This is a genomic window from Streptomyces sp. NPDC088194 (genome assembly GCF_040702025.1).
Classification (GTDB): Bacteria; Actinomycetota; Actinomycetes; order Streptomycetales; family Streptomycetaceae; genus Actinacidiphila.
Genome location: NZ_JBFBIV010000036.1, coordinates 1 through 57,671, shown reverse-complemented (window position 1 = coordinate 57,671; position 57,671 = coordinate 1). Strand labels below are relative to the sequence as shown.

Below are 57,671 nucleotides of genomic sequence, written 5' to 3'. Positions count from 1 at the left end.
GAAGCCGCCGTGGTGAGCCATTCCTGATCGATGTCGCAGACGGTGATCGTCACCCCGGTTCCGGCCAGCGCCAGCGGCAACGTGTGGACGACCGTCGAAGGAAAGGACAGCACGGACCGCCCGATCGGCCCGCGCCGAGCGACCAGTTCGAGCGGCAGGTCCGGCCGCACGATCTCCAGCCCCGTCTCCGCGGCGAGCCGATGCAACTTGGCCGGCGCCTCCCGCCGATGCGCGAAGTACCGCCTGGCACCGTGCCGTTCGGCCAGCCCGCGCACCACCGCGAGGTACCGCTCGGGATCGACCACACCGGTCTCGACCAGCGACGTGCCGATCAGGTCGGTACCAGCCAGCGTCCGCGGCGGCCCGAACCGCCCCCGGGTCCAGGCGAACCGGTTGGCCCGCACCGCCATCCCGGGCGGCGGCGTGGCCGGCATCGCGCTGAACAGCTCGATCCGGTGCCGTCGGCCGGGGGTGAGCCGGCGCCGCGCGGTGCGCGCGAAGACGCCGAAGGCCACGTCCGCCGGGGAACGGCGCCGCCCGCTGCGGTGCCAGCGCACCAACTTCCCGCCGCGGGCCAGGATTTCGGTGAACTCCATGGTCGCGGTGCCGTCGTCGACCACCGTGATGTCCTTCGCCCGGCACAGCGGCAGCAGCACCTGGACCAGCCGGGAGAACGGGTCGCCGATCACCAGCCGCCGCACCCGCAGCAGCATCGGCGCGAGCGCGCACGCGGTGCGCAGCAAGCCGCCGCGGCCGCCCCGCGCTTCGTACCACCGCACCAACGCACCCTCGTCCCGGGCGAGTTCGGCCATCCGCTTCAACTGGCCCCGGCTGGTGGGGTCGGCGGGCGAGAGCACCACGACGGTGAGGGGTTCCGCGCGCTCACCGGGTGCGGCGGGCGGGCGGACGTGGCCCCACTCCAGCACGTTGAGCAGCTGCACGGGCGACTCGACGAGCGCGACGGCACCCGGTGGGGCGGGCCGGTCGGCCATGAGGGTTCCTTTCGGTGGGCGGGTGCACGATCCCGCCGTCAACTCCGCCCCGCGCCCCTCGGCGAACCCGGGGGCGCGGGGCAGCGGACCGTTCAGACCGTGGCGTCGACCGACTGCTCGGACTCGGCCACCACACCGGGCACTCGGCGCAGCTTCTTCATCGGGCCCAGCTCACCGTCGTAGACCTTCTTGACGCCGTCGCCCAGCGAGGTCTCGATGATGCGGATGTCGCGGACCAGGCGCTCCAGGCCCTGGGTCTCGACGGACGCGGCCTGGTCCGAGCCCCACATGGCGCGGTCGAGGGTGATGTGCCGCTCCACGAAGACCGCGCCGAGCGCGACCGCGGCGAGCGTGGTCTGCAGGCCGACCTCGTGGCCGGAGTAGCCGACCGGGACGTTCGGGAACTCGGACTGGAGGGTGTTGATCATGCGCAGGTTGAGCTCTTCGTGCTTCGCCGGGTAGGTCGAAGTGGCGTGGCACAGCACGATGTTGTCGCTGCCGAGCACCTCCACCGCGTGCCGGATCTGCTTCGGCGTCGACATGCCGGTGGACAGCACCACGGTACGGCCGGTGGCGCGCAGCGCCTGGAGCAGCTCGTCGTCGGTGAGGCAGGCCGAAGCGACCTTGTGCACCGGCACGTTGAACTTCTCCAGGAACTCCACGGACGGCACGTCCCACGGGGAGGCGAACCAGTCGATGCCCCGCTTGCGGCAGTACTCGTCGATCGCGCGGTAGCCGTCCTCGTCGAACTCGACCCGGTGCCGGTAGTCGATGTAGGTCATCCGGCCCCAGGGGGTGTCGCGCTCGATCTCCCACTGGTCGCGCGGGGTGCAGATCTCCGGGGTGCGCTTCTGGAACTTGACCGCGTCGCAGCCCGCGGCCACGGCCGCGTCGATCAGGGCGAACGCGTTCTCCAGGTCGCCGTTGTGGTTGATGCCGATCTCGCCGGTGACGTACACGGGCTGGCCGTTGCCGATGTGGCGGGAGCCGACGGCGCGGAGGTTGGCGGGGAGGGAGGTGGTCACGGCTGTTCCTTCACTACGGGGTTGGGACAGGGGGGTGGCACGGGCCGGACGGCCCGGGGACGAGAAGGCGGACGAGAAAGGGGACAAGTCCGTTGCGGGGCAAGCGGGTTGGCGGGGCAAGCGGGTTGGCGGGCCAGGCGAGGTGGCGGGCTCAGCGGGCGAGCGTGGGGCCGAGCAGCCAGGCGGCGATCTCGCGGATCGCGCCGTACCCGCCCTGCGTGCTGGTCACCGCGCGGGCCGCGGCACGCACCACGTCGTGCGCGCCGGCCACGGCGACGGGCCAGCCGACGAGGCTGAAGCACGGCAGGTCGTTGACGTCGTTGCCCGCGTACAGGACCCGCTCGGGGGCGATGCCCTGCTCCTCGCACCACTGCTTGAGCGCGAGGTCCTTGCGGTCGATGCCGTGCAGCACCGGCACCTGGAGCTTGCGGGCGCGGGCGGCCACGACGGGGTTGGTCTCGGTGGACAGGATCAGTACGGGCACGCCCGCGCGGCGCAGCGCGGCGATACCGAGGCCGTCGCCCCGGTGCACCGTGACCGCCTCGTGGCCGTCGGAGTCGATCAGCACCCGGTCGTCGGTCTGGGTGCCGTCGAAGTCGAGTACGACCGCGTCCACGTCGTCGCGGCGCGGGGTGGTGGCGCCGGCGTCGAGCACCGGGGCGAGCGCCCGGGCCCGGTCCAGGTCGGCGGGCTCGTCGATCTCCAGCACCCGGGCCGGGTCGGTCCACACCAGGCTGGTGCGGCCGAAGAAGCGGTGGCCGGCGGCGCGGAAGCCGTCGGCGCGCATGCCGTAGGCGGCGCCGGTCTCCAGCAGGTCCTGCGGGCGGTCCTGGCGGCGCGGGCGGGTGGCCTTGTCGTGGTTGACGCCGACGCCGTTGCCGCGGAAGTCCGCGCCGGTGCCGGAACCGGCGCCGGCGGTCGCTGTGCCGGTTCCCGCGGCTATGCCGGCGCCCGCGTTCGCGCCCGCGGCCGGGTCCGGCACGTCCGCCCCGTCCGCCCGCCAGACGAAGCCGTGGAAGGGGGCGACGGTGTGGGCGGTGTCGGCGCCGCCGTCGGCGATCGCCTCGATCACGCCGTCGAGTTCGTCGCCGGTGATGAACGGGCTGGTGCACTGGACGAGCAGCACCACGTCGGCGGCGGCGCCGCTCATCGCCTCGTACGCGTCCATGGCGTGCAGCACGGCGGCCTCGCTGGTCGCGGTGTCGCCGGCGATCGCGGCCGGCCGCAGCACCACCTCGGCGCCGGCCGCCCGGGCCACCTCGGCGATCGCCGGGTCGTCGGTGGAGACCAGGATCGCGCTGATCCGGCGGGCGGCGGTGCAGGCGCGTACCGCCCGGGCCACCAGCGGCACTCCGCCGACCGTCGCCACGTTCTTGCCCGGCACGCCCTTCGAGCCGCCGCGGGCGGGGATGACGGCCAGGACCCGGGCGTCGCCTGCCGGGGCGCGGGGTGGCTCCCCCGCCGGCGTGATGGTCTGGGTCATCGTGCGGCTCCTGTCGTGGGGGTCATACGGGCCGCGGTCGCGGCATGGTGCGCCGCGAGGGCGCGTGCGGTGCGGGGGTCGAGGGGCGCGCCGGCGGCCGGGCGGCCGCCGCTCCGCACCGGTCCCGCGGTCCGCCGTCCAGCGGGCCGCCGTCCAGCAGGCCGCCGTCCAGCGGGGATCGCGGGCGTCGGCATCGCGGTGCGGGGCCGGCCCACCGCTGGCCGGCTCACAGCTGGCCCCAGCGGCGGATGGCCGGGGCGACGCGCTGCACGCCCTGGCGGTAGGCGGTGCGCGCGGACTTGCGCAGCACCCGGCGGGCGGCCTTGCGCACCCGGTTGCTGCCGGCTCCGCCGGCGGTTGCGGCGCGCACGGCGGGCAGCCCCTCGGGGTCCAGGCCCTGCCGGGCGAGGATGCCCGGCAGGTAGCCGGGGGCGGTGCGCAGCGTGTAGTACGGCGTCAGCCTCGGCAGCCGGCCGGCGGCGACCAGGCCCTGGACGCGGGCCCGCAGGTCGGCGTACGGGTCGCCGGTGGCCACGCCGTGCGCGGCGGTCCATTCGGGGTCGGGCTTGGGCAGTTCGCCGTCGTCGAGCTGGTCCCAGGAGGCGAGGCAGCCCGAGCCGAGGAAGTGGTGGTTGCCGAGCGGCTCGCGGATGCCCAGGTCGGTGAGGATGGCGGTGGGTATGCCGCGGTGCAGCGACTCCAGCGCGGCGGTGGAGCTGACCGTGACCAGCAGGTCGGTGCGGTCCAGCACCTCGCCCATCGCGCCGTAGACCAGCGAGACGTTCGCCGGCGGCTCCAGCGACTCCATCAGGTGCTGGTAGGGGTGCTCCTCGATGTGCGTGGTCTGCTCGCCGGGCATGCTGCGCAGCTTCACCAGCACCTCGCGCTCGGGGTGCCGGCGGGCGTGCTCGACCGCCCGGCGCAGCAGGTACAGCCGCTCGGGGCGCTCGGCGGGCGCGGACGGCTGCACGGCGAAGGTGACGGTGAACGGCCGGCTGCCGTCGGGCCGGTACGGTGCGCCGTCGAGGAACGGCAGCGCCGTCTCCACGATCGCGCCGGTCGGGAAGCCGACCCCTTCGTACACGGAACGGAACCGCAGCGCGTCGTCGGTGCTGTTGGCGAGCACCACGTCGGCGCCGGCCCGCAGCAGCAGGCCGTCGGCGAGCTTCTCGTAGACCACGCCGACGTAGCCGGTGACCACCACCGGGCGGCGCGGGTGGCCGCGCCAGGCGCGGTCGAAGCCGTGCAGGAAGCACTGGATGGTGCCGCCCACGCAGGAGATGACGAGCACATCGCAGTTGTCGGCGCTGGTCTCGGCGAGGATCTCCGCGGCGGTCTGCTCGGTCATCGAGTCGGCAGGAATTCCGAGTTCGGCGAGCTGGCGCGGAGTGGGCGTGGCACGGCCGCGCAGGAGGCGGGCGTCGAGCCGCGCATCCGGGGCGATCCGGCGCGCGGTCAGCGCACCCCACTTCCAGCGGGTGTCCGAATCGGCGATCACCGTGACCCGCAAGGGCCCTGACGTACGTTCTGGCACATCGCAGACAGTAGGAAGCGGGTGGGTGGAATGGGCTAATCGAAGGCCAACGGCAGGTAAACAGAATGCCGCTACTTTGCGAGTGGTCATCCGTCGCGAGTGAATCACCTGCTCGCCATATTCCGTTTACCTGGAAGTACGCAATCGGCAAAGTACCGAGCCGAACGGCGGCTTAAGGTAATCGGGTGGTCAAGCTCTCCGTCATCGTGCCGTTTTTCAATGTGCAGCCATTCGTCCCCGATGCGCTGCGGAGTCTGCGTGCCAACGCCCGGCACGACTTCGAGTTCCTGTTGATGGACGACGGGTCGACCGACCGGACTCCGCAACTCCTCGAAGAGGGCGCCGGCTCGCTGCCGGGCGCCCGGATCATCCGCCGCGACCACACCGGTGTCGCGGCACTGCGCAACGCGGGCATCGACGAGGCCCGGGGCGAGTATCTGACCTTCATGGACGGCGACGACTGGCTCGCCCCCGGCTACCTGCCGCAACTGGTGCGCGCCATGGACGAGTTGGACGTGGACTTCCTGCGCACCGACCACGTGCAGTGCACCGGGTCCAGCCGCAACGTGATCCGCGCCCCGCACGGCCGCCGCAACGCCCGGATCGACCCGCGCGCCGCGATCCTGCCCGCCGACCGCCCGACCCTCGTGGACTACCCCTACTCCTGGGCCGGCGCCTACCACCGCCGGATCGTCGAGCAGGGCCTGGTGCACATGCCCGCGCACCTGCGCACCGCCGAGGACCGGCCGTGGATCTGGCGGCTGCACCGGGAGGCCAGGTCCTGCGCGGTGGTGGGCCTGCTGGGCGTGCACTACCGGCGCGGGGTGAACACCTCGCTCACCCAGATCGGCGACGAGCGGCAGCTGGACTTCGTCCGCTCCTTCGACCAGGTGATAGCCGAACTCGCCGGAGACCCCGACGAGGAACGGTTCCTGCCCAAGGCGATCCGCACCTACTGCGCGATCATCGCCCACCACCTCGACAACATCGACCGGTTCGAGCCCGCGCTGGCCCGGCAGTTGAAGACGCTCTCCGCCGCCGCGCTCGGCCGGCTGCCCGCAGACCTGCTCGCCGACGCGCTGGACTCGATGGACGCCGAACGCAGCGCCCGGGTCCGCCGGTTGCGCGGGCGGACCGCGGCCAGAGCCGACCACTCCGGCCCCGCCACGGACAGCGACGCCGACGTACGCGACAACGCGACCAGCGGATCGGCGGTCGCGTGATGGCCCGCACCCAGCTCCTCCTCGCCTCGACCCTGTACGGGATCGCCACCCTCGCCGCCGCGATCGACGCCGGCTCCGTGCCGCCCGCCGACCGCCGCATCCTCGTGGTCAGCAACAACGCGGCCGTACCCGAGACCCACGACGCCCCGGACCGGGCGCCCGGCTTCGAGCCGCTGCGCACCCGCTTCGACCGGGTGGTGTCCTGGAACGACGCGATCCGCCCGATGCACCCCGGCGGCTGGGCCCCGCGCACCGACGAAGTCCCCATGTGGGACCGGTACTTCCGGCAGCTGTGGCAGCTCGGCGACGACGACCTCGACCTGGTCGTGGAGTCCATCCAGGTCGCGCCCGCGCTCTCCTTCGCACAGGTCTTCACCGGCGCCCCGATCACCGTCTACGCCGACGGCCTGATGTCGTACGGCCCGACCCGCAACAAGCTCGGGCTGCTGGTGGACACCCGGATCGACGCGCTGCTCCACCTCGACCTGGTGCCGGGCCTGGAGCCCTTGCTGCTCAGCGAGTTCGGCGTGCCCTCGCGGGTGGTGCCGAGCTCGGAGTTCACGAAGGTGCTCGCCGAGGTGGCCGAAGCCACCCGCGGACACGGCATCGGCCCGGACCCGGTGGACGAACTGCCGCGCGACGCGGCCCTGTTGCTCGGCCAGTACCTCTCGGCGCTGGGCATCCTCAGCGTCGAGGAGGAGGAGAAGCTGCACCTGTCCCTGGTGCGCGGCGCGGTCGCCCTCGGCCACCGCCGGCTCGTCTTCAAGCCGCACCCGACCGCGCCCTCGCACTGGCTGGAGCCGCTGCGGGAGGAGGCGCGCAAGCTCGGCGCCGAACTGACCGTGCTGGACTCCCCGGTGCTCGCCGAGGTGGTCTACCAGCGGGCCCGCCCCGCCCTGGTGGCCGGCTGCTTCTCCACCGCGCTGCTGACCGCGTCCGCGCTGTACGGCATCCCGGTCGCCCGCAGCGGCACCAAGCTGCTGCTCGACCGGCTCTCGCCGTACCAGAACAGCAACCGGGTGCCGGTGACCCTCGTGCACGCGCTGCTCCCCGAGGTGTCCGACCCGGACGCGGTACGCGGCTGGACCCCGCCCTCGCCGCGGCAGGTGGCCACCGAGCTCACCCCGCTGCTGCACGCCGTCGGCTACTGCATGCAGGCCGAGGCGTACCCGCACCTGCGGGCGGATGCCGTGGCGTGGCTCGAGGACCACCTCGGCTCCGGGGTCGCGCCGTACTTCAAGCGCCGCCGGCTGACCTCGCTCGGCCTGCCCGGCGCGCTCCCGGCCCGGCGCTCGCTGGTGCCGCGGGTGCGCGCCGTCCGCCAGGTGGCCCGCGGCGCCCGCGCACTGAAGAAGGCCGCGCTCGGGTAGGCGGTGGCCGGATGATCTCGGGGTGCCTGGCCGCCGACGGCCGGGCGCCCCGATTAACGGACACGGGAGCTCATACGCCCTGCCCTACGATGGAACAGTGAGCGACATCACCCGTGGGAGTCTGCGCGAACAGCCGACGCGCGCCGAGGCGATCCTCGCGGTCGGCCTGCGCGACGAGAAGAGGCGCCAGACCCGGCGGCACATCGCGGAGGTGGCCACCGGGCTGTTCCTCGAACACGGCTTCGCCCGGGTGACGATCGCCGAGGTGGCCCGCACCGCCGAAGTGTCCGTGAACACCGTCTACACGTACTTCCCCTCCAAGGAGGACCTGGTCTTCTACCCGGAGGAGGCGTCCGCGCAGCGGATGGTGGAGATGGTCCGGGACCGCCCGCCCGGGCAGTCCGCCGCCGGCGCCGTCCTCGCCACCCTGCGCGGCGAGCTGCGGCACGGTGACCGCATGGTCGGCCTCACCCAGGGCTTCGCCCGCTTCCTGGAGATGGTCCGCGCCGAGCCCACGCTCTCCGCCCGCCTCGACTCGACCACCCGCGAGATGGTCGACGCGCTCGCCGAGACGCTCGCCGGCGAGACCGGTGCGGAGCCGGGCGACCCCACGCCGCGCCTGGTCGCCTCCCAGCTCGGCTGGGCGCAGGAGCAGCTCTTCCGCGAGATCGGTGAGCGCTCCCGGGCGGGGTGCCCTCCGGGCACGGTGGCGGAAGACGCGCTGGCCCTCCTCGACTCCGTCGAGTCCCTCCTCGGCGACCGCGTCCTGACGTACGCCACGCGCTGACCCGCCTCGCCCCTTCGGGAGCGCCCCCTAGGTGTATTGACCCGTAGCGGCGCGGGGAAGCGCGCGCGCAACCATCCACCGGCCGGGGGCCCGGCTACGACAGCGACAGCCCCCTTGGACCGGTGGCGGCCCGCGCCACGACGACGGCTGAGCGCGCAGTTCCCCGCGCCGCTGGTTCCCCGCGCCCCCTGGTTCCCCCGCGCACCCTCAGAACGCCGGCGTCGGGACGTACGTCCCCCACACACCGCGCAAGGCGTCGCAGACCTCCCCCACGGTCGCGCGGCAGCGCAACGCCTCCCGCATCGGGTAGAGCACGTTGTCCGTGCCGGCCGCCGCCTCGCAGAGCACCGACAGGGCGCGGTCGACCGCGCCCTGGTCACGTTCGGCCCGCAACCTCGCCAGCCTCGCCGCCTGCTGCGCCTCGATCGCCGGGTCCACCCGAAGCGGCTCGTACGGCTCCTCCTCGTCGAGCGTGAAGCGGTTGACGCCGACCACGACGCGGTCGCCCGCCTCGGTCTCCAGGGCGATCCGGTAGGCGTTCCGCTCGATCTCGGACTTCTGGAAGCCCCGCTCGATCGCCCGCACCGCGCCGCCGGCGTCCTCGATCCGGCCCATCAGTTCGAGCGCGGCGGCCTCGACGTCGTCGGTCATCCGCTCCATCACGTAGGAGCCCGCGAACGGGTCCACGGTGGCGGTCACGTCGGTCTCGTACGCGAGCACCTGCTGGGTGCGCAGCGCGAGCCGCGCGGACTTGTCGGTGGGCAGCGCGATGGCCTCGTCGAAGGAGTTGGTGTGCAGCGACTGGGTGCCGCCGAGCACCGCGCCCAGGCCCTGCACGGCGACCCGGACCAGGTTCACCTCGGGCTGCTGCGCGGTGAGTTGCACCCCGGCGGTCTGGGTGTGGAAGCGCAGCATCTGCGACTTGGGGTTCCTCGCCCCGAACTCCTCGCGCATCACCCGCGCCCAAATGCGCCGGGCGGCACGGAACTTCGCGATCTCCTCCAGGATGGTGGTGCGCGCCACGAAGAAGAACGACAGCCGCGGTGCGAAGTCGTCGACGTCCATCCCGGCGGCGAGCGCGGTGCGGACGTACTCGATGCCGTCGGCGAGCGTGAAGGCGATCTCCTGCGCGGGCGAGGCGCCCGCCTCGGCCATGTGGTAGCCGGAGATCGAGATGGTGTTCCAGCGGGGGATCTCCGCCCGGCAGTAGGCGAAGATGTCCGCGGTCAGCCGCAGTGACGGCTTGGGCGGGAAGATGTACGTGCCGCGCGCGATGTACTCCTTGAGCACGTCGTTCTGGAGGGTGCCGGTGAGCTTCCCGGCCGGCACGCCCTGCTCCTCGCCGACGAGTTGGTACAGCAGCAACAGCAGCGCGGCGGGCGCGTTGATCGTCATCGACGTGGACACCCGGTCCAGCGGGATGCCGTCGAAGAGCACCCGCATGTCGTCGATCGAGTCGATCGCCACACCCACCTTGCCGACCTCGCCGGCCGCGATCGGGGCGTCGGAGTCGTGCCCCATCTGGGTCGGCAGGTCGAACGCGACCGACAGGCCGGTCGTGCCGTGGGCGATGAGCTGCCGGTAGCGCGCGTTGGACTCGGCGGCGGTGCCGAACCCGGCGTACTGCCGCATCGTCCAGGGCCGGCCGGTGTACATCGACGGGTACACACCGCGGGTGAACGGGTACCCGCCGGGTTCGCCCAGCCGCTCGGCGGGGTCCCAGCCGTCCAGGTCCTCCGGGCCGTACACCGGCTCGATCGGCAGACCGGACTCCGACTCGCGCGTCATGCTCTCCGCCTCCGCCTCCGCCGGCTCGGTGGGGGTGTGCCCGCGTCCGCGCCACGTGGGGTGGCGGGCGCGTGAACAGACCGGCTCGCCCACGGACCTTACGACGTGGGGAGCGAAAGGGGACGGATGCCGCGTCGCCGGAGTGGGCGCGCTGCGCGCCGAGGGCCGCCGCGCGACGCTCGCGGCGCCCCGCGAACGGCGAGCGCGGCCGGGCAGGGGGAAAAACGCACCCGGCCGCGCTCTGTGTCGTGGACACCGGCACGGGGAGAGCCGGCGTCCACCGGGCCGATGACCAGTCGGCCCACTCCTTACGGCGGCGCGAGCCCCGGAAGTGTCACCCACCGCCGCGGACCGGCGGTCCGCCGCGGGTCAGCGCGCCGCGCCCGACGCCACCGCGTGGCCGCGGCCCCAGCCTTTGTGGCGGCCGTGCTTCAGGCGGTTCGCGGCGCCCTTCCCGCGCCCGTGGTCGCCGTGTCCCGGCGGCACGAGAGTGTCCCGGTCCGCGTCGGGAGGCAGGGCGGTACGCGCGGGCGGGCCGGGCGTCGTACGGGCCGGATCGGGCACCTCCCCGGGGATCACGGCGCGCCGGCCGGTGGCACCCGAGACGCCGGTGTCGGGCGGACCGGAACCGTCCGACGCGACGGACACGGGCGCGCTGCTGCCGGCCGGCCGCACCGGCTCCCGGCCACCGCCGCGCGCTGCGGTCGCCGCCACGCCGACCGCGACCCCGCCGAGCGCGACCACCGACGCCGCCGCGGCCAGCACGATCCGGGTGGAGCGCCCGCTCCGCGTCCGCCGCACCGGCACGAGGCGCGCGGAGCGTACGGACCCGGCGCGGACCTGGTCCGCGGCGCGGCCGCCCACCACCACGGGCTCCGGCAGCGCGTCGCCCGCGGCCGGCCCGCCCGGCACCGGCCCGCCCGCGATCGGCACCGGCGGCACCCCGTCGAGGACCGGTTCGGCCGACCCGAGGCCCGCCGCGCGCGCCGCGCGGAAGGCGGCCAGGGCCGCCTCCTCGCGCCCCGGGTCGAGCGGGTGGAGGACGCCCGGGTCCGCCGCGGCCGCCAGCAGGAGCAGCGCCAACCGCTCCGCCTCGCCCGCCGCCCTGCGGTCCGCGAGCGGCACCCGGCGGCCGGACAGCAGCGCCTCCGCAGCGTCGCCGGTCAGCCAGTCCGCGCGGCCGCCGGACGCCTCGGGCCGTCCGGGCCCGCCGCCGAACCCGGCGCCGCCGAATCCGGCCAGGACGTCCGGGCCGCCGAAGTCGCGCCAGCCGTGCGAATGATCCGAACCGTCCGGGACACCCCAACCATCCGAACCATCCGGGCCACCCCAACCGTCCGATGCATCCGGACAGCACGAATCGCCCATCCCGCCCGCGCCCGGCGGTCGTTCGGGCCGCCGCGGGCGCGGGACCCCCGCCGCCCGTCCGTCGTCACTCATGCCACTTCCTCATCGGGCCCTAGGGCCTGCCGTGGGCGCGGAGAACGTCGCGCCGGTCCGCACCGCCGCTCCCCCCTCCGCTTCCCCCTCCGGTTCCCCCACTGCTTCCCCGCCGGCCCCGCGGGCACCATCCTCCCGGTCCTCGCGCACCACCGAGAGCTGTTCGGCCAGCCTGCGCAGCCCCCGGTGTGTGGCCATCCGCACAGAGCCGGCGCGTTTGCCCAGCACCTGGGCCGCGCTGGTGGAGTCCAGGCCCATCACCACCCGCAGCAGCACCGCCTCGGCCTGCTCGCGCGGCAGCGCCACGATCGCGGCCAGCGCGCGGTCGGTGGCGACCGCGTCCAGCGCCTCGCCCGCGGTGTCGGCCCGACCCGGCAGCGCGACGAGCTCGTCCACCCCCGCCCCGGCGACCGGGCGGCGGCTGCGCGCCCTGATGTGGTCCAGCGCCCGGTTGCGGGCGATCCGGGCCGCCCAACCGCGGATACCGCTACCGCCGCCACGGAAGCTCGGCAGGTCGCGGGCGATCTGCAGCCACGCCTCCGAGGCGACGTCCTCCGCGTCGCCCGGGCCGACCAGGCTGCGTACGTACTGCAACAACTGCGGCTGCACCGCGCGGTACAGGACCCTGAACGCGGTCTCGTCACCGCCCTGCGCCGCGCTCACCGCGGTCTCCAGATCCACGTCCGGCCCCGCCCCCTCGACCCCCTGGTCCCCCGTGAACAGCCACCATCCTGCCCCATGACGGCCGGTGACACTTTCGGTCCCGCATACGCCGTACAAGTCGGCGGCCGGGGACGCTCCTGTGGGGGGAGGCGGCCCCCGGCCGTCGTCACGCCGGACCGACCGCAGCGAACCGACCGCAGCGGACCGGCCGCACCGGACCCGGTCTCCCGATCGCGCCGCGCCCGGGTCCACCCCGCGCCCCTTGCTCGTACGGGTGAATTCGCAGATCGGGCCAACCGATCGGGCCCCAGCCGCGTCTACAGTTGCCGTGCCCTCCGTAACGCCCCATGTCACGCCCCCCGTCACGCGCCTCGCCCCGCGTCCCGAACCGCGCGCCGTACGACCCCCCGTGCCGGCGCGACCGCCTCGCGATCCAGGAGCCCCGCTGTCCAGCGACACGCCGCCCGAGGGGCTGAGCCTGCTCAACGGCGTGCCCGCCGCCGACGCCGAGACGGCCCTGCTCACCTGCTGCGGCTCGCACCGCTGGGCCCGCCGGATGGCCGCCCACCGCCCGTACCCGACGGTGGAGGCGCTGCTCGCCGCAGCCGACGAGGCGGCGTACGACCTGGCGCCCGCCGATGTCGCCGAGGCGCTGCTGGGTGAGGACACCACCCCGCTGCCGGACCGCGGCGGGTTCGCCGTGCACACCGCGCTGCGCGCCGCCCACGCCGCCTACGAGGCGAAGTTCGGCCATGTCTTCGTGATCGCCCTGGACGCGGCCGACCCGGCCGCCGCCCTCGACCAGACCATGGCCAGCCTGCGCACCCGGCTCGGCCACGACGCGGACCACGAGTCGGCCGTCACCGCCGAGCAGTTGAGGCGGATCACCCGGGCCCGGCTGCTGCGGCTGGCAGCGGGTCCCGACACCCTCCGACCGTCCGCCCTGGTGGACGCGCACCGGCCGTAGCGTTCACCCGACCGTGCGGGATCGATCACACAAGCACTACCCCGCAGTACGAGGCACAGGTCACGTCGCTACGATGGCCGGGGCCGGTGGACCGTACCCGGCCGGGCGTGACCGACAAGAAGCCGGCAGCCCTCGTCCCGCTCCCGGAGGGTATTTTCCGTGCCGGCTGGAACGCTGTACCGCGGCCGGGAAGGCATGTGGTCGTGGGTGGCTCATCGAGTCACCGGTGTCCTCATCTTCTTCTTCCTGTTCGTCCACGTCCTCGACACCGCGCTCGTGCGCGTATCGCCCGAGGACTACGACAAGGTCGTGGCGACCTACAAGACGCCCATCGTCAGCCTGCTGGAGTACGGCCTGGTGGCCGCCATCCTCTTCCACGCGCTGAACGGTCTGCGGATCATCGCCGTCGACTACTGGACCCAGGGCCCCCGCTACCAGAAGCAGATGTTCTGGACCGTGATGGGCCTGTGGATCGTCCTGATGCTCGGCGCGATCTACCCGGTACTCGGCCACGCCGCCCGAGTCCTGTTCGGGAGCTGACCCATGGCCACTGAAGTCTCCCCCAAGGACGCCGTCGAACTGACCGGCTCCAGCATCTCCTACAGCCCGGAGAACCCGGCGCCGGTGATCGAGCCGCCGCGGGCCAGGACCAAGCGCACGCCGCGCCGCGGCCGCACCAACTTCGAGCTGTACGGCTGGCTGTTCATGCGGCTGTCCGGTGTGGTGCTCGTGGTGCTCGTGCTCGGCCACCTGCTGATCCAGCTGGTGCTCGACGGCGGTGTCACCAAGGTCGGCTTCGCGTTCGTCGCGGGCCGCTGGGCGTCGCCCTTCTGGCAGTACTGGGACCTGGCCATGCTCTGGCTGGCCATGCTGCACGGCGGCAACGGCCTGCGCACGATCATCAACGACTACGCCGAGCAGCCGAACACCCGTGTCTGGCTCAAGACCATTCTGTTCACCGCTGTGGCGTTCACCATCGCGCTCGGGTCGCTGGTGATCTTCACCTTCGACCCGAACATCCGCTAGGCCAGGGCCGGACAGGGAAGCGACCCCCATGCAATTCCACACGTACGACACCGTCATCGTCGGCGCGGGCGGCGCGGGTATGCGCGCGGCCATCGAGTCGACCAAGCGCAGCCGCACCGCCGTCCTGACCAAGCTCTACCCGACCCGGTCCCACACCGGCGCGGCCCAGGGCGGCATGGCCGCCGCACTGGCCAACGTCGAGGAGGACAACTGGGAGTGGCACACCTTCGACACGATCAAGGGCGGTGACTACCTGGTCGACCAGGACGCCGCCGAGATCCTGGCGAAGGAGGCCATCGACGCGGTCCTCGACCTGGAGAAGATGGGCCTGCCGTTCAACCGGACGCCCGAAGGCCGGATCGACCAGCGCCGCTTCGGCGGCCACACCCGCAACCACGGCGAGGCCGCGGTGCGCCGCTCCTGCTACGCCGCGGACCGCACCGGCCACATGATCCTCCAGACGCTCTACCAGAACTGCGTCAAGGAGGGCGTGGAGTTCTTCAACGAGTTCTACGTCCTGGACCAGTTGCTCACCGAGGTCGACGGCGTGCAGCGGTCGTCCGGCGTGGTGGCGTACGAGCTGGCCACCGGTGAGATCCACGTCTTCCAGGCGAAGGCGGTGATCTACGCGTCGGGCGGCACCGGCAAGTTCTTCAAGGTGACCTCCAACGCGCACACCCTCACCGGCGACGGCCAGGCCGCGATCTACCGGCGCGGGCTGCCGCTGGAGGACATGGAGTTCTTCCAGTTCCACCCGACGGGCATCTGGCGGATGGGCATCCTGCTCACCGAGGGTGCCCGCGGCGAGGGCGGCATCCTGCGCAACAAGGACGGCGAGCGCTTCATGGAGAAGTACGCGCCCGTCATGAAGGACCTCGCCTCGCGCGACGTCGTCTCCCGCGCGATCTACACCGAGATCCGCGAGGGCCGCGGCTGCGGCCCCGAGGGCGACCACGTCTACCTCGACCTGACCCACCTGCCGCCGGAGCAGCTGGACGCGAAGCTGCCGGACATCACCGAGTTCGCCCGCACCTACCTGGGCATCGAGCCGTACACCGACCCGATCCCGATCCAGCCCACCGCGCACTACGCGATGGGCGGCATCCCCACCAACGTGCAGGGCGAGGTGCTCTCCGACAACACCACCGTGGTGCCGGGCCTGTACGCGGCCGGCGAGGTGGCCTGCGTCTCCGTGCACGGCGCGAACCGGCTGGGCACCAACTCGCTGCTGGACATCAACGTCTTCGGCCGCCGCTCCGGCATCGCCGCCGCGGAGTACGCCCACGCCAACGACCTGGTGCCGCTGCCGGAGAACCCGGCCGAGCGGGTCGAGGCGCAGGTCGAGCGGCTGCGCAACTCCACCGGCAACGAGCGGGTCGCCGAACTGCGCCTGGAGCTCCAGGAGTGCATGGACGCCAACGTGATGGTCTTCCGCACCGAGCAGACCATCAAGACCGCGGTGGAGAAGATCGCCGAGCTGCGCGAGCGCTACCTGCACGTCTCCATCCAGGACAAGGGCAAGCGGTTCAACACCGACCTGCTGGAGGCCGTCGAGCTGGGCAACCTGCTCGACCTCGCCGAGGTGATGGCGGTCTCCGCGCTCGCCCGCAAGGAGTCCCGCGGCGGCCACTACCGCGAGGACTTCCCCACCCGCGACGACGTCAACTTCATGCGGCACACGATGGCGTACCGCGAGGTGGACGCGAACGGCTCCGAGTCGATCCGCCTCGACTACAAGCCGGTCGTGCAGACCCGCTACCAGCCGATGGAGCGTAAGTACTGATGAGCACCCCGACGGTCGACAAGCACTCGGCGGCCCTGGACGCGGCCGAGGTCACCGGAAACCACCTGATCGCGATCACCCTGCGGGTGCGCCGGTTCAACCCGGAGGTCTCCGCGGAGGCCGAGTGGGTCGACTACCAGATCCAGGTCGACCCCAAGGAGCGCGTGCTGGACGCGCTGCACAAGGTCAAGTGGGAGATCGACGGGTCGCTGACCTTCCGCCGCTCGTGCGCGCACGGCGTGTGCGGTTCGGACGCGATGCGGATCAACGGGAAGAACCGGTTGGCCTGCAAGACGCTGATCAAGGACGTCAGCCCGGAGAAGCCGATCACCGTCGAGGCGATCAAGGGCATGACGGTGCTGAAGGACCTCGTGGTCGACATGGACCCGTTCTTCCAGGCGTACCGCGACGTGATGCCGTTCCTGATCACCACGGGCAACGAGCCGACCCGCGAGCGGCTGCAGTCCGCGGCGGACCGCGAGCGGTTCGACGACACCACCAAGTGCATCCTGTGCGCCGCGTGCACGTCGGCCTGCCCGGTCTTCTGGAACGACGGGCAGTACTTCGGCCCGGCCGCGATCGTCAACGCGCACCGGTTCATCTTCGACTCCCGCGACGAGGGCGGTGAGCAGCGGCTGGAGATCCTCAACGACAAGGACGGGGTCTGGCGCTGCCGCACCACCTTCAACTGCACGGACGCCTGCCCGCGCGGTATCGAGGTCACGAAGGCGATCCAGGAAGTCAAGCGCGCCCTGATCACCCGCCGCTTCTGATCCTTTTGACGCCCCCTGGTGTGCTCGGCTCCTTCCGTGCGAAGGCGCCGAGCACACCAGGGGTTCGGCGTCGGCTCAGAGCTGGCTCAGGATCGTCGGATCGGTGATCTCCGTGTCGCGGGCGAGCAGAAGCGCCTTGCTGAGGATCACCGCCAGGGTGCGATCGCCCTCGAAGGGCAGGTAGCCGACACCGGGGGCGCCCGGCGCGGACGTGGGCACGATGCAGAGATACGCGTCGTTCGGCGTCATCAGGATGTTCCCGGACCCGAGGTGGATCTTGTACGTGTGCCGCTCGCCGCGTACGTGCAGGAACCGGCCCTCCATGCTGCACCGGTCCGCGATCGCCAGCCGCGGCACCAGCCGGGTGAGCAGGTCGCGACGGCTCTCGGCGGTCTGCGAGAGCTCGCCGAAGCTGTAGCTGTGCCAGTACGCCTGGAAGTGGCCGCCGGGGCCGCCGTCCTGCCAGGTGGGGTCGTTGCCGACGCTGGCCACACCGACGAAGAGGTCCACGTCGCGCAGCACCTCGCTGAGCACGAGCGCGGGGACCTCCTCCAACGGCAGCGCCTCGGCGGGCGTCTGCCGCCGGCCCTGCCCGTAACCGCCGCCGCCGGCGTGCGCCCGGTTCTCCGGCGCGCCGGCCGGGTAGAAGCGCACCTGGTCGGTGCTCAGCCGCAGGTAGGACCCGGACTCCGTGGTGTCCGCGCCGTATTCGTCGCCGGTGCCCTCGATCCAGTACTCGGCCCGCAGTCCCCACCGCGGCAGCTCGCGCACGGCGGGCGGATAGGTGTCGTCGACCATCAGCCGCAGCTTGTTGCGCCAGCCGCGGACCGCGGCCAGCGAGTGGAACTGGTGCTGGCGCAGCACATGCGCGGCGAACCGGTTGGAGTACGTCCGGGTGGCGCGTTCGGCGTCGGTGAGCAGATACACCTCGCGGTGGGCCTGCTTGAACGGCTGGGTGATCTCGTGCCGCTCCAGCCAGTCCCGCCAGGCGACCACCTCGGCCGGCTCCCGCCCCACCGGATGCCACAGCTCGACGGTGGCGGCGGCGTCCACCGCGCCGAGCGCGTCGTCGGTGAGGGTGCGCAACCCGCCGTCCGCCCAGCCGCAGGCGCGGCCGTCGACCGTCCACAGCAGGCGCCGCGCGAGGGTGCCGACCAGCGGGTGGTCGAGGTAGCTCGCGCGCCACGCGGCGTACGCCCAGGTGCGGCGGGCCAGGAACTGCCGGTCCAGCCGCTCGGCCTGCGCGCTGAGCATCTTGTCGATGTCCTTCGCGGACGCCTTCAACTCGGCTATCAGCTCGGGCTGTTCCCGCTTCAGCGGCGCGGGTGGGCTCTTCACGGTCTTGCCGGCGGCGTTCCGCCAGGTCAGTACCGCCTTCCCGGCGGTCACCGCCAACTCACCGTGCTCGTGCGGCAGTCGGCCGACCTCGGTCAACCCGTAGGAGGGGACGGCGAGTTCCTCGACCTCCTCGCGGCTCAGGCCCATCGCGGTGGCCCGGCTCTCCAGCGCGGTGTCGAGCTGCTTGAGAGTGCCCTTGAAGGTGACGCGGGAGGCGAGCCGGGCGAGTTCGGCGAGCGCGGCCTCGCCCTCGGTCCTGGACAGCGCCAGCACGGCGGCGTTGGCGACCTTGGGGTTGCGCGGGCCGGTGCCGGGCACCTTGCGCAGCGACGTCTCGACCAGCCGCCCGAGCGCGCGGGCGGTGTCGGGGTGCGGCGGGAGCAGCGACAGCAGCCAGGTCAGGCCGCGCAGCGCGTTGGCGTTGTACGGGTCGAACAGGTCGTTCTGCGCGGGGGCGTACGCCTGCTCCTCGTACGGCAGCGTGCGCGGGCGGCCGACCCGGGCGAGCCAGCCGGTCACGCGGGCCCGTACGGCGTCCGGGTCGAGCGGGTCGAGCAGGGCGCGGCCCTTCTTCTCCCAGGCCCCGTTCGGCCGCGCGGCGGTCGCGGTGGCCGCGTGCCGCAGCAGTTCGACCCAGGACGGGCCGAGTTCGGCCGCATCCGCGAGCGCGGCCTCGGCCCAGGGCTCACCGATGTTCAGCGCGGGCTCGGCGAGGTTCTTCGCCAGCGCGGACAGCGGCCCGCTGCGGTAGGCGACCAGGGCGCTGCGCCGTACGACGCCGACAACCGGGGGCGGCAGGGTCCGCCCGGCGGCGAGTTCGGCCGCCACCAGGACGGCCAGCTCGTCGCCGTACCAGACGCTGTGCGTGTGGGCGTAGCGGTCCAGGCGCAGCGACCGTTCGGTGGCGAGGGTGTCCTCGCCGAGGCCCTGGGCGAGGAGGGTCACCAGTTGGAGCACCAGGTCGCGGACCTCGTCGGTGTCGGCGCCGGCCCGGTGCCGGTCGACCAGCGCGCCGACCAGGCGGCGCCGGTCGTCGTCCGGCAGTTCCCGGACCGCCTCGATCGGCTTCTCCATGCCGGGGTACAGCCGGCCGGACTGCGTGACCGCCCGCACCAGCGTGCCGGCCAGCAGGCCCATGTTCCGCTCGGCGGCGTGCCGCCGGACCTCCACCACGAGTTCGCCGAAGACCGCCATCAGCCACCCACCAGCGGAACGAGCTTGAGGAAGACCACTTCGGTGCCGAGCGGCAGGTCGATCTCCTGGTCCCACTCCTCGACCTGGCGGTCCCCCACGAGCACCAGGAAGCCGTTGCGCCCGAAGGCGGTGCGGGCCAACTCGTACTGCTGCTCCGGGTCGATCCGGCGCGGGGTGCGCAACCGGTAGCCGTTCAGGGCCACTTCGGCGTCGGACGGCTGGACGAGGCCGCGGAAGACCTCCGACCCGGCCGCGTGGTACTCCGCGACCTCCTGGAAGACCCTCCTGCGTATCAACTCCCCCACCGTCAGCCGTTCTTCCGCGATCTCCAGCCCCCAGGAGCCGCTCCGCCCACCGGATGTCGTCTCGTCGACGAAGGTCACCGTTGCCATGGAACCGACCCTAGATGCCCCCACCGACACGCCTCCTGGCAGCGGAAGTCGGTGGCTGCTGCGGGCGGCCACTGCCGGTGGCCGGTGTCGGTGGCCGATGTCGGTGGCCGGTGTCGGTGGCCGCGCATAGCCTGCCGCCGTCGTCCTCCGAGGTGGAGGCGGGCGCCGAGGGGCGCGGGCATCAGGGGGTTCGGCGATGGCGTTGACCGCGCTGCTGGAGATACCGCTGCACGGGGCGGCGGCCGACGACCACCGCCAGGACGCCGCGGCGGAAGGGGAGTTCGCGTCCTCCGCCGTCGGGCGGCTGACCGCCGGTCCGGACAACCCGAAGACGCGCACGGCGGGCCGGGTGTGCCTACGGCCCGTCGTCCGGGTCCTCGGCCACGACCATGATCCGGCGCAACAGGTCGGACAGGGTGCGGCGTTCGGCGGGGCTGAGGGTGCCCAGCAGGCGGTACTCCTCGTGACCGACGACGTCCAGCGCGCCGAGCCACGCGGCGCGGCCGTCCTCGGTGAGTTCGACGTCGACGCGGCGGCGGTCCTCCGCGGAGTGGCTGCGGCGCACGAACCCGCGCTGCTCCAGGCCGTCCAGGCGCCCGGTGATCGAGGCGGGGGCCATCTTCAGGTCGGCGGCGAGTTCGGAGGGGGCGGCGCGGCCGCCGCGGCCGGCGAGGGTGTGCAGCGTGTCGAACTCGTGCTTGTGCAGGCCGAAGTCGACCAGCGAGCGCTCCCGCACCCGGCGCAAGTGGTCGGTGAGCGCCTTGGCCCGGGTGACCGCGCCCTCGATGTCGGGGTCGAGGCCGGGCAGCACCGGCTCCCAGCGCGCGACGTGCCCGTCCGTCCAGTCCCGGGCCGCGCTCCCGGCGCGCGGGGGCCGCTTCGCCGGAGCGGGCGGCGCGGGCGCCGCGGGCAGCGCGGGCAGCGCCGGTGGCCCGGGCGGCCCGGGCGGGACGTCGGAGGCGGGGGTCATGGCGGCATCCTATGCCGGTCGACCGTAGTCCATCGTCAGCGAAATATTCGTTGACGAAAGATTCGGAGCCGAAATACCCTGCGGACGTGACGCACCCCCTCCGACTCCGCGCCTTCCGCCTGCTGTTCGCCGGACGCACCCTGTCCGCGCTCGGCGACGCCGTCGTCCCCGCCGCCCTGGCCATCGCGATCAGCCGGGCCACCGGCTCGCCCTCCGCGCTCGCCCTCGTGCTGGGCTGCACGATGGTGCCGCGCCTGCTGCTGCTCCCGCTGGGCGGGGTGGTCGCCGACCGGCTCGACGCACGCAAGGTCGCCCTCGTCACGGACCTGGTCCGGTGCGCCGCACAACTCCTGGTGGGCCTCGAACTCATCGGCGGGTCACCGCGGTTGGCACACATCGCGGTGGCCGAGGCGATCGGCGGCACCGCCTCCGCCTTCGCGATGCCGACCACCGGGCCGCTGATCAACGGCACCGTGGGCGCCGCCGGCCTGCTGCGGGCCAACGCGCTGACCGCCTCGGCGGCGAACGCCACCCGGCTGGCCGGCCCGGCCGTCGCGGGCGCGCTGATCTTCACCGCCGGACCCGGCTGGGCCTTCGTACTGGACGCGGCGTCCTTCGCGGCCAGCGCCTCGATGCTCGCGGTGATCCGGGTGCGGCGCGAGCGGATACCCCGGCGGTCGATCCGCAAGGACCTGGTCCAGGGCTGGAGCGAGGTGCGCTCCCGCGACTGGTACTGGACCAGCCTCGTGGCGCACGGGATCTGGAACGGTGCGGCAGCCGTACTGGCCACGCTCGGCCCGCTCGTGGTGCACCGCGAGGCCGGCGGCGACGGGGTCTGGGTGGCGGTCCTGGAAGCCGGCTCGGTCGGTCTGCTGCTCGGCTCGCTGCTCGCCTCCCGCGTCCGGCTGCGCCGCCCGATCCTCACCGGCAACCTCGGCCTGGCCACGTACGCGCTGCCGCTGGCGCTGCTCGCCGCCGGCGCGCCCGCGTGGCTGCTGGTCGCCTCCTACGGCCTCGCCCTGGCAGCGCTCGGCCTGCTCACCCCGGTCTGGGAGACCTACGTCTACGCGTCGGTGCCCGCCGGGGTGCTCGCCCGCGTCACGTCGTACGACTGGCTGCTGTCGCTGGCCGCGATGCCCGTGGGGTACGCCGTCGCGCCGCTCGCCGCCGACTCCTTCGGCCCGGCCGCGCCCCTGTACGTCTCGGCCGCCCTCGTCGCCGCCGCGTGCCTGGGCACCGCGGCCGTGCCCGGGGTCCGCGCCGCCCGCGCGCTGCCGGCCGAGCCGGTGCCCGCCGCATGAGCGCCCCGGGCTCCCCCCGCGCGCGGAACGGTTCAGGCTCCCCCGCCTGCGGCCCGGTCCGCGCACTCGCCTTCACGCGGGCGCGAGTTGCCTGCTCACCGCGGGCAGCGTGACCTCCACGGTAAGGCCGCGGCCGGGTGCGGTCCGCACGGTGACCTCGCCGTGGTGGGCCTGGACCAGCGCGTGCACGATGGACATGCCGAGGCCGGCGCCGCCGGTGTCGCGGGCGCGGTCGGGGGCGGCCCGGAAGAAGCGGTCGAAGACGCGGCGGGCGTCGGCGGGGGCGAGCCCGGGGCCGCGGTCGCTCACCGACAGCCGTACCTCGTCGGTGCCGTGGGCGGCGACCTCCACCGTGACCGGGGCGTCCGCGGGGGTGTGCACGCGGACGTTGCCCAGCAGGTTGCCGATGATCTGCCGCAGCCCGGCCTCGTCGCCGAGGACCGGTGGCAGGTCCGCGTCCGCCGCCTCGGCGTCGGCCGCTCCGGCGTCGGGCGCCCCGGCCTCGGGCGCCCCGGCACCGGCCAACCCAAGAGCGACCGCCCCGGGAGCGACCGTCGCGGGAGCGGCCGTCGCGGGAGAAGCCAACACCCTTATCGTCAGCGGCCGTTCGGGCTGCTGCGCGGCCAGGTCGGCGGCGGCCTCCCGGACCAGGCAGGCGAGGTCGACCGGGCCGAGCCGCAGCGCGGGGCGGTCGTCCAGCCGTGCCAGCGCCAGGAGTTCGTCCACCAGGCGGCTCATCCGCAACGCCTCCGCCGAGACCCGGCGCAGCGCCCGGTCCTGCTCGTCGGCGTCGAGCATGCCCTTCTCGTACAGCTGGAGGTAGCCGCGTACGGACGCCAGCGGGGTGCGCAGTTCGTGGGAGGCGTCGGCGAGGAACTGCCGCAACTGGGCGGTGGCGCGCTCGCTGTCGGTGAGCGCGGTCTCGATCTGCTGGAGCATCGCGTTGAGCGAGCCGCTGAGCTGCTCGACCTCCTCCGAGCCGTGCCGGGCGGTCGGTTCCGGCACCCGCCGGGACAGGTCGCCCTCGGAGATCGCGGAGGCGGTCTCCACCATGTCCTCCAGCGGGCTGAGCCGCCGGCGGGCGGCGGTGAGCGAGCCGGCCGCGAGCAGCGCCAGCAGCACCACCCCGACGCAGCCCTCCACGACCAGCAGCTCGCCGACCGCGTGGTCCACCCCGCTCAGCCGCATACCCCGCACCACGATGGTGCCGTCGGCCAGCCGCACCCCGACCACCCGGTACTTCCTGCCGCCGCCGTGCACGGTCACCGCGCCCCCGCTCGCCAGCTTCCGCGGGTCAGGCAACGCGGCTGCCAGGGACCGCTGTTCGGCGTCGACCGGGGTCGCGCCGTTCTGGCAGATCGTGGCCGGCCTGCCGTGCGGGTCCAGCACGATCAGCAGGTCCTGCTGGAACGTCCTGGCCACCGCCGAGCCGCCGCCCTTGCCGCCCAGCACGTCGGCGAGCGTGCACAACTGCCGTAGCCCGCTGGCGTCGAGGGAGGCGTGCGCCATGGTCGACTGCGACGACTTCAACGAGTCGTCGATCTCGCCGACCAGCACCACGTACGTGGCGGCGATGCTCGCGGCCGCGGCGAGCACCAGCCCGACCGCGAGGAAGAGCACGTTGGCGATGGTGAACCGACCGCGCAGCGAGTGCGGGCGCGGCCAGAACCCGCAGCGCGCCCACACCGTCGCCGCCGCCCTCACGCCGCACCGCCGTCCCCAGGCAGGTCCCCGGACAGGTCCCCGGACACGTCCCCGGCTCGACGCGTGTCGCCGGACTGACGCCCGCCATCGGCGCGCCCCGCGTCACCGGCCTGGCGCCCGTCACCTGCTTGACGCGGGTCACCCGACCGAAGGACATCGCGGGCCGCGCCCGGCGCCGTGCAGATGCCGTAGCCGACCCCGCGCCTGGTCTGGATCAACGGCGGCCCGAACCGGTCCAACTTCCGCCGCAGATAGGAGATGTACGTCTCCACGACGGTGGAGGACACCGCAGTGTCGTAACGCCAGACGTGCTGGAGGAGTTGTTCCTTGGTGAGGATGCGGCCGGCGTTGCGCAGCAGGTGCCGCAGCAAGTTGTACTCGGTGGGGGTGAGTTCGACCGGTTGTCCGGCTCGGCGGACGGTGTAGGTGGCCTCGTCCAGTTCCAGGTCGCCGTGGCGCAGCAGCCGCGCGGCGGGCAGCGGGTCGCGGCGGGTGCGGCGCAGCACCGCGTGCACCCGGGCCACCACTTCGTCGACCCCGAAGGGCTTGGTGATGTAGTCGTCGCCGCCGAGGGCGAGTCCGGCCACGACGTCGCGCGGGGCGTCGCGGGCGGTGACGAAGATGACCGCGGGCGCGTCGGTCCGGTCGCCGTCCGGCCCCGCGCCTTCGGCGGCGCGCTCCTCGCGCAGCGCCCGGCACACCTCGAAGCCGTTGCCGTCGGGCAGCATCACGTCGAGCAGCACCAGGTCCGGCCGGTGCTCCCGGGCGGCGGCCAGCGCCTGCCGGCCGGTGGCCGCCTCGTATACCGTGAATCCGTTGTATTTCAGGGTGATTCGCAGGATGTCGGCGATACCGGGTTCGTCTTCGACGATGAGCACGGTGGCGTCCATGCCCCTCAGTATCCGTGGGCGGTGTGGCGGGCGGACGGCGGCGAACTTTGGAGTTCCTTGAGAGAACGCGGTTCGGCTTGGTGAGGGGGTGCGCGGCCACGGACGCTGAAGGGACGGGCCGTTCGGGGTTCGGATGCGACTTCGACCGACGATGGGGGATGTGACGTGGCGGGTGTGGCGCGCTGGTGCTTCCGGCACAAGTGGTGGGTGATCCTGCTGTGGTCGGCCGCGCTGCTGATCGTGGGCGGCGCGGGCCGGATGGCCGGGGACGCGTACTCCAACGCGTTCTCGCTGAAGGGCACCGAGTCCGCGAAGGTGCTCGACCTGATGGGCAAGGCGGTGCCCGAGCAGTCCGGTGAGGCCGACACCGTGGTGTGGCACGTGGACTCCGGTTCGGTGCGCGACGCCCAGGTGCGGCAGCGGATCGCCCCGGCGCTGGCGCGGATCGCGCACCAGAAGGACGTCGGCGCGGTGGTCAGCCCGTACGACCCGGCGGGCGCGGCGCAGATCAGCAAGGACGGCCGGACCGCCTACGCCACCGTGACGTACACCAAGATCGGCGGCGAACTGTCCAACGGGCAGGCGCAGTCGCTGATCGACACCGCGCACGCGGCGCGGGCGCCCGGGCTGCGGGTCGAGGTCGGCGGCGCCAAGCCGGCCCAGGCCGAGCAGCCGCTGCCCGAACTCGCCGAGGGCATCGGCATCGCGGCCGCCGGGGTGGTGCTCTTCCTGGCGCTGGGCTCGCTGTTCGGGATGCTGCTGCCGATCGTCACCGCGCTGTTCGGCATCGGCATCGCGTCCTCGGCGATCATCCTGCTCAGCCACGGCATGGATGTGGCCGACTTCGCACCGGAGTTGGCGACGCTGGTGGGGCTGGGCGTCGGCATCGACTACGCGCTGTTCATCGTCACCCGGCACCGGCGGGCGATCCTGCGCGGCCGCAGCCCGGAGGACGCGGCGGTCGTCGCCCTCAACACCTCAGGGCGGGCCGTGCTGTTCGCGGGCGGCACGGTGTGCATCGCGCTGCTGGGCATGTTCACCCTGCGGCTGACCTTCCTCAACGGCGTTGCGGTGGCAGCCGCGTTGACGGTCGTGATCACCGTGGCGGCGGCGATGACGCTGCTGCCCGCGCTGCTCGGCCTGCTCGGCCTGCGGGTGCTCAGCCGCCGGCAGCGGCGAGCGCTGGCCGCGTCGGGGCCGCAGGTCGAGCAGGTCAACGGCCCGGCGGCGCGCTGGTCGGGCTTCCTCCAGCGGCACCCGCGCTCGCTCGCGGCGGTCGCGGTCGTGGTGATGGCGACGCTGGCGATCCCTGCGCTGTCCTTGCGGCTCGGCTCCTCCGACCAGGGCAACAACCCGGCCGGCACCACCACCCGCAAGGCGTACGACATGCTGGCCGAGGGCTTCGGGCCCGGCTTCAACGGCCCGCTGACGATCCTCGCCGAGGTGCCGTCCGCCGGCGACCAGGCGGCGCTGGACGGCCTGGTGACGCATCTGCGCGCCACCCACGGCATCGCCTACGCGGCCCAGATGCCGATGAAGGCCGGCCAGAAGGTCGCGCTGGTGGAGGCGGTGCCGACCACCTCCCCGCAGGACAAGGCGACGTCCGACCTGATCGACCACCTGCGTGACGACGTGGTGCCCGCGGCCGAGAAGGGCAGCACCATGCGGGCGTACGTCGGCGGCCAGACCGCGATGTTCGAGGACTTCTCCACGGTGCTGTACGGCAAGCTGCCGCTGTTCATCGGGGTGATCATCGCGCTCGGCTTCGTGCTGCTGCTGTTCGCGTTCCGCTCGCTGGTGGTGCCGCTGACCGCTGCCGTGATGAACCTGGTGGCGGCCGCGGCCTCCTTCGGGGTGCTGGTCGCGGTCTTCCAGTGGGGCTGGGGCGGCGCGCTCGCCGGGCGGGCGGGACCGGTGGACGCCTTCCTGCCGGTGATCATGCTGTCGCTGCTCTTCGGCCTGTCGATGGACTACCAGGTGTTCCTGGTCAGCCGGATGCACGAGGAGTGGGTGCACACCCGGGACAACGCGCGGGCGGTACGGGTCGGCCTCGCCGAGACCAGCCGGGTGATCAACTCCGCGGCCGTCATCATGATCTGCGTCTTCGCGGCCTTTGTGCTCAGCGGCCAGCGGGTGCTGGCGATGTTCGGCATCGGTCTGGCCGGGGCGGTGGCGCTGGACGCGTTCATCCTGCGCACGGTGCTGGTGCCGGCCCTGATGCACCTGTTCGGCCCGGCCAACTGGTGGCTGCCGAGGTGGCTGGACAAGCGGTTGCCGCATCTTGCGGTCGAGCCGGCCGAGGAGGAGGCCGAAGGGTTCGCGACCACCGCCGCGCCGGGGGTCGCGGTCGCCCCGGGCGACGGCCCGGCTCCGGCCCCCGGTCCGCTGGTGCGCGGGCGGGTGACCGGCGCGGCCGGGCTGCCCGTGCCGCGCGCCGAGCTCACCCTGATCGCCTCGGACGGCCGCCAGGCCGCCCGGGCCCAGGCCGCCCCGGACGGCGCCTTCTCGCTGCCGGCCCCGGGCAACGGTTCCTACGTCCTGGTGGCGGGCGCCCCCGGGCACCACCCGCAGACCGCGAGCGTGCTCACCGCCGGCCACCAGGTCGACTGCGACCTGGTGTTGACCGGCACGGGCTCGCTCACCGGCACCGTACGCCGCGCCGACGGCGGCCCCGTCGAGGACGCGAAGGTCGTCCTGCGGGACGCGGACGGCCACCAGGTCGCCGAGGCCCGCACCGCCGAGGACGGCTCCTACGCCTTCGCCAACCTCTACCCGGGCAGCTACACCCTCCTCACCATGGGCTACCCGCCCTTCCCCGCGACCGTCCGGCTGACCGACCACGAACGCGACGGCGACGGAGACGTCGACCTGGAACTCGCCCACTCCGACTGAACGGCCCCCCTTCCCAACCGCTGTCTCGCCTCCGGGCACTTGGACCCGGTGTCGACGGTCGACCGCGCTCGATCACCTCGTCCCTCGGCGCGGCATTCCCGCGCCCATCCACCTCAGCGCGGCATTCCCGCGCCCACCGACGCGGCCCGGCTCCCTCCCCGAAGGAGCCGGGCCGCTTTCGTCTGCCCCGCCTCGCCACCCGGCAAGACCGTCACTCCGTCACCCAGTCCCGCAGCGACGGCACTTGGCCGTCTTGAACACGTTCAAGAACAGGGCTAGCATCCTTGCTGTCAGAGTTTTGAACACGTTCAAGAGCACTCTCTCAGGGGTGGAATGCGTCATGAACCTCACCGTCCTCGCCTATGTGATCTACCTGGCGATCAGCGTCACGCTGACCGTCTGGGTGGCCCGGACGCTCAGCCACAACGGCCGGCTCTTCCTGTCCGACGTCCTGCACGGCGACGAGAAGCTGGCCGACGCGGTCAACCACCTGCTGGTGGTCGGCTTCTACCTGGTCAACCTCGGCTTCGTCGCGCTCTACCTGAAGACCACCGACACCATCGAGGACGCCCGTGAGGTCTTCGAGGCGCTGTCGGTCAAGCTCGGCGTCGTCCTGCTGGTGCTCGGCGCCATGCACCTGGGCAACGTCTACGTCCTCAACCGCTTCCGGCGGCGCGGCCTGAGCGACCGCGAGCAGTACCCGCCGATCGAGCCGGACGACACCACGCCGACCGCGTGGGCGCCCAAGCCCGCGGGGGCCTGAGATGGCCGCCGGCACCGCGGCCCGCCGGGCGGAGCCGTACCGGCCGCCGGCCGCGGCACGCGTGACCGGGAGCAGGAGTGGGATCGGGAGCGGGAGTGGGAGCACGACCGGGAGCGGACGCCGGCCGGTCCCCCGCCGGGCGATCCCCCGCCGGCCGTTGCGCGGGCTGACCGTGCTGTACGACCCGCGCTGCAAGCTGTGCTCGTTCGTCGCGGACTGGCTGGCCCGGCAGCGGCAGCTCGTGCCGATCGACCTGGTGCCCACCGGGTCGGGCGAAGCGCTGCGCCGCTTCCCGGAGTTGGACCACGCCGCCACGGCCAAGGAGATCACCGCGGTGGGCGACCAGGGCCAGGTCTACCGGGGCGACAACGCGTTCATCGTCTGCCTGTGGGCGCTGGCCGGGCACCGCGAGTTCGCGCACACCCTGACCAGGCCGGCCGGGCGACGGCTGGCCCGGGCCGCGGTGCTCAGCGCGGCGAAGTACCGCGGTACCACCAGCCACGGCGCGCTCGCCCACCCGCCGGCCAGGCCGCCGGGGAAGGTGACGTACGGGATGGCGCCCGGCTGGACGTACGACCGGGTCACCGGATGGAGCCAGGCGCCCGGGCCGAGCCCGGGGCCTGGCCCCGACCCCGACTCCGCTCACACCTCACGCACCGGCACCCGCACCCGCACCGGCGCCGGGGAGCACGACGGCACCTGCACGGACGGCTGCGGCCCCGCCCCCGGATAGGCTCACCCGGGTGGAGGACATGAACGACCGCACCACCGCGAAGGCCGCCGACACCGGCGAGGCCGAGCCGCTGCCCGGCGGCCGGGCCAGGCCGAAGACGGGCAAGAGCGAGCAGACCCGGGCGCTGATCCTCGCCACGGCGATGCGGCTGTTCCAGGAGCGCGGCTACGACAAGACCACCATGCGGGCGATCGCCCAGGAGGCCGGGGTCTCGGTCGGCAACGCGTACTACTACTTCGAGTCGAAGGAATTCCTGATCCAGGGGTTCTACGACCTGATGACGCACGACCACGCGCGCGACGCGACATCCCGCATGGAGGGGGAGCGGGATTTCGCGCGGCGCCTGGAGATCACCCTCGCCTCCTGGCTGGACTGCGCGGCGGAGTACCACGAGTTCGCCGCGCAGTTCTTCCGCACCGCCGCCGACCCGGACAGCTCGCTCAGCCCGTTCTCCAACGAGTCCCACCCGGCCCGCGAGACCGCCGTCGCCCTCTTCCACGACGTCCTGACCGGCTCCGACCTCGCCCCCAAACTCGACGCGGAACTCGCCGAACTCCTCCCCGACCTGCTGTGGCTGCACCTGATGGTCGTCGTCCTGTACTGGGTCTTCGACCGCACCGAGGACACCGCCCGCACCCGCGAGTTCGTCCGCCGCTCCACCCCGTTCGTCGCCCGGATCATCACCCTTTCCCGCTACCGGGCCTTCCGCCCCCTGGTCCGCGACGCCAAGGGCCTGATCCAGGACTTCATCCTCCCCACCATCGGCAAAACCCCCCTCCCCACCCCACCGAAGCCGCCCACCCCCACCAGTAGACGCAAACGCCGCGCCTGACCGCCGAACGGCGCCCGACCCACCCGCCGCCGGCGCCCGACCCGCCTGCGGCCGGCCCTAGTCCGCCGTGTTCCCGCAGCGCAGATGCTCAGGGGTCCGCGCGGGGCGCTGCTTGGTGACGAAGGCACTGCGCAGCGCGTGGTACGGCGCGTCCGGGTCGAAGAAGGTCTGCCGCATCAGGGCCAGTTCCCGCTCGCGGTGGGCCCGCAGCGTCTCCTCGTCCCGTTCCCGCCGCGCCTTCTTCTCGACGACGCGCTGCTGCGTGCGGGGCGCCGACGCCAGACGTGCGGCACGTTCCGCGACGGCCGCACCGAACTGCGCGGGTGTGCTGTCGAGCACGAGGTCGACGAGGCCGAGGTCGCGCGCGCGGGCGGCGGTCACCGGCAGGGCCTGCCGCATGAGCCGTTCGGCCTGCGCGTCCCCCACCCGGCGGGGCAGCGTGTACGTCCAGTACTCCGAACCGTGCAGCCCCATCAGCCGGTAGTGGGGGTTGAGCACGGCCCCGGCGCGGCACCAGACCTCGTCCGCGGCCAGCGCGAGCGGCACTCCGCCGGCTGCCGCGTTACCGGCGAGCGCGGCCACGACCAGCCGGTCCGGGGTCGTCAGCAGCGCCTCGACGAGGTCGTCCATGGCGTTGATGTTCTCCCAGGACTCCTGGGCCGGGTCAGCGGCGCCCTGGATCACGTTCAGGTGGATGCCGTTGGAGAAGAAGTCCCTGGCGCCGCCCAGCACCAGCACGGTGGTCGGGCGCGAGCAGGCGAAACGGTGGGCGGCGAGCAGCCGCCGGCACTGGTCGGTACTCATCGCGCCGCCGGGGAAGGCGAACCGCAGGAACCCGATCTGCCCGTCCTCCTCGTAGCGGATGTCGCTGTACGTCCGCCGCTCCCGGGGCAGCCACAGCGGGACGGCGGACTCGGGCAGCGCGGGCATCCGGTCCCCGAGGGCGAGTACGGCCGGCCGCTTGAAGGTGGCGGGCCCGCCCGGCTTGCGGCGGGGCCGCAGTTCGGGGAGCCACACCGCTCCGTCCGCGGTCGCACGGCAGACGGCTCCGGCACGGGTGGCCAGCAGCGTCCCGGGGCGCCCGCGCAGGACGTCCTCGGGATGCCCGCCGTGCAGGTACCACTGCACCCCGAGCAGGTCGTCGAGCACGCCGGGCTGCGAGTCGGCTGCCCGCAGCTTCCGCACCACCAGTTCGGTGGGGTCCGCCGTCCAGTCGATCCGCCGCTCGCTCTGGTCGAGGTAGGGCCGGGACTGCGGCGCCCCCGGTCCGGCGGCGGCGGGTTCGGCGGGCCCTTCGGCACCAGGAGCGGCAGGAGCTGCGGGAGCTGCGGAAGTTGCCTGCTGCGGGCGCGGCACATAGCTCCCGGCGGCGACGCGCTCGACCGCCAGCATCACCGCTCGGGCCGCCGCGTCACCGATCTCGTTGCGGTACAGGTCGCTCTTGCCGACCGGGGGCACCGGGCAGGCCACCGACGCCCACACGTCGCCCGCGTCCATCTCGGCGACCGCCTGGAGGACCGTCACCCCCCACTCCTCGGCCCCCTCGGTGACGGCCCGGTCCAGCGACGACGGTCCGCGGTCGCCCACCGGGCCCGGGTGGACGATCAGGCAGGTGTACGCCGACCAGATGTCCCGCGGGATCGCCGTCCTGAGCATCGGTGCGACGATCAGCTCGGGCGAGTGGCCCGCGACGGCCTCGCGCAACGCCTCGTCCCCGAGAGCCAGTTCCACCGCCACCCGGTGCCCGCGGTCCCCCAACTCCGCGAACACGCGCTGCGTCAGGCTGTTGAACGCGCTCGCCACCAGCAGGATGTCCATGACCGCCTCCGTCCGCCGACAGCCGAGGCCGAGATGTCGGCGTAGGCGATCATGGACCGTGCCAGGCGCGGCGACCCGCCCAACCGCCCGGACCCGCCCCCGGAATCACCTGACCGGTGGTGCGCCCCTCGGCCCTGAACTCACAGGGCAGACTGCAGCCCTTCGAAGCGCACCGACCAGCTCCGGTCGGACGGGAAGCCCGGGGCGTGGCGGTCGGGGGCGCCGTCCCAGCCTGCGGCCATGAAGGCGACGGCGTACAGCAGCGCGGCGTTGCTGGGGAAGTAGGGGAACGGCCCGCCGGTGGCCAGGCCGGCGTCGTCGAACTGGAAGCCCGCGGCCGGGTGGAGCAGGAAGTCCACGGCGTCGTCGGGGCGGCCGAGCCGCGCGGCGCACATCGCGAGCATCGGGAAGTCCCATCCCCAGGTCTGGTCGAACTGCCAGCCGGTGAAGACCTTCTCGGCGGTGCGGGCCATCGTGGGCACGTCCACGCCGTCGCCCGGCAGCCAGCCGTACGGCCCGATCAGGGCCGGGTGCTCGTAGTTCCACTGCGTCCACATGTCCTGGACGCCCTCGTGCAGGACGTACACCCCGTCCTGCGCCGGCAGCGGCGCGAGCCTGTCGTGGACGCGCTGCCACCGCGGATCGTCGCGCAGGCCGAGGCGCTTGCGCCACTGCTGCGCGATCCGCAACCCGAAGCGCCAGTAGGCGAGTTCGAACGTCGGGTTCTGCGTGGTCCTCGGGTCGGTGTTCTCCGAGACGACGTACATGGGCGGGCCGAGGATGTAGCGGCTCGTGGCCTCGTCCCAGAAGGCCCAGGAGGAAAGGAAGTCGGCGGTGTCGAAGACGATGTCGCGCCACTTGTGCAACGTGCTCTCGTCGGGGTGCGCCTGGTAGTCCATCTCGGCGAGGAAGAGCGGGTGCGGCTGCTGCCACACCAGCAGGGCGTGGATGACGTGCGGCGACTCGCGCCCGTCGGCCGTCGTGCACTTCGGCCAGCGCGCGCCGCCGAAGCCCTGGAACTGCGCCCGTTCACGCGCCGACCGGTGGAAGCGCTCGTAGACGTCCAGGCTGCGGTCGAGCATCGGCCAGCGGTTCCACAGCGCCCAGTGCGCGCCGTGCCACCAGTACATCTCCATGTGGAACTTGCCGTTCCAGCCGTTGTTGACGAGCCCGGCCTCCTGCGGCGGCAGCGAGCCCGCCTCGTTGACGCGCATCAGGTACTGGGAGAGCACGACGCGCCGCTCCAGTTCCTCCCAGCGCGGGTCGGTGCTCGCGGACAGGTCGATCGCCCCGCCGGAGAGCCAGTACTGGCGCCAGGCCCGGGTGCTCGCCGCGAAGCTCGCGCTCGACGTCGGCACCGATCCGGCCGGCGTAGGCGCGTAGGTGCAGGTGAACCGCAGCCGGTCGGTACGGCCGCCGGCGGCGAGGCGGTAGCGGTGCCGGTCGGCCGCCGCTCCGATCGACAGGGTCTGGCCGTCGGGGACGACGATGTCGTGGTCCTGGCCCGCGTACGTGTAGCCGACCTCCAGGCGCTTGGCCTGGCCGGGCGCCGGGTCGCCGAGGTTCAGGTAGTTGACCAGCAGGGTCAGCGAGTCGTCCGCGACGAGCGGCGCGAGGATGCCGGTGACGTCGGCCCAGTGGCCGTCGGTTCCGTACCGCGCGGTACGGATGGCGAGTTCGCCGGTGGTGGCGCCCAGCGCGGTGAACGCCCCCTGGCCTTCCCAGGCGAGCGCGACGTGGTACTCGGTGGAGTCCAGCCGGTGCGTGAGGTCGGCGCGGTCGTGCCCGCGCGTCGTCGCCGTCGTCGTGTGGGCGTCCGGCGCACCGTAGTTACCGACGTACGCCGCGAACTCCTGCCCGTCGGCATACGGGAAGTCGAGGAGCACCGCCAACCGCCCGGTGGCGACGAGCGGCGAGTCGATCTGCACGGCGATCGTGTCGTGGTCGGGGTGGCAGCAGGTACGGACGTGGACCGGCTCGCCCGCGATCTCGAACCGGCTGTCGAGGACGCCGGTCCACAGGTCGAGTTCCTGGTGGACGGCCGTGAGGTCGACGGCGGTGGCCGCGCGGCCGTCGGGCATGGTCAGCTCCATGCCGATACGTCCGAGGTTGAGGCGGGCCGGATTGGCGTAGAGCCACGCCGACAGTTCGGGCTGGTCCGGGTTGGGAATGGGGTAGTCGACGGGCCGGCCGTGCGTGTCCCAGACCTGGCCGCGGAAGTCGGACGGCTCCTGGCCGGGCGGCAGCGGGAAGCTGTGCCAGCCCCAGTCCGACATGGTGTTGAACGGCACGAACGTCTGCAGCCCGGTGACGTCGACGCCGAACGCGAACCCGCCGTTGCCGACTTGCAGGGGGCTCTGCGTGTCGAGCTTCCCGCGGACCACGCGGTGGCGGGCCACGACGGCCTGCCGGTCGATCGGGCGCATCGACCCGGCGCCCGCCGGCGTACGGGCCTCGGCGGCAGCGGGCTCCGCGCCGACGCCGACCACCGCCGCGGCCGCCGAGCCGGACAGGAACGTTCTGCGCGTGACCATACGGGTGCCTCCTGGCGGAGAAGCGGCGAAGCCGAGCAGGCGAACGGTCGTCCGTGTCGGCCGTCGTCCCGGCGCCGTCACGAAACCCGACACGGGGCACCGTCCGTCCCGCTCCTTCGTCGGCATCGGACGCTGGACGGCACGCGGAGACGACCCGGTGCAGTTGATTCGGTTCAACTCGTGCGCCAGGTTAGACCCGTGCTTTCGATCCGGGCAATGCCCAGGAAGGAAGTCGTCTACGCCGCACCTCGCCGTGCGACCTCACCCGGTCACACCTGATGTGATTGAAACGTTCAACTCACGGCTCGGGCGGACCCGTCCGGCACTTGACGCCCTTGGGCTCGGGCCCGCTCGGCGGCGTACGCGACGAACGCGGCCCATGCCTCGGGCCCGAACGCGGGCTGCTGCTGGTGCAGGCGCTGGCGCGGGCGTGGGGTGTCTCGTCGCGCGAGGTCGGCAAGACGGTGCGGGCGGAAGTGGTCATGGACGAAGGCCCGCAGGGGGCGCGTCCGTGGCGAGTTCGCGACGGCGATCCACGTCCGGGGCGTGGCCGCACACGTTGCGGTGACCCCGGTACCGGCCGGTCGCGAGGTACCTAAAGGACCAGGTGAAAGAACCACCAACCACCCCTGCCGTCCCCGCAGTCGGGGCTCCCCCGGCCCGCATCCGACCATTAACCCGAACGGGTGACATACCGTCAGGATTGTCGGATGGATGCGGTACGGTCGCCGCTAACGGCGCCGCCGCTCCGCACCACCGGCAGCGCCCCACCCACCGAAACGACTTCGGCCCCCGGCAGGACGGCAATCCTGGTCCGAGGGCCTGACCAACCAGGAAGACACACCTTCCCGATGGCTGACTCTCAGTCTAACGCGCCCCTGTCCGCGTCCCCGCTCCCCGACGGCACTCCGTACTCCGGGGTGATCCACGTCCGGCACCGCCACACCGAGAACTTCACGGTGATCGGCAACCACCTGGCCCAGCACACCGGGTTGTCCGCCCTCGCGATCGGGCTCGGCGTGTACATCCTGTCGCTGCCCGACGGTGCCCCGGTGACCGTGAAGGCGCTCACCGCGCGCTTCCCCGAGGGCGAGATCACGATCCGCCGCGCGCTCAACGAGCTTGTCGCCACCGGCTACTTGGAGCGGCGCCGCTTCCTGATCGGCGGCGGCCGGTTCGCCAGCCGCACGATCGCGTACGACCGCCCGGAGCCCGGCCACCCCTGGCCCCCGCGGCCGCCCGAACCGGACGGAGGAGGCGGACCGAGCGGAGGAGGCGGCGGAGGCGGCATCGGCCCGGAAGCACCCGTGCCGACTTCCACGGCCCGCCCGACGCCGATCCCCGCCGAGGAGCCTGTGCGGGCGCCCACCCGGGGACCCGCCGCCGACCTGCTCGCCCGGCTGCGGCTCGCCGACCCCCGCCTGCTGCTGCCCGCCCGCGACATCGCGCGCCTGGTCCCCGCCGTGGACACCTGGCTGGAGCGCCTCGCCGACCCGGACCAGGTCACCCGCGCCCTGACCTCCGGCCTGCCGCACGGCCCCGTCCACCACCCGGGCCGCTTCCTCGCCCACCGCCTGACGGCCCTCCTGCCACCCCCACTCCCACCCGCACCCCTGCCAACCGGCCGCCCGGCCCCCCTCCACACCTGCGACGGCTGCGACCGCGCCTTCCGCACCCACGACCCCACCACCCGCTGCGCCGACTGCCGCCCCACCCCCACGGAAAGGGCCGCCTGATGACCCGCTGTCGCGGCGATGCGGCCGGGCCGAACGCCCGTGATCTGCGCCGACGACCCCGCACCGCTGGACGAGCTGCTGTCCTGTTACGCGTGACCTCGGCGCCGACCCGCCACTGATCCGTCGATCAGGGGTCAGCGGGCGGCTGCCCGCTCGGACTGCTGCTGCTCCCGCGGGTCCTGCGGCTGCTCGCCCGCCGCGCGGTCCCGTTCGCGGCGCAGCGCCCGCAGGCCGCGGATGCCGAGGACGCCGATCGCGGTGCCGAGGATCGTGGAGGTGATCGCGAGGGCGAGGTGAATCCAGAAGTACGCGGTCGGGTGGGAGTGGTCGCCGTGGTGGAAGGCGAGGCCGCTGGTGTCCTTCCAGAGATTCTTCACAAAGGTCGTCCAGACGATCCAGGACCACACGCCGAAGGCGACCAGGAACCAGGAGACGCGGCGGCTGAGCTTCATACGTACCAGTATGGGCGGGCTGTCGGGAGGGATGACGGGCGGGGTGCGGGGGTTCCGGGCGGCGAGCGTGCGAAGGGTCACGTGACGGGCGCGGGGCCCGGGGGCGCGGGAGGGCGGCCGGGCCCGGTACGTTCTGCGGGTGGCCAAGACAGTGACCTCAGCCCTGAAAGCGTCCGCGGCGTCCCTGACCGCCCTCCTGCTGGGAGGGACCGTGCTGGCCGGCACCGCGCAGGCCGCGCCGGCCAAGCCGAAGACGCCCAGCCCGCCGGCGGTGATGTCGAAGGTCGGCGGCGACCGGCTGAGCCTGCCGGGCACGCAGGTGAACGCGGCCGCGGGCGTGCCCGCGCTCCCGAAGGGCATCACCGCGCGTTCGTGGATCGTCACGGACGCCGAGACCGGCGACGTCCTCGCGGAGCACAACGCGCACTGGAAGCTCGCCCCGGCCAGCACCCTGAAGATGCTGCTGGCCGACATGCTCATACCGAAGCTGCCGGCGTCGACCGTGCACAAGGTGGTGCCCTCGGACCTGAAGGGCATGGGCGAGGGCAGCAGCCTGGTCGGGATCAAGGAGAACCTGACCTACACCGTGAAGGACCTGTGGCTCGGGGTGTTCCTGCGCTCGGGCAACGACGCGGTGCACGTCCTGTCGGCGATGAACCACGGCGTCCCGGCGACCGTGGCCGACATGAACGCCGAGGCGCACGAACTCCAGGCCGACGACACCCACGTGGTCTCGCCGGACGGCTACGACATGCCCGGCCAGGCCAGCAGCGCGTACGACCTGACGCTGTTCGCCCGCGCGGGGCTCCAGCTCCCCGAGTTCCGCGAGTACTGCTCGACGGTCACCGCGAAGTTCCCCGGCGACTACAAGAAGGTCAAGCACCCCAAGAAGGGCCAGCCGGGCAAGACCCGGGAGACCTTCCAGATCCAGAACACCGACCGCCTGCTCAGCGGTGACTACGACGTGAAACCGTACCCGGGCATCGCCGGGGTGAAGAACGGCGACACGACGAACGCCGGCGCCACGTACACCGGGGTCGCCGAACGCGGCGGGCGCAAGCTGCTGGTCACCGTGATGCACCCGGACCCGGCGGTGTCGGGGCACAACGCGGTCTACCGCGAGGCGGCATCGCTGCTGGACTGGGGCTTCAAGGCCGCGCCGACGGTCAAGCCGGTCGGCACCCTGGTGCCTCCCCTGAGCCAGGTGCCCGCGGCCAAGACGTCGGCGCCGTCGTCCGTCGCGACGGACGGGCGGACCGCGGTCGCCGCCGCGTCGTCCTCTTCCTCTTCGTCGTCCCGCGGGCTGTGGACGGCGGCCGGGATCACCGCCGCGACCCTGGTGGTACTGGCCGCGGTGATCATCGTCGTGCGGCGTCGCCGTCCGCTTCCGTCCGCGGTGGTTCCCAGCGGTGCGAGCCCGAGCGCGGCGCGGGACCTTCCGCTCCAGGCGTCTCCCCCCGCTCAGCGGACCGCGCCGGATCAGGAGCAGGCACAGGAGCAGACGCAGGGGCAGACGAAGGCGCAGCAGCCAGGGACTTCTCCGGACCGCCCGGCGATCCGGCGCCGTCCCCGCTCCCCCCGGAAGCACTGACCGCGCCCCGCGGCGCCACCTCGCCGTACTGCGTCGCGGTCCACGCGGCGCAGTACAGCAGCAGCTTCGCCATGAAGTTGAACCACAGCAGCAGGGCGATCGGGGTGCCGAAGGCGCCGTAGACGTTCTTGCCCGCGACCCCGCGCAGATAGCCGCTCAGCCCGACCTTGAGCATCTCGAAGCCGACCGCCCCGATCAGCGCCGCCACCGCGACGGCCCGGCGGGGCGGGTCGACGCCGGGCAGCAGCGTCAGCAGGTAGACCAGGATGAGGAAGTCCGCGACGATCGCCAGCACGTAGCCGACGACGGTGAGCAGCACCCGGCCCGGGCCGTGGTGGTCCAGGCCGACCCGGTCGGCGGTCCAGTTGACCGCCGCGGTGGCGAAGCCGGAGGCCGCGAGCGAGACCAGCGCGGCCGCGCCCAGGCCCAGCAGCACCCCGCCGTCGGAGAGTTTGGCCTTGACCGGGTTGCGCTCCTCGTCGTCCTTGCGCCACACCGCGCGCAGGCAGTCGCGCAGCGAGCCGACCCACCCGATACCGGTGAACACCAGCGCGGCGGCGGCCGCCACGCCGATGGTGCCGGCGTTGGAGACCAGGCTGTTGATGTCGAGCTTGTCGGCGATGCCGGGGATCTGCTGGGAGATCTTGTGCTCCAGCGTGTCGAGCTGGTGATCCGACAAGGTGGCGGCGCCGACCGCGGCGACCACCGCGAGCAGCGGGAAGAGCGACAGGAAGCTGGTGAAGGTCATCGCGGCGGCCAGCCGCGTCCAGTGCACGGTCTGAAGGTGCGCGAACGCCCGCCACGCGTGGGTGCGCATCGCCCGCGCGATGTGCGGGCCGATCCACGGCAGCCGGGTCAACCAGTCCATGTCGGGCGGCTACCCTCCCCCGTGGCCTGCACGCCCGCGGGCTGCGCGGGTCCCTCGTCCGGGCGTCGCCGGCCGGGCCCGTCCCCGCGGGCGGCGGAGCTGAACACCAGTGTCCGGGTGCCCCAGAACCGCAGCGCGGTGGCCAGCGCCATCCCGACCCCCGCGCCGGAGACCACGTCGGCGCGCGCCGAGGTGCGGCCGAGGACGTAGTGCGAGAAGCCCAGGCACGCCAACTGCACCAGCGCCCCGGCGAGGTTCACCGCGAAGAAGGCGCCGTACCGCCGCGCCCGGCTGCCCCGGACCGGGCCGCGACCGCGGTAGGTGCCCAGCGCGTTGCCGAGGTACGCCACCGAGCAGCCGGCCAGGAACGACAGCGACTTCGCGGTCAGCGGCCCCATCCCGCCCGGCCCGCGCAGCCACACGAACAGCCCGAGGTCGGCGGCGTACGCGGCCCCTCCGGCCAGCGCGAACCCCATCAACTCCGGCCACATCCCGCGCCGCGCGGCCCCCCTCACCTCGCGCCGCGCGGACCCGCTCGCCCCGTGCCGCGCGGACCCCCTCAGCCCGCGCACGACGAGACCCGCCCCACCGGCCGCCCCACCCGCCGCCTCACGAATTGACCACCGCGAGCACGTACAGCGCGCTCCAGGCCATGGCGATCACCAGCAGCGGGCGGTCGCGCAGCACCACGTCCTCGGGCTCACCGGCGGCGCCGACATCGGCGAAGACCGCGTAGCGCAGCACCGACAGGGTGAAGGGGACCATCGACAACTGCCGCCAGGGCAGCAGGCCGTGCTCGCCGCCGCTGCTCTCCAGCGCCCACAGGCAGTAGGCGAGCACGGCCACGCCCGCCGCGAGCTGCCAGACGAACCGCAGATAGCCGATGGTGTACTCGCCGAGCAGCGCGCGGGTGGCGGTCAGGTCGCCGTCGCGCTGCGACATCAGGACGAGTTCGGAGTACCGCTTGGCGGCGACCATGAACAGCGCGCCGAAGCCGGAGGTGATCAGGAACCAGCGGGAGAGATCGATGTTCAGGGCGAGCCCGCCGGCCATGGCCCGCATCAGGAAGCCGGTGGTGACGATGACGAGGTCGACCACGAGCATGTGCTTCAGCCGCAGGCAGTAGGCGAGTTGCATGACCACGTACGCGGCGAGCAGCGCTGCGGTGTGGCCGTTGCAGGCGAGCGCGCCCACGGCGGGGGCGAGGACGGCGAGCAGGCCGCCGGCGGTGTAGGCGACGGAGACCGGGACCTGGCCGCTGGCGACCGGGCGGCGGCACTTCACCGGGTGGGCCCGGTCCGCCTCCGCGTCGCGGGCGTCGTTGATCAGGTAGACCGCGGCCGAGCAGGCGATGAAGAGCACCAGCGCGGTCGCCAGCCGTATCGCCTCATCGAGGTCGAGCAGCCGGGCGGCGGCGAACGGCGCGGCGAGCACCAGCCCGTTCTTCACCCACTGCCGGGGCCGGGCGGCCCGCAGCAGCCCGGTGGCGAGGGTCCAGCCGGTGCCGGGGACGGCGAGCGCCGGCGGCGCCGACTGCTCGATGACGGTGGCGGGTTCACTCATCGCACACCCCTGTGGGTCCAGTCCCGCCCGAGGCGGGCGGTGGTCGCGCCGAGCAGCGCGCCGAAGGCGACATCGGTCGGGTAGTGGACGCCCGCGACCAGCCGGGACAGGCAGATCGCGGTCGCGAGCGGGCGGAAGGGCGCGGCCGGGGCGAGCGCGCCGAAGGCGAGCGCGGCGGCGGCGGAGGAGGCGGCGTGCGAGCTGGGGAAGCTGTGCCGGCCGGCGGTGCGCACCAGTGGCGCGGCACCGGGCGGCAGTTGCGGGCGCGGGCGGCGCACCACGCGCTTGACGGCCATGCTCGCGGCGTGCGAGGCGGCCACCAGGGCGGTGGCGCGCAGCCACGCGCCGCGGCGGGCCGGGTCGGCCGCCGCGCCGGCCAGCCCGGCGGCGAGCCAGACCGCGCCGTGCTCGCCGGCCATCGACAGCCCCCTTGCCGCGGCGGCGGCGTACGGCTGCCGGCCGCAGCCGCGCAGCACGGTCAGCAGGTCGTGATCCGGGCGGAACACCGGCCGCACCTCCTCGCTTCCTCGGTCGGGCTTCGCGCCGATGGCCGGCCGCGCCCCCCGGGTCGCGTGCGGGGTGCACGCCCCCGGGGTCCCCTGGGTCGCGTGCGCCGGGCGCGTCGCGCACGGCGCGTGAGTCATACGATTCGGCCATCGGACTGCGAATGCTTACCGTGCGGCACCCGCGCTTACCCCTCCCGATCGACCGTTACGGTGAGAAAAGCCGCATATACCGTCGAACCTCACCCAATAGGGCATTCCTCCGGGTTGGCCGGCGGTACGTTCACGGACATGCCCGTACCGCTCGCGCCGGCCACCACCCCCGTCACCGGCTGGGGCCGCACCGCCCCGACCGCCGCCCGGCTGCTGCGCCCGGGCACGTACGAGGAGGTCGTCGAGGCGGTACGGGCCTGCGACGGCCGCGGCGCCATCGCCCGGGGCCTGGGCCGGGCGTACGGCGACGCGGCGCAGAACGCGGGCGGCGCGGTGCTGGACATGACCGCGCTGGACCGTATCCACGAGATCGACGCCGTCGGCGGCGTGGTCACGTGCGACGCGGGGGTGTCGCTGCACCGGCTGATGGAGGTGCTGCTGCCGCTCGGCTGGTTCGTGCCGGTCACCCCCGGGACCCGCTACGTCACCGTCGGCGGCGCGATCGGCGCCGACATCCACGGCAAGAACCACCACGTCTCGGGCTCCTTCAGCCGCCACGTGCTCGCCTTCGAGCTGCTGACCGGCGACGGCGAGACCCGGCTGGTGACCCCGGAGGCGGAGCCGGAGCTGTTCTGGGCGACCGCCGGCGGGATGGGCCTGACCGGGGTGGTGCTGGCCGCCACGATCCAACTGCTGCCGGTCGAGACGTCGTTGATGACCGTGGACACCGAGCGGGCCACCGACCTGGACGACCTGATGGCCCGGATGACCGCCGCCGACCACCACTACCGCTACTCGGTGGCCTGGATCGACCTGCTCGCCCGTGGCGCCCGCACCGGCCGGGCCGTGCTCACCCGCGGCGACCACGCCCCGCTCGAAGCGCTGCCGGAGCGGGCCCGCCGCGCCCCCCTCGCGTTCCGCCCGCGCCGGCTGCCGGCCCCGCCGCGCCCCGCGCCCGACGGGCTGCTCGGCCGCACCACCGTCGGGCTGTTCAACGAGTTCTGGTACCGCAAGGCGCCCCGCGAGCGGCGCGGCCAGCTCCAGAAGCTCGCCACCTTCTTCCACCCGCTGGACGGCCTGCCGGACTGGAACCTCGTCTACGGCCGGGCCGGCTTCGTGCAGTACCAGTTCGTGGTCGGGCACGGCCAGGAGGAGACGCTGCGCTCGGTGGTGCGCCGGCTGAGCACCCGCGGCTGCCCGTCGTTCCTCGCGGTGCTCAAACGGTTCGGGTCGGGCGATCCGGGCTGGCTCTCCTTCCCGATGGCCGGGTGGACCCTCGCGCTGGACATCCCCGCGGGGCTGCCGGGGCTCGGCGCGCTCCTCGACGAGCTCGACGAGGCGGTCGCGGCCGCCGGCGGCCGGGTCTACCTCGCCAAGGACTCCCGGCTGCGGCCCGACATGCTCGCCCGGATGTACCCGCGGCTGGACGACTTCCGTTCCCTGCGCGCCCGCTACGACCCGCGCGGCGCCATCACCTCGGACCTGGCGCGGCGGCTCGCGCTGTGACGTAGGGAGTTCGCTCATGAAGGACGCGTTCGGGGCTCCCCAGTCCCTGCTGGTGCTCGGCGGCGGCTCCGAGATCGGGCTGGCCACCGCGCGGCGGCTGATCGCCCGCAGGACCCGGCGGGTGCACCTGGCCGGGCGGCCCTCCCCCGCGCTGGACGCCGCCGCGGCCGAGCTGTCCGCGCTCGGCGCCGACGTGCACGTCACCGGCTTCGACGCGCTCGACCCGGGCTCGCACGAGGAGGTCCTCGGCAAGGTCTTCGCCGAGGGCGACATCGACATGGTGCTGGTCGCCTTCGGCGTGCTCGGGGACCAGGCGCGCGACGAGCAGGAGCCGCTGTCGGCCGTACGGGTGGCCGCGACCAACTACACCGGGGCGGTCTCCGCGTCCCTGATCTGCGGGGCGGCGCTCCAGCGCCAGGGGCACGGCTCCCTCGTCGTCCTCTCCTCCGTCGCCGGGGAGCGCGCCCGGCGGGAGAACTTCATCTACGGCAGCAGCAAGGCCGGGCTCGACGCGTTCACCCAGGGGCTCGGCGACGCGCTGCACCCCTGCGGGGTCCATGTCATGGCGGTACGGCCCGGATTCGTGCGGACCCGGATGACGGCGCATCTGCCCGCCGCGCCGCTCGCCACGACACCCGAGGTGGTTGCCGCCGCGATCGAGTCCGGCTTGCGGCGCCGGGCCGAGGTGATCTGGGTGCCGGGCCGGCTCCGCCCCGTCATGTCCGCCCTCCGCCACCTCCCCCGCCCCCTCTTCCGCCGCATCACGACTCCGCGGTAACAGGACCCCCCGGGTCCCCCGCCCCCGCCGTCCCGGGACCACCCCCCGGTGGGTGGCTTCCCGCGCCGTTCCCCGCGCCCCTTCGGGGTGGTTGCCCGCCGCGTTCACAGTCCCGGTGCGTTGTGGCCGGCCGCGCAGTTCCCCGCGCCCCTGGGTATGTGCGGCTCCCTCCGCGAAAGGAGCCGCACCAAGTGAGGCGCGCTGTGCAGCGGCGGCGCGCCACAAACAAGGGGCGCGGGGAACGGCGCGACCAGCCATCAACCGGGGGAAGATCCGGCGACCCCTGCAAGGGGCAGGCTCTGCGGGTGTCAAGCCCGCCAACAGAACGAGCTCAAACACACGGGAGGGGGCACCCCCGAAAGGAGCGAGGTTCGTTCCGCGGAAGAGCCGCAAGTTACTCAGGGGCGCGGGGAACGGCGCGACAAGCCACCCACCGGGGGTGGTCCCGGGGCGGGCGGGACCACCCGCTGCGGGGGTCAGGTCAAGGCATCGCGAAGCCGCTCCAAGGACCAGTCGAGATCCTCCTTGGAGATGGTCAGCGGGGGCGCGAGCCGAATCGTGGACCCGTGGGTGTCCTTGGCGAGCACCCCCCGCCGAAGCAACCGCTCAGTGAGCGCGCGCCCGCTCCCGAGGGAGGGATCGACGTCGATCCCTGCCCACAGCCCGCGCCCGCGCACCGCCGTGACCGCCCCGCCGGAGGCGATCGCCGCGAGCTCGCGATGCAGGTGGTCACCGAGTTCCGCGGCCCGCTGCTGGTACTCCCCGGTCCGCAGCATGTCGACGACCTCGATGCCGACCGCGCACGCCAGCGGGTTCCCGCCGAACGTGGAGCCGTGCTCGCCCGGGTGGAAGACCCCGAGCACGTCCCGGGAGGCGACCACCGCGGAGACCGGGACGACCCCGCCGCCCAGCGCCTTGCCGAGGACGTAGACGTCGGGGACCACGTCCTCGTGCTCGCAGGCGAACGTGCGGCCGGTGCGGCCGAGGCCGGACTGGATCTCGTCGGCGACGAAGAGCACCCCGCGCTCGCGGGTGAGCCGCCGCACCCCGGCGAGGTACCCGGGCGGCGGCACGAGCACGCCGGCCTCGCCCTGGATCGGCTCGATCAGCACCGCCACGGTGTCGTCGTCGACCGCGGCCTCCATCGCGGCGAGGTCGCCGTACGGGACGATCGTGAAGCCCGGCGTGTACGGGCCGAAGTCCGCGCGGGCCTCGGGATCGGTGGAGAAACTGACGATCGTGGTGGTGCGGCCGTGGAAGTTCCCCTCGGCGACGACGATCTTCGCCCGGCCGTCCGGCACGCCCTTGACCTGGTAGCCCCATTTGCGGGCGGTCTTCACCGCGGTCTCCACCGCCTCCGCCCCGGTGTTCATCGGCAGCACCATGTCCTTGCCGCACAGCTCGGCGAGCCCTCGGCAGAACTCGCCGAACCGGTCGTGGTGGAAGGCCCGCGAGGTGAGCGTCACCCGGTCCAGCTGCGCCTTCGCCGCGGCGATCAGCCGCGGGTTGCCGTGGCCGAAGTTGAGCGCCGAGTACCCGGCGAGCATGTCGACGTACCGGCGGCCGTCGATGTCGGTCACCCACGCGCCCTCGGCGGAGGCGACGACGACGGGCAGCGGGTGGTAGTTGTGCGCGCTGTACTCCTCGACGACCGCGATCTCACGGTCGGTCGTGGTGCTGTCGGGAGCCGGGGCGCTGCCGGAAGCCGAGGTGCCGGGTTCGTCGTTCATCACGTGCGTACTCCGTTCGTCATGCGTCAGGAGCCAGGCCGGGCCTGGAGCGGGGCGGGGGTGGTGCCCTCGTTTCTATCGTCGCTCACCGCCGTCCCGGTGAAACCTCCCGCGGACCCGCCCGTGCGTCGAAGGATCGACGGCATCGCCCGGGGGTGTGGGCGCGGGCCCGCGGCCTGAGAGAATGGAGGTATGGCCAACCTGCGACCTCGTGCCCTGTCCGGCATCCAGCCCACTGCCAGCTCGTTCCACCTGGGCAACTACCTGGGTGCGATCCGGCAGTACGTCGCGATGCAGGACACCCACGACGCCTTCTACATGGTGGTGGACCTGCACGCGATCACCGTGCCGCAGGACCCGGCGACGCTGCGCGCCAACACCCGGCTGGCGGCCGCGCAGCTGCTGGCCGCGGGCCTGGACCCGGAGCGCTGCACGCTCTTCGTGCAGAGCCACGTGCCCGAGCACGCGCAGCTCGGCTGGCTGATGAACTGCATCACCGGCTTCGGCGAGGCGTCCCGGATGACGCAGTTCAAGGACAAGTCGGCCCGGCAGGGCGCCGACAGCACCACCGTGGGCCTGTTCACGTACCCGATCCTCCAGGTCGCCGACATCCTGCTCTACCAGGCCGACGCGGTGCCGGTCGGCGAGGACCAGCGGCAGCACATCGAGCTGACCCGGGACCTCGCGGAGCGGTTCAACGGGCGGTTCGGCCAGACCTTCAACCTGCCCGCGGCCCACATCGTGCGCGAGGTCGCGAAGATCTACGACCTCCAGGACCCGACCGCGAAGATGAGCAAGTCCGCGGCCTCCGCCAAGGGTCTGGTCAACCTGCTCGACGAGCCGAAGGTGTCGGCGAAGAAGTTCCGCAGCGCGGTCACGGACACCGACACGGTCATCCGGTACGACGAAACGGAAAAGCCGGGCATCAGCAACCTGCTCAGGATTCACTCCGCCCTCACTGGCACCGGAATCGCCGAACTCGAGGAGCGATACGCGGGCAAGGGCTACGGTGCGCTCAAGACCGACCTCGCGGAGATCTTCGTGGCGTGGGTCACACCGTTCCGCGAGCGCACGCAGGAGTATCTGGGAGACCCCGAGACGCTGGACTCCGTTCTGGCCAAGGGAGCCGAGAAGGCACGGGCCGTCGCCGCCGAGACACTGGCGCTGGCGTACGACCGGATCGGCTTCCTGCCGGCGAAGCACTGAAGTACCGGCCGTACGGCCGGGTGGATCGGGTTGTGACGCACGTCGCTGTCCGGTTCCTCGGCATGCGCGCGACACTGAGCAGGACGAACGAGCACGACCGTGAGGCGACCCGGGAAAGAGGTGAACGCAGTGGGTACCACCACCATCGGCGTGTCCATCGCGGTCCCGGAGCCGTACGGACGGCTGTTGCAGGAGCGACGGGCCGGGTTCGGTGACCCCGCGGCCTTCGCGATCCCCACGCATGTGACGCTCCTCCCGCCGACGGAGGTGGCCCGCGAGGAGTTGCCCGGCTTCGGCCGGCACCTCTCCCGGGTCGCCTCGTACGGGCGGCCGTTCGTGATGCGGCTCGACGGCACCGCGACCTTCCGGCCGGTCTCCCCGGTGGTCTACGTGCGGATCGCCGAGGGGGATGCCGCGTGCGGTGAGCTCCAGGAGCAGGTGCGGTCCGGGCCGGTGGCCCGCGAGCTCCAGTTCCCCTACCACCCGCACGTCACCATCGCGCACGGCATCGCCGAGGATGCGATGGATCGGGCGCAGGCCGAGCTGGCGGGGTTCGCCGCCGAGTGGACCGCGTCCGGCTTCGCCCTCTACGAACAGGGCCCCGACGACGTCTGGCGGCAGCTCCGCGTCTATCCCTTCGGCGCGGAAGACCTCCCCCCGCTCCCCCACCAACACGGCCGCCGCGTCACCGCCCCACGATAACGAGCCCCCCGGGCACCCCGGACCGCTGGTGGGTTCCCGCGCCCCTGGGTATGTGCGGCTCCCTCCGCGAAAAAAGCCGCACCAAGTGAGGCGCGCTGTGCAGCGGTGGCGCGCCACAAACAAGGGGCGCGGGGAACTGCGCGACCAGCCCCTCACCGGGGGAAGATCCGGAGACCCCCGCAAGGGGCAAGCTCTGCGGACGCTCAGCGCACCAACAGAACGAGCTCAAGCACACGGTAAGAGGCACTCCCGAAAGGAGCGAGGTTCGTTCCGCGGAAGACCCGCAAGTCACCCAGGGGCGCGGGGAACTGCGCGACAAGCCACCCACCGGGGGATGGTCCCGAGACGGGCGGGACCGGGGCAACCCGGGGGGTCGGGGGCGCCGTAACATCGGCGAATGGGGATCGGACTGGTCGCGGCGCTCGGCGCCGCGGTGTGTTTCGGCGCGGCAACGGCACTGCAAGCGATGGCCGCACGGGTCGCGGGAGAGGGCCGCGGCGCCGCGGGGCTGCTGGTGGCCGCGGCCCGCCAGACCCCGTACATCGCCGGCCTCGCCCTGGACTGCGCCGGCTTCGTACTGGAAGTGATCGCCCTGCGCGGCCTGCCGGTGTACACGGTGGGCGCCGCGCTGGCCGCGAGCCTCGCGGTGACCGCGGTCCTGGCGAGCCCGCTGCTCGGCACGCGGCTCGCCCGCGGCGAGTGGGCCGGGGTGGCCACGGTCTGCGGCGGGCTGGCCCTGCTCGCGCTGGCCTCGGGCGGCGAGGGCTCGGGCCACGGCGGCAGCACCCTGCGCTGGGCGATCCTGGCGACCGCACTCGCGGTACTGGCGCTGGGCGCGCTACCCGCCGGGAGGCTGCCGCAGCGGTTCCGGGCCGCGCTGCTCGGCCTGGGCGCGGGCTTCGGCTTCGGCGTGGTGGAGGTCGCGGTGCGGCTGCTCGACCCGGTCACGGCGCGGGCGCTGGTCACGAACCCGGCGTCGTACGCCCTGCTGGTCGGCGGCGGCGCCGCCTTCCTGCTGCTGACCTCGGCGCTGCACCAGGGCTCGGTCACCGCGGCCACCGCGGGGATGGTGCTGGGCGAGACGGTCGGCCCCGCACTGGTCGGGGTGCTCGCGCTGCACGACAGGACCCGGGCCGGCTGGGCCCCGGCGGCCGTCGCGGGGTTCGTGCTGGCGGTGGCCGGCGGCCTCGCGCTGGCCCGCTACGGGGAGGGCGGGGCGCCGGCGGAGGCCGCCGACGCCGAGCCGCAGGGCGTCAGGCTCGGGTCACGGGGCTGAGCCGGCAGGTCACGCCGATCCGGTTCCAGGCGTTCATCGTCACGCACAGGGCGATCAGCCGGGGCAGCTCGTCCTCGTCGAAGAGCGCGGCGGCACCGTCGTAGGCGGGGTCGGGGACACCGTGGGCGCCCAGTTCGGTGACGGCCTCGGCCAGCGCGAGGGCGGCGCGCTCGCGCGCGGTGAAGAACGGGGTCTCGCGCCACACCGTCAGCCCGGTGAGCTTCTGCTCGGTGACGCCCAGCCCGCGGGCGTCGGCGCTGTGCTTGTCGACGCAGTACGCGCAGCCGTTGAGCTGCGAGACGCGCACCCGCACCAGCTCGCGCACGACCGGGTCGAGCCCGGCGGACGCGGCCTTGTCCAGCGCGAACATCGCCTGGTAGAAGTCCGGCGCCTTGTCGTTGAGGTCGATCCGGCGCGGCGGCGGGGCCACGGTGGCGTCACCGGCGGCGCCGGGGGCCGGGGCGGAGGAGGAATGCTCGGAAGTGCTCATACCGCCAACGTAGCCGCGAAGTGGCTCCGTCCCGTGGTCCACTTGCCGTATGACTGCACGGGCCACTTCCGGGGAGCAGGGCCGCCGCGCCGCGCCTGGCCGCGCGGGCGGATACGACCTGCTGCTCGACCTCGCCGCCCAGCGCGATCAGGGGGCGGGGGCGCGGGCGGGGCTGGAGGCGGCGCTGCGCGAGGCGGTGCGGGACGGGCGGCTCGCGCCGGGCACGCGGCTGCCGTCGAGCCGGGCGCTCGCCCGCGATCTGGGCCTGGCGCGGAACACGGTGGCGGACGCGTACGGGCAGCTCGTCGCGGAGGGCTGGCTGACCGCGCGGCAGGGGTCGGGCACGGCGGTCGCGGCGCGCCAGGCCACGCCGCCGGTACGGGCCGGGGCCGCCCGGGCGCGCGCCGCCGAGGGGCCGCCGGGGATGGTGCCGGACGCGGTACGGCTGCCGTACTCGCTGTGGCCCGGCTCGCCGGACGTCTCCGCCTTCCCCCGGGCCGCCTGGGGCGCCGCCGCCCGCCGGGCGCTGACCGCGGCGCCGAGCGAGGCGTTCGGGTACTCCGACCCGCGCGGGCGGCCCGAGCTGCGGGAGGCGCTCGCGGCGTATCTGGCCCGGGTGCGGGGCGTGCGGGCCGACCCCGAACTGCTGATGGTCTGCACCGGCTTCGTCCAGGCGGTCGGCCTGCTCGCCCGGGTGCTGCGCGCCCGCGGCGGGCGCCGTATCGCGGTGGAGGAGCTGGGCTTCCCCGACACCCGCACGCTGCTGCGGGCCGCCGGGCTGGAGACCGTACCGCTGCCGCTGGACGGTGACGGCGCCCGGGTGGAACGCCTCGACGGCACCGTGGACGCGGTGCTGCTCACGCCCGCACACCAGTTCCCCACCGGCGTCCCGCTGTCGCCCGCGCGCCGCACCGCGGTCGTCGACTGGGCTCGTGCCACCGGCGGCCTGGTCTTCGAGGACGACTACGACGGCGAGTTCCGCTACGACCGCCAGCCCGTCGGCGCCCTGCAGAGCCTGGCGCCCGAACACGTGGTGTACGCAGGCACCGCGAGCAAGAGCCTGGCGCCCGGGCTGCGGCTGGCGTGGATCACGGTGCCGCCGCACCTCATGGACGCGGTGGTCCGGGAGAAGCGGATGGCCGACCACCACTCGCCGGTACTCGACCAGTTGACGCTCGCGGAGTTCATCGGGTCCGGTGCGCACGACCGGCACGTGCGGCGGATGCGGCTGCGCTACCGGGCCCGCCGGGACCGGCTGGTGGCCGCGCTCGGCGAGCGGGTGCCGTCGGTCCGGGTCTCCGGCATCGCCGCAGGGCTGCACGCGGTCGTCGAACTCCCGCCGACGGCGGGCCCGTTGGAGCAGCTGACCGAGCGGGCCCGGCAACGCGGTCTCGCGCTGGGCGGGTTGGACCTGCTGGGTGCCCGTACCGCCGCCCGACCCGCGCTGGTGATCGGCTACGCCACCCCGCCCGAGCACGCGTTCGGCGGGGCGCTGGACCTGCTGTGCGAGGTGCTCGCGGAGTTCTGCGGCTGACCTGGACCAGCCCCCGGCGCCCCGACGCCCTTACGGCGCCGAGTCCTTGATGTTCGGGCTCAGTGCGTAGGCGTGGGTCGGCGAGGTGCTGCCGTAGGTGTGGTCGGAGGAGGTGGGCTGCCCGGCCGCGTTCAGGCCGATGACGTCGTCGAAGGTACTGACCTGCGCGCACTTGCTGAGCTTGGAGTTGGCGCCCTCGAGCGCTGCCTTGCTGTCGGAGGGCGTCGAGGAGGACTTGCCGCCCGGGTACACCGTGCCGGTGGTCCAGTCGGTGCCGAGCAGCAGCACGATCCCGTTGCCGGTGCCCTGCTTGACCGCCTTCGACGGCAGCCCGAGCGCCTTGGCGACGGTCTGGGCCTGTGCCTGCTCGCCGGCCGGGTAGCTGAGCGACGTGGTCGTGGTGTCCGGGCCGTCACCGGAGCTGGTCTGCGGGCTGAAGCCCTTGCCGATCAGCTCCTGCGCGATCGCGCCGGCCCGGCCGGTGGCCCGCGAGCCGTTCTGCACCTGCACGGCGATGGTGCCGGGCGCCACCGTCGGCGTGGCCGCCGCCTTCGTCTTCGCGCCGCTGCCCGTGGTGAGCGACTGGTCGTCGATGATGGTACGGAACAGCGCGGGCGCGCTCGGCTTGCTGATCAGCGTCTCGTCGACGCCGTTCACCTTGGTGTCGTAGGTCTGCAGGGTAGCGTAGGTGATCCGGTTCTGCGGGACCTTGTTGAGGTCGTTCGCGAGGCCGATCAACTTGGTCGGCGTGTCGAGCGCGTTGTCCACGGTCAGTGCGGAGGTGGCGGCGTTGGCGAGCTTCCACAGCTTGGTCGGACTGCTCAGCGTGCCGTGGCTCTTGAGGGTGCCGACCAGCGAGTTGAGGTAGATGTGCTGCGCGACGGTGCGGCCGCGGCTGTCACTGGAGTCGCCGAAGCCGTGCCGGGTACGCAGGAACTCCAGGGCCGCGTCGCCCTTGAGCACGTGGTTGCCCTTCTTCAACTTCAGGTGGCTGTAGGGGTCGTAGACGTTGTTGTCGACGCAGACGGGCACCCCGCCGACCGCGTTGGACATCTTCACCACCCCCTTGAAGTCGACCATCATGAAGTGGTCGATGGGTATCCCGGTGAGCTGGTGCACGGCGTCCACGCTGCATCCCGGGCCGCCGTTGAGCGCCGCGTTGATCTTCTGGTCGGTCTGCGGGCCCATGCTGGGGTGGCCCTTGTCGTGGCAGCCGCTCCAGCTGGCGACCAGGTCGCGGGGGACGCTCATCACGGTCGCGTTGGAACGGTCGGCGGATATGTGCACCACCATCTCCACGTCGGCACGGGCGCCGCTGGAGTCGGCGGCGCCGCCGAGCTGCCTGTCGCCCGCGTCGGTGCGCTGGTCCGACCCGATCACCAGCAGGTTGATCGGGGTGCGGCCGAACGCGTCCGGCTTCTCCGTGCCGGCGCCGTTCTTGCCGTTGGCGGACAGGTCGTCGGACTTGATGTTGCCGGACAGCTTGAAATACGCGTAGGCGGCGGCGCCGCAGCCGAGCAGCAGCACGAACCCCATGGTCAGGCCGACGATCTTCAGGGCCCGCCGGCCGCCCCGCTTGCCCTGCTTCCGCTGGCTCCTGCGAGCCGCGGCACGCCCGCCGCCGGCCGGCCCCGGCGCGCCCGCCCCGGGCGGCGTGCCGTCCTCTGGCGCCCCGCCGGCCCCCGGCACGGCGCCGCTCCCCGGGCGCCCCGGGGCGTGCCTCCGCGAACCACTGGAGGACCTGGTCATACGCGTTTCCCCGCAACCTCGAACGGAACACACCTGGCAGGAACGCCAACAGAGACCCACCAAACCCGCGCCGGGTTGCAGTCCGCTCACGACTTCACAGCGTTCCTTCACCCCGTCTCCACATTCGGGGTGGTCATTTGGGGGCGATTCGCCCGTGTCGCCCAGGCATTGTGACCAACCCGACAGCGCCACGGCGGTGCGGACGCGTACGGCCCCGCCGCTCAACGGATGAGTGGCGGGGCCGTACGGAACCGGCGTGCCGGGCGCCAGGACCGGAGGAGTGCCGGTCCGGCGGCCCCCGGTGGATCAGATCAGGCCGAGACCGCGGACCGCGTCGCGCTCCTCCGCCAGCTCCTGCACCGACGCGTCGATGCGCGGCCGGGAGAAGGCGTTGATGTCCAGGCCCTGGACGATCTCGTACGAGCCGTTCTTGGTGGTCACCGGGAAGGAGGAGATCAGGCCGGCCGGGACGCCGTAGGAACCATCGGAGACGATGCCCATGGAGGTCCAGTCGCCGTCGGCGGTGCCGTTCACCCAGGTGTGCACGTGGTCCAGGGCGGCGGAGGCGGCCGAGGCGGCGGAGGAGGCGCCGCGGGCCTCGATGATGGCCGCGCCGCGCTTGGCGACGGTCGGGATGAAGGTGTCGGCGAGCCACTGCTCGTCGTTGATCACCTCGGCGGCGTTCTTGCCCGCGATCTCCGCGTGGAAGACGTCCGGGTACTGGGTCGCGGAGTGGTTGCCCCAGATGGTGACGCGCTTGATGTCCGCGACGGCCGCACCGGTCTTCTTCGCGAGCTGGCCGAGCGCGCGGTTGTGGTCCAGCCGGGTCATCGCGGTGAAGCGGTCGGCGGGTACGTCGGGGGCCGCGGACTTCGCGATCAGCGCGTTGGTGTTCGCCGGGTTGCCGACGACCAGGACCTTGATGTCGTCGGCCGCGTGGTCGTTGATGGCCTTGCCCTGCGGCTTGAAGATGCCGCCGTTGGCCTCCAGCAGGTCGCCGCGCTCCATGCCCTTGGTGCGGGGGCGGGCACCGACCAGCAGGGCCACGTTGGCGCCGTCGAACGCGGCGTTCGGGTCGTCGAAGATGTCGATGCCGTGCAGCAGCGGGAAGGCGGCGTCGTCCAGCTCCATGGCAGTGCCCTCGGCCGCCTTGAGGCCCTGCGGGATCTCCAGCAGCCGGAGCTTCACCGGCACGTCCGCGCCGAGCAGGTGGCCCGAGGCGATACGGAAGAGGAGGGCGTAGCCGATCTGGCCGGCCGCTCCGGTGACGGTGACGTTGACGGGAGTGCGAGTCATTGCCTTCTCCTGGCCTTCTGCTGCGGGTGGTACTGGCGGGTACTCGGTCGCCCCGGCAGTGGCCCGAGCGGCCCCGAACGTGGATCTCTCGGCGTCAAGAGAGCCAGTCGCCAGGCTATCGCGCGCCGCGCGCGGAGATGACGCTGCCTCCTGTGGCCCGGGTCACCGACGGCGGTACGTGCGCCGTACGGGGCCGGGTCGCACGGCGCGGCGCCGTCAGCCGGATCGTCAGCCGACGCACACGCCGAGCAGGATCAGGCCGAGGCAGAACGGGGAGTGGGACGGGCTGGGGTCCGGGGTCGGGCCGGCGCTCGTGGGCGGGGCGGAGGGTGGGTCGGCGGAGCCGCCGCCCGTGGCGGTGCCGCTGCCCGCGCCGCCGTTCGCGCCGCCCGCGGGCGGGGTCGTGGCGGGGGCGCCGCTGCCGCCCGGGGTGCCGGTGGCGGAGGTTCCGGCCGAGCCCGCCGAACCGGCCGAGCCCCTCGATCCGTTCGGGCCCGCGCCGGACGCCGACGGTTCGCCGCCGCCGGTGAGGGGCTGGTCCACGCCCCCGGGGTTCTGGTCGCCCGTTCCCGCGGTGGCGGTGCCGCCCGGGCCCGGCGACCGCGGGGTGCCGCCGCTCCCGTGCCCCTGGGCCGGTGCGGAGGCGCCGGGTGCGGCGGGCGCCGTCAGCGACGGGTCCGCCTGTCCCGCGGGGGCCCGGCCGGTGCTCGGTCCCGCCGTCAGCAGGACCGCGGTCAGCGCGCCCACCGCGAGCAGGGCGACCGTGGCCAGCAGCAGGAACTGCCGGCGGCGGCCCGGCAGCCCCTCCTCCGCGCCGAGCGGGTCCAGCGGGTCGGGGTGCGGCACCGCCTTGCCCCTGCCCCGGTCACCCGTACCGGTGCTCGCCTTCTCCGCCAGCCGCCACAGCTCGCCGACCCGGGCGTAGTCCGCTCCGCTCGCCTGGGCCAGCACCTCCACCGCGTCCAGCGGCGGCAACTGCCGTCCGGCCAGGACCCGTTCCCACGTCTCCACGGGTTGCGCGGTCCGCGCGGCCAACGCGGGCACCGTCAGGCCGCTGCGGTCCTTCATCCGGCGAAGCTGCGTGGCAAGCCGCCGCACGTCCATCGGAATACGGTGCGCCAACGGCTCCCACTGCCCCACGGCAACCCCTCGCCCTCACCCGACCCCGTTTCCCGGCCACGCTAGGACGACGTTCCCTCAACCGGACGACTTTCCCCCGACCCCCACCGTTTCAGCCCCCACCGTGCTAAGCGAGCGCACCCAAGGGTGCCCCTCCCCCGGCTCCGCCACCCCGCGCTGTCAGCCTGCTCCCGCCCGCCGCCCGGCAACCCGCTGACCGCCGCGTTCACAGTCCCGGTGCGTGGGTGGCCGGCCGCGCAGTTCCCCGCGCCCCTAGGACCGTGCCCCTTGCGGTCGTGCCTTCACCTTGCGGTGCGTTGTGGCCGGCCGCGCAGTTCCCCGCGCCCCTGGGAAGCTGCGGGTTCTTCCGCGAAAGGAGCCGCACCAACTGAGGCGCGCTGTGCAGCGGAGGCGCGCCACAAACAAGGGGCGCGGGGAACTGCGCGACCAGCCCCTCACCGCGGGAAGATCCGGAGACCCCCCGCAAGGGGCAGACTGTGCGGGCGCTCAGCGCGTCAACGGAACGGGCTCAAGCACACGGGAGGGGGCGCCCCCGAAAGGAGCGAGGTTCGTTCCGCGGAAGAGCCGCGGTTACCCAGGGGCGCGGGGAACGGCGCGACAAGCCACCCACCGGGGGATGGTCCCGGAACCGACAGGACCACCCACTTCGGGGGGACAGGGCCAAGCTCAGCGCACAGAGAAGTGAATGACATCCTCCAGGAACGGAATCCGGATCAGGGGGTCCGGCTGGGCCATGAGCCCGAGCAGAACGATCGCCGCACCGAGAATCCCGTAGGTGATCACGTCAGTGAACCTGCTGCGGATCGCGAGCATCCCGACAGCGGTGAGCGCCCAGCGCAACACGGCACCCAGAAGCAGCGACGCCCCGATCAGGACCGTGCCGGCCCGAAACGCCCCGGCCGCGGTGACGATGAGCCCGATGATCGCCCCGGCGATGACGACGATGATCGGCCACTGCCGGGCGGGCGCGGGCGCGTCGCTGCCGGCCGCACGGCCCCCACCCTCGGGCCGGGCGATGCCACGCGTGGCCTCGGGCCGCCCGCCGGGCTCGCGCGGCACGGAACGCGCGGTGCCGTCGGGCACCTCCGCGGGAAGGCCCGCCGCCTCAGCCGACATGGCCCGCCGCCGTGCGCTCGGCCGCTTCCACGACGTTCTGGAGCAGGAGCGCGCGGGTCATCGGCCCGACCCCGCCCGGGTTCGGCGAGAGCCACGCGGCGACCTCGGCGGCACCCGGGTGGACGTCGCCGACGATCTTGCCGTTCTCGTCACGGCTGACCCCGACGTCGAGCACGGCCGCGCCCGGCTTGACGTCCTGCGGCTTGACGATGTGCGGTACGCCCGCCGCGGCCACGATGATGTCGGCCTGCCGCAACTGCGCCGACAGGTCCCGGGTCCCGGTGTGGCAGAGCGTCACCGTGGCGTTCTCGGACTTGCGGGTGAGCAGCAGCCCGATCGACCGCCCGACGGTGATGCCACGGCCGACCACGACCACATGCGCACCGTTGATCTCGACGTCGTGCCGCCGCAGCAGCTCCACGATGCCGTTGGGCGTGCAGGGCAGCGGCCCGGGAACGCCGAGCACCAGGCGGCCCAGGCTCATCGGGTGCAGCCCGTCCGCGTCCTTCTCCGGGTCCATCAGCTCCAGCACCCGGTTGGTGTCGATGCCCTTGGGCAGCGGCAGCTGCACGATGTAGCCGGTGCACTCGGGGTCGGCGTTGAGCTCGCGGACGACCGCCTCGATCTCCTCCTGCGTGGCGGTGTCCGGCAGTTCGCGCTGGATGGAGCCGATGCCCACCTGCGCGCAGTCGCGGTGCTTGCCCGCGACGTACCACTTGCTACCCGGGTCGTCACCGACCAGCAGGGTGCCGAGACCGGGCTGGACACCGCGGTCCTTGAGCGCCTGGACGCGGACGGTCAACTCGGACTTGATCGCGGCGGCCGTGGCCTTGCCATCGAGAATCTGGGCGGTCATGGCTCCATACTCGCGGATCTGCCCGGCGGGCGACCAATCCGCCCGCGAACCGGACACCGGGCGGGCTCCGCAGGGCCTGCGGGCGCGGCGCGGAACGAGACCGGTCCGGCCAAACCGGGCAAGCCTGCCCCTTGCGCGCTCCCCCGCCCGGGCCCGACGATGTGCGCGCACGCCCGTCCCCTGCTGCCAAGGAATCCGCTCGTGAGCCAGCCCCCCGGTCCCGCCAACCCGTACGGTGACCCGCCCCCGCAGCCCTACGGGCAGCCGCCGTCGGCCGGCCAACCCTCGTACGGACCGGGTCCGTACCCCCAGGGCGGCCAGCCCTACGGTGCCGGTCCCGGCTACCAGGCAGGTCCGTACGGTTACCCGGCCCCGAGCAACCTCCCGCCCGGCATGCCGCCGCCGGCCAGTTGGGGCGCCCGCCTCGGCGCCATGCTGCTGGACGGGCTGATGTTCAACCTCATACCGAGCGGCCTGTTCTTCGCCGGCTACGGCCGGTTCGCGAGCAAGCTGGTCGACGCGTGGAACACCTGCGACGACCACGACATCCCGCGGTCGCAGTGCACCACCCCGAGCGTGCCCACCAGTTCGGCCATGCTCATGCTCGTCGGCGCGCTGCTGTCGCTCGCCGCGCTCCTCTTCCTCGCCTACCGCGAGGGCCGCACCGGGCAGACCCCCGGCAAGCGCATCGTCGGCATCCGGCTCCTGCGCGAGGCGGACGGCTCCGCGCTCGGGTTCTGGCGCGCTTTCGGCCGCCGCATCCTCCACGCACTCGACTCGCTCCCTTGCTGCCTCGGCTTCCTCTGGCCCCTCTGGGACGAGAAGCACCAGACCTGGGCGGACAAAATGGTCCACACCGTGGTTATCCGTGACAACGGTTGACCGGACCCCCCGGGTGCCCCCGGACCCCCGGTTCCGGGACCACCCCCGGTGGGTGGCTTGTCGCGCCGTTCCCCGCGCCCCTGGGCAACTTGCGGCTCTTCCGCGGAACGAACCTCGCTCCCTTCGGGGGCGCCCCCTCCCGTGTGCTTGAGCCCGTTCCGTTGACGCGCTGAGCGCCCGCACAGTCTGCCCCTTGCGGGGGCTCCCCGGACCTTCCCCCGGTGAGGGGCTGGTCGCGCAGTTCCCCGCGCCCCTTGTTTGTGGCGCGCCACCGCTGCACAGCGCGCCTCACGGGGTGCGGCTCCTTTCGCGGAGGGAGCCGCACATAC

At 73.4% G+C, this 57,671-nt stretch carries 44 protein-coding genes and 4 pseudogenes (1 of these 48 running past the window's edge); 22 read left to right on the top strand and 26 right to left on the bottom strand.

What is annotated here, in order from left to right:
• The 4 genes from AB0399_RS21130 to AB0399_RS21115 all read right to left on the bottom strand — a co-directional run.
• Positions 1-992, bottom strand: partial view of a hypothetical protein gene (locus AB0399_RS21130; protein WP_366412373.1) — the 5' portion only. 67 nt of this gene lie to the left of the window's left edge; the window shows 992 of its 1,059 coding nt (coding positions 1-992); it begins with the start codon at positions 990-992; the stop codon falls past the left edge of the window.
• A 92-nt stretch (positions 993-1,084) separates the two neighbouring features.
• On the bottom strand, positions 1,085-2,017 hold the full coding sequence (locus tag AB0399_RS21125; protein ID WP_328468362.1) for an N-acetylneuraminate synthase family protein: 933 nt from the start codon (positions 2,015-2,017) through the stop codon (positions 1,085-1,087).
• Positions 2,018-2,168: 151 nt separating this feature from the next.
• Positions 2,169-3,500, bottom strand: coding sequence for an acylneuraminate cytidylyltransferase (locus AB0399_RS21120; RefSeq protein WP_366412372.1), 1,332 nt, complete (start codon positions 3,498-3,500; stop codon positions 2,169-2,171).
• 226 nt (positions 3,501-3,726) lie between these two features.
• Entirely contained in the window at positions 3,727-5,034 is a 1,308-nt protein-coding gene (locus tag AB0399_RS21115; RefSeq protein ID WP_329365567.1) for a DUF6716 putative glycosyltransferase, read from the bottom strand.
• 185 nt (positions 5,035-5,219) lie between these two features.
• Between AB0399_RS21115 and AB0399_RS21110 the strand changes: the two genes are divergently transcribed.
• The 3 genes from AB0399_RS21110 to AB0399_RS21100 all read left to right on the top strand — a co-directional run bounded on the left by AB0399_RS21110 (position 5,220) and on the right by AB0399_RS21100 (position 8,414).
• Positions 5,220-6,257, top strand: coding sequence for a glycosyltransferase family 2 protein (locus AB0399_RS21110; protein WP_366412371.1), 1,038 nt, complete (start codon positions 5,220-5,222; stop codon positions 6,255-6,257).
• The gene (locus tag AB0399_RS21105) at positions 6,257-7,627 is read left to right on the top strand and encodes an alpha-2,8-polysialyltransferase family protein (protein WP_366412370.1); all 1,371 of its coding nucleotides are present in this window, start codon (positions 6,257-6,259) and stop codon (positions 7,625-7,627) included. Before AB0399_RS21110 ends, AB0399_RS21105 begins: the two co-directional genes overlap by 1 nt.
• 97 nt (positions 7,628-7,724) lie before the next feature.
• Entirely contained in the window at positions 7,725-8,414 is a 690-nt protein-coding gene (locus AB0399_RS21100; RefSeq protein WP_329365573.1) for a TetR/AcrR family transcriptional regulator, read from the top strand.
• A 207-nt stretch (positions 8,415-8,621) separates the two neighbouring features.
• On the opposite strand, the gene AB0399_RS21095 is transcribed toward AB0399_RS21100, so the two are convergent.
• The 3 genes from AB0399_RS21095 to AB0399_RS21085 form a co-directional block, all read right to left on the bottom strand.
• Positions 8,622-10,202: a methylmalonyl-CoA mutase family protein gene (locus AB0399_RS21095; protein WP_366412369.1), complete on the bottom strand. Its 1,581-nt coding sequence runs from the start codon at positions 10,200-10,202 to the stop codon at positions 8,622-8,624.
• A gap of 369 nt (positions 10,203-10,571) precedes the next feature.
• Complete coding sequence (locus AB0399_RS21090; RefSeq protein ID WP_366412368.1) at positions 10,572-11,642, bottom strand: hypothetical protein; 1,071 nt, start codon at positions 11,640-11,642, stop codon at positions 10,572-10,574.
• A 9-nt stretch (positions 11,643-11,651) separates the two neighbouring features.
• On the bottom strand, positions 11,652-12,365 hold the full coding sequence (locus AB0399_RS21085; RefSeq protein WP_329374003.1) for an RNA polymerase sigma factor: 714 nt from the start codon (positions 12,363-12,365) through the stop codon (positions 11,652-11,654).
• A gap of 349 nt (positions 12,366-12,714) precedes the next feature.
• Here AB0399_RS21085 and AB0399_RS21080 point away from each other — a divergent pair, with 349 nt between their 5' ends.
• The 5 genes from AB0399_RS21080 (at position 12,715) to AB0399_RS21060 (ending at position 16,854) form a co-directional block, all read left to right on the top strand.
• Positions 12,715-13,272 carry a 2-oxo-4-hydroxy-4-carboxy-5-ureidoimidazoline decarboxylase gene (locus AB0399_RS21080; RefSeq protein ID WP_366412367.1) on the top strand — a complete coding sequence of 186 codons (558 nt, stop codon included), beginning with the start codon at positions 12,715-12,717 and terminating at the stop codon, positions 13,270-13,272.
• A 159-nt stretch (positions 13,273-13,431) separates the two neighbouring features.
• Positions 13,432-13,812, top strand: coding sequence for a succinate dehydrogenase, cytochrome b556 subunit (gene sdhC / locus AB0399_RS21075; RefSeq protein WP_202235655.1), 381 nt, complete (start codon positions 13,432-13,434; stop codon positions 13,810-13,812).
• A gap of 3 nt (positions 13,813-13,815) precedes the next feature.
• A complete protein-coding gene (locus tag AB0399_RS21070) occupies positions 13,816-14,298 on the top strand; it encodes a succinate dehydrogenase hydrophobic membrane anchor subunit (RefSeq protein ID WP_328468341.1) in 483 nt (160 codons plus the stop codon).
• A 28-nt stretch (positions 14,299-14,326) separates the two neighbouring features.
• Positions 14,327-16,081: a succinate dehydrogenase flavoprotein subunit gene (gene sdhA, locus AB0399_RS21065; RefSeq protein WP_329365584.1), complete on the top strand. Its 1,755-nt coding sequence runs from the start codon at positions 14,327-14,329 to the stop codon at positions 16,079-16,081.
• On the top strand, positions 16,081-16,854 hold the full coding sequence (locus tag AB0399_RS21060; protein ID WP_329365586.1) for a succinate dehydrogenase iron-sulfur subunit: 774 nt from the start codon (positions 16,081-16,083) through the stop codon (positions 16,852-16,854). The genes sdhA and AB0399_RS21060 overlap by 1 nt, the downstream gene beginning before the upstream one ends.
• Before the next feature lie 75 nt (positions 16,855-16,929).
• Here the strand turns inward: AB0399_RS21060 and AB0399_RS21055 are convergent, their stop codons facing one another.
• The 3 genes from AB0399_RS21055 to AB0399_RS21045 all read right to left on the bottom strand — a co-directional run bounded on the left by AB0399_RS21055 (position 16,930) and on the right by AB0399_RS21045 (position 20,748).
• Entirely contained in the window at positions 16,930-19,386 is a 2,457-nt protein-coding gene (locus AB0399_RS21055; protein ID WP_366412366.1) for a DUF4132 domain-containing protein, read from the bottom strand.
• Positions 19,386-19,778, bottom strand: a complete 393-nt coding sequence (locus AB0399_RS21050) for a hypothetical protein (RefSeq protein ID WP_329365590.1) — start codon at positions 19,776-19,778, stop codon at positions 19,386-19,388. Before AB0399_RS21050 ends, AB0399_RS21055 begins: the two co-directional genes overlap by 1 nt.
• Before the next feature lie 355 nt (positions 19,779-20,133).
• The gene (locus AB0399_RS21045) at positions 20,134-20,748 is read right to left on the bottom strand and encodes a MarR family transcriptional regulator (RefSeq protein ID WP_366412365.1); all 615 of its coding nucleotides are present in this window, start codon (positions 20,746-20,748) and stop codon (positions 20,134-20,136) included.
• Between the two features lie 86 nt (positions 20,749-20,834).
• On the opposite strand from AB0399_RS21045, the gene AB0399_RS21040 reads away from it, so the two are divergent.
• Positions 20,835-22,049 (top strand): MFS transporter, encoded by a 1,215-nt coding sequence (locus AB0399_RS21040; RefSeq protein WP_366412364.1) that lies wholly within the window; start codon positions 20,835-20,837, stop codon positions 22,047-22,049.
• A gap of 72 nt (positions 22,050-22,121) precedes the next feature.
• Here AB0399_RS21040 and AB0399_RS21035 read toward each other — a convergent pair whose 3' ends face one another.
• Together AB0399_RS21035 and AB0399_RS21030 are read right to left on the bottom strand one after the other, a co-directional pair.
• A complete protein-coding gene (locus tag AB0399_RS21035) occupies positions 22,122-23,753 on the bottom strand; it encodes a HAMP domain-containing sensor histidine kinase (protein WP_366412363.1) in 1,632 nt (543 codons plus the stop codon).
• A 182-nt stretch (positions 23,754-23,935) separates the two neighbouring features.
• Positions 23,936-24,643 (bottom strand): annotated as a pseudogene (locus tag AB0399_RS21030) (response regulator transcription factor); the annotation flags it as partial.
• 174 nt (positions 24,644-24,817) lie between these two features.
• Between AB0399_RS21030 and AB0399_RS21025 the strand changes: the two are divergent.
• The 4 genes and pseudogenes from AB0399_RS21025 (at position 24,818) to AB0399_RS21010 (ending at position 29,863) form a co-directional block, all read left to right on the top strand.
• Positions 24,818-27,535 carry an MMPL family transporter gene (locus tag AB0399_RS21025; protein ID WP_366412390.1) on the top strand — a complete coding sequence of 906 codons (2,718 nt, stop codon included), beginning with the start codon at positions 24,818-24,820 and terminating at the stop codon, positions 27,533-27,535.
• Positions 27,536-27,875: 340 nt separating this feature from the next.
• Entirely contained in the window at positions 27,876-28,298 is a 423-nt protein-coding gene (locus AB0399_RS21020; protein WP_328468322.1) for a hypothetical protein, read from the top strand.
• 142 nt (positions 28,299-28,440) lie between these two features.
• Positions 28,441-28,788, top strand: a pseudogene (locus tag AB0399_RS21015) (DCC1-like thiol-disulfide oxidoreductase family protein); the annotation flags it as partial.
• Between the two features lie 262 nt (positions 28,789-29,050).
• On the top strand, positions 29,051-29,863 hold the full coding sequence (locus AB0399_RS21010) for a TetR family transcriptional regulator (RefSeq protein ID WP_366412389.1): 813 nt from the start codon (positions 29,051-29,053) through the stop codon (positions 29,861-29,863).
• 57 nt (positions 29,864-29,920) lie between these two features.
• On the opposite strand, the gene AB0399_RS21005 is transcribed toward AB0399_RS21010, so the two are convergent.
• Both AB0399_RS21005 and AB0399_RS21000 read right to left on the bottom strand, forming a co-directional pair.
• Positions 29,921-31,681 (bottom strand): enoyl-CoA hydratase-related protein, encoded by a 1,761-nt coding sequence (locus AB0399_RS21005; RefSeq protein ID WP_366412362.1) that lies wholly within the window; start codon positions 31,679-31,681, stop codon positions 29,921-29,923.
• Between the two features lie 140 nt (positions 31,682-31,821).
• On the bottom strand, positions 31,822-34,215 hold the full coding sequence (locus AB0399_RS21000) for a DUF3395 domain-containing protein (protein WP_366412361.1): 2,394 nt from the start codon (positions 34,213-34,215) through the stop codon (positions 31,822-31,824).
• An 851-nt stretch (positions 34,216-35,066) separates the two neighbouring features.
• On the opposite strand from AB0399_RS21000, the gene AB0399_RS20995 reads away from it, so the two are divergent.
• The gene (locus AB0399_RS20995) at positions 35,067-35,951 is read left to right on the top strand and encodes a hypothetical protein (protein WP_366412360.1); all 885 of its coding nucleotides are present in this window, start codon (positions 35,067-35,069) and stop codon (positions 35,949-35,951) included.
• Between the two features lie 134 nt (positions 35,952-36,085).
• Here AB0399_RS20995 and AB0399_RS20990 read toward each other — a convergent pair whose 3' ends face one another.
• Positions 36,086-36,403, bottom strand: coding sequence for a hypothetical protein (locus tag AB0399_RS20990; RefSeq protein ID WP_366412359.1), 318 nt, complete (start codon positions 36,401-36,403; stop codon positions 36,086-36,088).
• Positions 36,404-36,602: 199 nt separating this feature from the next.
• On the opposite strand from AB0399_RS20990, the gene AB0399_RS20985 reads away from it, so the two are divergent.
• Positions 36,603-37,994, top strand: a complete 1,392-nt coding sequence (locus AB0399_RS20985; protein WP_366412388.1) for a D-alanyl-D-alanine carboxypeptidase — start codon at positions 36,603-36,605, stop codon at positions 37,992-37,994.
• Positions 37,995-38,025: 31 nt separating this feature from the next.
• Here AB0399_RS20985 and AB0399_RS20980 read toward each other — a convergent pair.
• The 4 genes and pseudogenes from AB0399_RS20980 to AB0399_RS20965 form a co-directional block, all read right to left on the bottom strand.
• Positions 38,026-38,862 (bottom strand): annotated as a pseudogene (locus tag AB0399_RS20980) (YihY/virulence factor BrkB family protein); the annotation flags it as partial.
• Positions 38,850-39,353 carry a GtrA family protein gene (locus AB0399_RS20975; protein ID WP_366412358.1) on the bottom strand — a complete coding sequence of 168 codons (504 nt, stop codon included), beginning with the start codon at positions 39,351-39,353 and terminating at the stop codon, positions 38,850-38,852. The pseudogene AB0399_RS20980 and the gene AB0399_RS20975, both read right to left, overlap by 13 nt.
• Before the next feature lie 118 nt (positions 39,354-39,471).
• Complete coding sequence (locus AB0399_RS20970; RefSeq protein ID WP_329365613.1) at positions 39,472-40,425, bottom strand: decaprenyl-phosphate phosphoribosyltransferase; 954 nt, start codon at positions 40,423-40,425, stop codon at positions 39,472-39,474.
• A complete protein-coding gene (locus AB0399_RS20965) occupies positions 40,422-40,931 on the bottom strand; it encodes a phosphatase PAP2 family protein (RefSeq protein WP_329365615.1) in 510 nt (169 codons plus the stop codon). Before AB0399_RS20965 ends, AB0399_RS20970 begins: the two co-directional genes overlap by 4 nt.
• 288 nt (positions 40,932-41,219) lie before the next feature.
• Between AB0399_RS20965 and AB0399_RS20960 the strand changes: the two genes are divergently transcribed.
• Both AB0399_RS20960 and AB0399_RS20955 read left to right on the top strand, forming a co-directional pair.
• Positions 41,220-42,587, top strand: a complete 1,368-nt coding sequence (locus tag AB0399_RS20960; RefSeq protein WP_329365616.1) for an FAD-binding oxidoreductase — start codon at positions 41,220-41,222, stop codon at positions 42,585-42,587.
• A gap of 16 nt (positions 42,588-42,603) precedes the next feature.
• Entirely contained in the window at positions 42,604-43,365 is a 762-nt protein-coding gene (locus tag AB0399_RS20955; protein ID WP_328468289.1) for a decaprenylphospho-beta-D-erythro-pentofuranosid-2-ulose 2-reductase, read from the top strand.
• Positions 43,366-43,841: 476 nt separating this feature from the next.
• Here the strand turns inward: AB0399_RS20955 and rocD are convergent, their stop codons facing one another.
• Positions 43,842-45,095, bottom strand: a complete 1,254-nt coding sequence (rocD, locus tag AB0399_RS20950) for an ornithine--oxo-acid transaminase (protein WP_366412357.1) — start codon at positions 45,093-45,095, stop codon at positions 43,842-43,844.
• Between the two features lie 192 nt (positions 45,096-45,287).
• Here rocD and trpS point away from each other — a divergent pair, with 192 nt between their 5' ends.
• The 3 genes from trpS to AB0399_RS20935 all read left to right on the top strand — a co-directional run bounded on the left by trpS (position 45,288) and on the right by AB0399_RS20935 (position 48,279).
• Complete coding sequence (gene trpS / locus AB0399_RS20945) at positions 45,288-46,301, top strand: tryptophan--tRNA ligase (RefSeq protein WP_329365619.1); 1,014 nt, start codon at positions 45,288-45,290, stop codon at positions 46,299-46,301.
• Between the two features lie 129 nt (positions 46,302-46,430).
• The gene (locus AB0399_RS20940) at positions 46,431-47,003 is read left to right on the top strand and encodes a 2'-5' RNA ligase family protein (RefSeq protein ID WP_329365621.1); all 573 of its coding nucleotides are present in this window, start codon (positions 46,431-46,433) and stop codon (positions 47,001-47,003) included.
• A 397-nt stretch (positions 47,004-47,400) separates the two neighbouring features.
• Positions 47,401-48,279, top strand: coding sequence for a hypothetical protein (locus AB0399_RS20935; RefSeq protein ID WP_366412356.1), 879 nt, complete (start codon positions 47,401-47,403; stop codon positions 48,277-48,279).
• Here AB0399_RS20935 and AB0399_RS20930 read toward each other — a convergent pair.
• Positions 48,257-48,769: a carboxymuconolactone decarboxylase family protein gene (locus tag AB0399_RS20930; RefSeq protein WP_366412355.1), complete on the bottom strand. Its 513-nt coding sequence runs from the start codon at positions 48,767-48,769 to the stop codon at positions 48,257-48,259. The genes AB0399_RS20935 and AB0399_RS20930 overlap by 23 nt on opposite strands.
• 49 nt (positions 48,770-48,818) lie before the next feature.
• On the opposite strand from AB0399_RS20930, the gene AB0399_RS20925 reads away from it, so the two are divergent.
• Positions 48,819-50,303 (top strand): PLP-dependent aminotransferase family protein, encoded by a 1,485-nt coding sequence (locus AB0399_RS20925; protein WP_329365628.1) that lies wholly within the window; start codon positions 48,819-48,821, stop codon positions 50,301-50,303.
• A gap of 30 nt (positions 50,304-50,333) precedes the next feature.
• On the opposite strand, the gene AB0399_RS20920 is transcribed toward AB0399_RS20925, so the two are convergent.
• The 5 genes and pseudogenes from AB0399_RS20920 to AB0399_RS20900 form a co-directional block, all read right to left on the bottom strand.
• Entirely contained in the window at positions 50,334-51,992 is a 1,659-nt protein-coding gene (locus AB0399_RS20920; RefSeq protein WP_366412354.1) for an LCP family protein, read from the bottom strand.
• Between the two features lie 366 nt (positions 51,993-52,358).
• Positions 52,359-53,348 (bottom strand): malate dehydrogenase, encoded by a 990-nt coding sequence (locus AB0399_RS20915; RefSeq protein ID WP_329365632.1) that lies wholly within the window; start codon positions 53,346-53,348, stop codon positions 52,359-52,361.
• A 228-nt stretch (positions 53,349-53,576) separates the two neighbouring features.
• The gene (locus AB0399_RS20910; protein WP_366412353.1) at positions 53,577-54,452 is read right to left on the bottom strand and encodes a helix-turn-helix transcriptional regulator; all 876 of its coding nucleotides are present in this window, start codon (positions 54,450-54,452) and stop codon (positions 53,577-53,579) included.
• Positions 54,453-55,154: 702 nt separating this feature from the next.
• Positions 55,155-55,604, bottom strand: a complete 450-nt coding sequence (locus AB0399_RS20905; protein WP_366412387.1) for a DUF3017 domain-containing protein — start codon at positions 55,602-55,604, stop codon at positions 55,155-55,157.
• A pseudogene (locus tag AB0399_RS20900) lies at positions 55,584-56,460 on the bottom strand (bifunctional methylenetetrahydrofolate dehydrogenase/methenyltetrahydrofolate cyclohydrolase); the annotation flags it as partial. The pseudogene AB0399_RS20900 and the gene AB0399_RS20905, both read right to left, overlap by 21 nt.
• Positions 56,461-56,661: 201 nt before the next feature.
• Between AB0399_RS20900 and AB0399_RS20895 the strand changes: the two are divergent.
• Positions 56,662-57,342 (top strand): RDD family protein, encoded by a 681-nt coding sequence (locus AB0399_RS20895; RefSeq protein ID WP_366412352.1) that lies wholly within the window; start codon positions 56,662-56,664, stop codon positions 57,340-57,342.
• Positions 57,343-57,671 lie beyond the last annotated feature (329 nt).

Coding starts and splice junctions, on each gene's coding strand:
- AB0399_RS21120 (WP_366412372.1), bottom strand. CDS start 3,500: ATGACCCAGACCATCACGCCGGCGGGGGAGCCACCCCGCGCCCCGGCA.
- AB0399_RS21105 (WP_366412370.1), top strand. CDS start 6,257: ATGGCCCGCACCCAGCTCCTCCTCGCCTCGACCCTGTACGGGATCGCC.
- AB0399_RS21095 (WP_366412369.1), bottom strand. CDS start 10,202: ATGACGCGCGAGTCGGAGTCCGGTCTGCCGATCGAGCCGGTGTACGGC.
- AB0399_RS21090 (WP_366412368.1), bottom strand. CDS start 11,642: ATGAGTGACGACGGACGGGCGGCGGGGGTCCCGCGCCCGCGGCGGCCC.
- AB0399_RS21070 (WP_328468341.1), top strand. CDS start 13,816: ATGGCCACTGAAGTCTCCCCCAAGGACGCCGTCGAACTGACCGGCTCC.
- sdhA (WP_329365584.1), top strand. CDS start 14,327: ATGCAATTCCACACGTACGACACCGTCATCGTCGGCGCGGGCGGCGCG.
- AB0399_RS21060 (WP_329365586.1), top strand. CDS start 16,081: ATGAGCACCCCGACGGTCGACAAGCACTCGGCGGCCCTGGACGCGGCC.
- AB0399_RS21055 (WP_366412366.1), bottom strand. CDS start 19,386: ATGGCGGTCTTCGGCGAACTCGTGGTGGAGGTCCGGCGGCACGCCGCC.
- AB0399_RS21050 (WP_329365590.1), bottom strand. CDS start 19,778: ATGGCAACGGTGACCTTCGTCGACGAGACGACATCCGGTGGGCGGAGC.
- AB0399_RS21045 (WP_366412365.1), bottom strand. CDS start 20,748: ATGACCCCCGCCTCCGACGTCCCGCCCGGGCCGCCCGGGCCACCGGCG.
- AB0399_RS21020 (WP_328468322.1), top strand. CDS start 27,876: ATGAACCTCACCGTCCTCGCCTATGTGATCTACCTGGCGATCAGCGTC.
- AB0399_RS21010 (WP_366412389.1), top strand. CDS start 29,051: ATGAACGACCGCACCACCGCGAAGGCCGCCGACACCGGCGAGGCCGAG.
- AB0399_RS21005 (WP_366412362.1), bottom strand. CDS start 31,681: ATGGACATCCTGCTGGTGGCGAGCGCGTTCAACAGCCTGACGCAGCGC.
- AB0399_RS21000 (WP_366412361.1), bottom strand. CDS start 34,215: ATGGTCACGCGCAGAACGTTCCTGTCCGGCTCGGCGGCCGCGGCGGTG.
- AB0399_RS20995 (WP_366412360.1), top strand. CDS start 35,067: ATGGCTGACTCTCAGTCTAACGCGCCCCTGTCCGCGTCCCCGCTCCCC.
- AB0399_RS20990 (WP_366412359.1), bottom strand. CDS start 36,403: ATGAAGCTCAGCCGCCGCGTCTCCTGGTTCCTGGTCGCCTTCGGCGTG.
- AB0399_RS20975 (WP_366412358.1), bottom strand. CDS start 39,353: ATGTGGCCGGAGTTGATGGGGTTCGCGCTGGCCGGAGGGGCCGCGTAC.
- AB0399_RS20970 (WP_329365613.1), bottom strand. CDS start 40,425: ATGAGTGAACCCGCCACCGTCATCGAGCAGTCGGCGCCGCCGGCGCTC.
- AB0399_RS20960 (WP_329365616.1), top strand. CDS start 41,220: ATGCCCGTACCGCTCGCGCCGGCCACCACCCCCGTCACCGGCTGGGGC.
- AB0399_RS20955 (WP_328468289.1), top strand. CDS start 42,604: ATGAAGGACGCGTTCGGGGCTCCCCAGTCCCTGCTGGTGCTCGGCGGC.
- rocD (WP_366412357.1), bottom strand. CDS start 45,095: ATGAACGACGAACCCGGCACCTCGGCTTCCGGCAGCGCCCCGGCTCCC.
- trpS (WP_329365619.1), top strand. CDS start 45,288: ATGGCCAACCTGCGACCTCGTGCCCTGTCCGGCATCCAGCCCACTGCC.
- AB0399_RS20935 (WP_366412356.1), top strand. CDS start 47,401: ATGGGGATCGGACTGGTCGCGGCGCTCGGCGCCGCGGTGTGTTTCGGC.
- AB0399_RS20930 (WP_366412355.1), bottom strand. CDS start 48,769: ATGAGCACTTCCGAGCATTCCTCCTCCGCCCCGGCCCCCGGCGCCGCC.
- AB0399_RS20925 (WP_329365628.1), top strand. CDS start 48,819: ATGACTGCACGGGCCACTTCCGGGGAGCAGGGCCGCCGCGCCGCGCCT.
- AB0399_RS20915 (WP_329365632.1), bottom strand. CDS start 53,348: ATGACTCGCACTCCCGTCAACGTCACCGTCACCGGAGCGGCCGGCCAG.
- AB0399_RS20910 (WP_366412353.1), bottom strand. CDS start 54,452: ATGGACGTGCGGCGGCTTGCCACGCAGCTTCGCCGGATGAAGGACCGC.
- AB0399_RS20905 (WP_366412387.1), bottom strand. CDS start 55,604: ATGTCGGCTGAGGCGGCGGGCCTTCCCGCGGAGGTGCCCGACGGCACC.